Here is a 57671-nt window from a genome sequence, read left to right on the forward strand (position 1 = left end):
GACCCACCATTTATGCGGGTGTAGTTTAATGGTAAAGCCTCAGCCTTCCAAGCTGATGTCGTGGGTTCGATTCCCATCACCCGCTCCAAGGGCCTATAGCTCAGCTGGTTAGAGCGCACGCCTGATAAGCGTGAGGTCGATGGTTCGAGTCCATTTAGGCCCATCATTATTCCGAAGTAGCTCAGTTGGTAGTAGCACCTGACTGTTAATCAGGTTGTCGCAGGTTCGAGTCCTGCCTTCGGAGCCATTTTTTTTGTGGGGAAGTACTCAAGAGGCTGAAGAGGCGCCCCTGCTAAGGGTGTAGGTCGGGTAACCGGCGCGAGGGTTCAAATCCCTCCTTCTCCGCCATGGGCCCGTTGGTCAAGTGGTTAAGACACCGCCCTTTCACGGCGGTAACACGGGTTCGAATCCCGTACGGGTCATACTAAGTACAGTAGATGAATTTACATCTACTGTACTTTTTTTATGAGCTGAAAAGAAAAAGTAACAAGAAAGCCTTCGCCAGATAATGAATCTGCGAAGGCTCGTTGTTTTTCGAAGACTTACGTAATATTTCGTCCTTTACCATAAGGAATACATAAAGGTGTTCCAAAGATAGGATCTGTTGTCATTTGACATTCAAGATCAAATACATGGCTAACTAATTCTGTTGTCATGATCTCTTCAGGCTTACCTTGACGATAAACTCCACGATCACGCACAGTAATGATATGATCAGCATAACGACAAGCGAGATTTATATCATGTAAGACCATAATAATTGTTCGCTTTTGCAGTTGATTTAATTCAAATAATAAATCTAGCACTTCTATTTGATGAGTTAGATCTAGATAGGTTGTAGGCTCATCTAACAGAATAATATCTGTATCTTGAGCGAGTGTCATAGCAATCCATGCACGTTGACGTTGCCCACCTGATAGCTCGTCCACTGGTCTATCTTGTAATTGCTCCGTTCCTGTAGCTTTTAAGGCATTTAGCACAATTTCCTCATCTTTCTCCGTCCATTGCTGGCGCCAACTTTGATAAGGAAATCGCCCTTGTTTAACAAGCTGAAGGACCGTTAAGCCTTCTGGTGCTACTGGTGATTGAGGAAGAATAGAAAGGTTTTTAGCTACTTGCTTTGTAGATAGTTTAAAGATATCTTCGCCATCTAATAAAACAGATCCCTTTTTTGGTTTTAATAATCGAGCAATGGAGCGTAGAAGTGTAGATTTACCACAGCCATTCGCTCCAATCAAGACAGTAATTTCATTCAAAGGGATAGATAAATTGAGATCTTCGATAATATTGGAATCACCATAACTTAATGTTAGGGATTTAGTTAATAAGGATTCAGTCATGTTGTATGGACTCCTTTATTTATTAGGATTTCTAAATAATAAATAGATAAAATAAGGAGCACCGATGGCAGCAGTAAAGACACCAGCTGGCACTTCTAAAGGGCTAAACGCAGTACGACCTATAATATCAGCAATCATTACGAGCAATGCTCCAATGGCTGCGGATGTTGGCACAAGTACTCCGAACGATGAACCAACGATACGACGTGCGATATGAGGGGCCATCAACCCTACAAATCCAATTGCCCCGGCAAAGGAAATGGCACTTGCTACTAAGCAGCAACATAAAAGAATTAAATATAGACGAGTTTTTTGAACGGATTGTCCTAATCCTGCCGCTGTATCATCACCTAATTCTTGTACATTTAACTGTCGTGTAGTAAAGAAGGTGACAAGTAGGAGTACTAGTATTAAGGGCACAACGATTTGAACTTGATCCCAGTCTGCGCTTTTGACGCTCCCAGTAATCCACTTATTCGCTTCACTCGCTTGGTAGATTGGACCAATAATCATTAGCATGGTCGTAATGGCTTGCATCAATGCGGATACACTAATACCGATTAAAACAAGACGATTTGGCGTAACACCATCTTTCCATGCAAATAGGTAAACCAAACACCCAACAACAGTAGCACCAATAAAACCTGCTAATGGCATCCATTCTATACTGACTGTTAAAGAGTGATTAGAGTCACTGAAAATGGCTAAGAAACCAACAACTGCTGCACCGCCACCAGCAGATATTCCGATAATATCGGGAGAGGCCAGTGGATTTTTAATGATTCCTTGTAAAACGGCACCTGCTACGGCTAGCGCCATGCCAGTAAACATAGCCATAAAAATTCGGGGCATTCGAAAATCAATAATGATCAACTGATCAAAATCAGAGCCTTGGCCGAAGAGAGTTTGTAAAACTTTAAAAGGATTAATAAAAGAATCACCGAATGATGCGCTAAGAAAGAAAACTGCTAGTGTTAGAAAGCTAATCACCAGTAATTTTTTCATAGCTTGTACATCTAATAAAAAAGATATTTTTTTGTGAAATAAACGGACTGTTCTTATGTTTTTCATTATTTTTTTCCACCTTTTCGCGCAAGGTAAATAAAGAATGGCGCGCCAATCATTGCGGTCATGACTCCGACTGGTACTTCTTGTGGCATGATGATGTATCGAGCTGCGACATCCGCTAACAATAATAAAATGCCTCCAAGTAAGGCAGCCATCGGAATAAGCCATCGATGATCTGTGCCGACAAACTTACGCGCAAAATGAGGAACTACAATGCCAATAAAACCGATGGGGCCAGCGATAGCAACAGCACCCCCTGCTAAAAAAATAACAATCAAACCTACAGTTATTTTCATTAACCCTAAACGTAATCCTAATCCTCTTGCCACGTCATCTCCTAGCGCAAGAGTATTCATTTTAGGGGAAATGACTAGAGCAGCTATCCACCCGATGATTAAATATGGGAGAACTGATAGCAGAATTTCGAGTTTTCGTCCTTGTACAGAGCCAGCTAGCCAAAACAATACTTGCTCAAGTTCTGCTTCATTTGTAGCGAGTAACCCTTGTGTAAATGATGCAAAAAGTGCACTAATGGCAGCGCCTGCTAAAGTAATTTTCACAGGTGTAACGGCATCTCTTCCGGAGAAACTGATTGCATAAACAGCTAGTGCCGCGATGGCAGCACCTAGAAAGGCGATCCATGCAAATGATTGTAAACCTGAGATATGGAAAAAAATCATGGCAAAGACAACTGCAAATCCTGCTCCAGCATTTATTCCCAATATTCCAGGAGAAGCTAAAGGATTTTTCGTTAAAGTTTGCATAAGTACACCTGTAATAGCTAACGATGCTCCGACACAACTGGCTATAAATGCTCTTGGAATACGAACATTTTGAATAATAATATGCTCATTTGAATGGTTAAAATGAAAAAAAGATTCAAAGGTAGTTTGAATAGAAGTATTTGCATAGCCATAGACAATACTAATGCCCATGCAAAGAAGTAGTAGCAAAATCCCTATGATTAAAGCGAACGTTTTAGAATAATTATTTTTAAAAATCATGTTTAAACTATACTCTTTTCTTTCATAATTATTAAAATAGGTATTGACACTGATAAGTTCATACAATAAGATTAGTAACGTTCTAAGAGACAAATGAAACTGATTTTCATTCTCGTCAATTATGCTTAAACATTTTATCATATACAATGGGGGAAGAAAAGGTGCAAAAAGGATTTCAAAAACTCTTAGTTTTGCTAGCTATTGTTGCTATTTTTGTTCTGGCAGCTTGCGGTAATTCTAACGATGATAAGAAAGAAGAAAGTTCAAAAGAAAGCAACGCTTACAGTGTACAACATGCAATGGGAACAACTGAAGTAAAAGACACACCCAAACGCATTGTTGTTTTAACAAATGAAGGAACAGAGGCGCTTTTAGCGTTAGGTATTAAGCCAGTTGGTGCGGTACAATCATGGACGGGTGATCCATGGTATGACCATATTAAGGACCAGATGGAAGGTGTCGAAGTAGTCGGCATTGAGCATGAAATTAATTTAGAAAAAATTGCTTCATTAAAACCAGATTTAATCATTGGTAATAAATTAAGACAAGAAAAGGATTATGCGAAACTTAGCAAAATTGCGCCAACCGTATTCTCTGAAACACTACGTGGTGATTGGAAAGAGAACTTTCAGTTATACGCAAAAGCAGTAAATCAAGAATCAAAAGGTAAAGAAGTGTTAACAGCTTATGATGATAAGCTACAAGCGTTAAAAGAAAAACTTGGTGATCAAACAAACCAAGAAGTTTCATTTGTCCGCTTTATGGCAGATAAATCTCGTATCTATTACACAGATTCATTCTCAGGTATTATTTTTGATGCGTTAGGATTTAAACGTGTTCCAGCGCAAGCAGATTTATTTAAAGATAATGCAAAGCTAGGAAACTTAGCTGTAGAGGTAGGGAAAGAAGTAATTCCTCAAATGGATGGGGATGTTATTTTCTACTTCACATACATGCCAACAGGTGATGATTCAGCATTAGCAACTGAACAAGAGTGGACACAAGATCCTCTTTGGAAAAACCTTTCTGCTGTCCAAAAAGGCAACGCACATAAAGTAGATGATGTCATTTGGAATACAGCTGGAGGAATTCTAGCTGCTGATATTATGCTAGATCAAGTAGAAGAAATCTTTGCGAAATAATTAATGGATAAGCTATACATTCATCGAAATAAGATGAGTGTATAGTTTTTTTATTTCCGGAAGAGCGTTTTGTATTTTTTAGCGAGATAGACTAAGATGTGGGAGAGGGGGGATAGATATGAGTGAAAAATTAAAATGGGTTCCTAATCAACATGATGTAGGGCAAGATAATGATGAACAAATAACAGCCTTACTTTCGAATTTTACACTAGAACAAGTAAAGAAAGTTAGTCAATTCCAACGTACATATGAGAAGTTTGAAAAGACACCACTCCATCATTTAGCATCATTGGCATCCTATATGGATGTAGAAAAAATTTGGATAAAAGATGAATCGTTTCGATTTGGTTTGAATGCCTTTAAAGTACTAGGAGGCGTTTATGCTATCGCACAATATGTTGCCAATATGCTCAATAAAGATATTGAAGATCTTTCCTTTGAACAATTAAAGTCTTCAGAAATAAAAGATCAGTTGGGTGAGTTAACGTTTATTTCAACAACTGATGGGAACCATGGTCGAGGGGTAGCTTGGGCAGCTCGAGAGCTAGGTTTTCAAGCACGAATCTATATGCCTGCTGGTAGCGCCAAGGAACGATTACAAAACATTATCAATGAGGGAGCCTATGGTGAAATCACCGCAATGAATTATGATGATACTGTTCGTTATACTTCGCAGCTAGCTGAAGAGCATGGTTGGGTTTTAATTCAGGATACAATGTGGGATGGCTATGAGGAAATTCCATTATGGATTATGCAGGGCTATACAACTCTAATACAAGAGGTTGTTGAAGAGATAGAACAAGCACCGACTCATGTGTTTTTACAGGCTGGAGTAGGGTCTTTTGCAGCAGCAGTAGTTGCCTTTTTAAGACAATACTATAAGCAGGAAATGACGATTGTTTTAGTGGAGCCGCATGTAGCTAATTGTTATTATAAAAGCTTTAAAGCGGGGACCAATGAATTTGTAACTGTTGGCGGCGACATGCAAACGATAATGGCAGGGCTTGCGTGTGGCGAACCGAATCCTCAGGCATGGCAACTGTTAAAAGCCTATACGAAAGTAAGCATTAGCTGTGGGGAAGAAGTTGCAGCAGCAGGAATGCGTATCCTTGGTAATCCATTGAACACAGATACACGCATTGTAGCAGGAGAATCGGGAGCAGCTCCATTTGGTTGTCTTTATGAAATCATGACAAATGATCGTTATAGACAATTAAAAGATTTGTTACAGTTAAATAGCGATGCGAGAGTATTATTAATTAATACAGAGGGTGACACGGATAAAGAAAATTATCGACAAATAGTGTGGCATGGAAAATATTAATAACAATTTAGATGAAAGCCATTGAGAAGTTCACTCTCGATGGCTTTCTTCGTAAAATAAAAAGACGATATTAGTGAATTTTAATAGTGGCGATTTTATAAGCACCGTATTCATCTGTAATCACAGTATACGTCTTATACCGATCGTAAAATTGATAATTACCTTGGGCATCATAGAAATCAAAGGTTTCATTCATATCAACATAGTATTTGCCATTCGAATATTGTACATCAAGCACTTCATTGTTTGTAAAATAGAAGTAATTGCCCTGATACGAAATTTCATTAATATATTTTTCCAGTTCTTTATAAGCAGAACTACTAGGCGCAAGCATATCGACAATCCAATAAAAATCACCCTCATTTAGGGCCATTTCATAGTATAGGCGGAATGCTTGCACGAATTGGCCTGCTAACAAATTGTCTGCTTCAGTAGTAGTCTCTGTTTTACTAGCGGGTTGTTGACTACTTTCGTATAGATTAGCAACAGAACGAACCTCATTTGCAGAAAGAGGCTGAGCAATCCACCCATCAAATTGGTCTACCATACTGTATAGAGGGATAGAGAAGGCGAAGTGTGTGTTTGTTTCGGTTGTGTAAAGTAGTGAGTTAATCCCAATTACATTTCCTGTATTAACATCCACCAAAGGACCGCCACTACTACCTTTATCAATTTGTGCATCGACCTGATATATTTGTTTGTATATAAAATTTTCAAGCTTCATATCCCGTTTATTGCCTGTTATATAGCCAATGGAGGCTGAATTTTCAAAGCCTTGTGGACTTCCAAAGGCAATGACTTCTAAGCCAATAGGTGATTCTGATGTTTCAATACCTAATGGTGCTGTGTCTTGATAGCTAGGAACATGTATTAAAGCTATATCATAACGATCAGATATACCGACTACTGTACCAGGTGATTCTTGACCCATAGAATTTCGAACCATTACTTCGACTTCACCTTGGACAACATGCGCATTAGTAATAACATATCCCCCTTTTTTATAGAGGAAGCCGGAACCTTGCGCATTGTTAGTTAGAATGGTGAATACCTTTTGCTGAATCTCCTTTATAAGAGTGACACGATCAACCTGCTGTGCATGAGCTTCTTGCTTTTTCGTCAGTTCCTCAGAGGAAACTTGCTTTGTCTCTAAATTCTGATTGTCATTTATTTCCGAGTAAGTGGCTGAATTACTTTTTTTATTGGAGAAGAAATCCCAATAGGCATAGCCCAGCCCACCAATTGCAATGAAACAGACGGACAATACGATAATGGTCCATGTTGGGATACCCTGTTTTGAGGGTGTATTTGTCAATTTAGTACCACAACCAGAGCAAAATTTACTGTCATTTAGATTCTCATGCTGACAATTTGGACATTTCATCCTATTACCCTCCTATGAAATATTTACTATTTATATCGGTTGGAAAATATAGTTTTATAGGTAGTTATGGAATTATATGAACGGAGAGGATGATTATAGGAAGAGAAAAAATTTATTTTTCCTATTGACCTTAACGTTGCGTCAAAGTTTACAGTAGCAGTAATGGAGGTGAAAACATGGAATATACAATTCAAGAGCTTGCCCAATTGTCTGGTGTAAGTACGAGAACTCTGCGTTATTATGATGAAATTGGGCTACTGAAACCAGCTAGAACCAATGAGGCGGGCTATCGATTTTACGGTCAATCGGAAGTCGATTTGCTGCAGCAGATTTTATTTTACCGAGCATTGGATATGAAGCTAGCAACTATTCAGGATATTATTCAAGCTCCTCATTTTCAACATTCCGAGGCGCTAAAGTCACATAAAGCTGCTCTGCTTAAACGAAAAGAACAGCTTGAGACGATCTTACAGACGGTAGAAAAAACGATACTATCAATTGAGGGGGAAAGACCTATGTCAAATGAAGAAAAATTTAATGGACTTAAAGAAAAGTTAATCGAGGATAATGAACATAAATATGGTCAAGAAATTCGCGCCAAATATGGAGATAAAACGGTAGATGCTTCCAATGCTAAGCTCATGAATATGACAGAGGAACAATTTCAGGCGATGCAGCAATTGGAGCAGCAGATGTTTGAACGTTTAACAGAAGCAATCGAGGAGGGGGACGCAACAAATGATATTGCAATGGAAGTCGCGGAGCTCCATAAACGATGGCTGTGCTTTACATGGAAAGAATATTCTAAAGAAGCACATGTAGGACTCGCTCAAATGTATATAGCAGATGAACGTTTCACCGCTTATTACGACGAGCGTAGTGTAGTGGGAGCTGCACAGTTTTTACACGATGCAATCGTAGCTTATACGAATAAATAAATAAACCTTCCTTATGCTGATGTTTTAGAAATAATAAATTAGGAAAAAATAAAAGCATAAGGAGGCGATTTTTTTGGATCAACAAGTTATGCAAAAATTAAAAAGACAATTGGAGCAAGAATTACAAGAAATCGAAAAGCGAATAGATGAATCAGAGCGTCCCCAAGCGACAGAGCTATCTAATTATGATAATCATCCAGCTGATAATGCTAGTGATTTAACGGATCAGCTTACAGAAATGGCTATTGATGAGCATCGTGGCGACAATGCAGAGGAAATAAAAGAAGCACTTCAAGCAATGGCAGACGGAACATATGGTAAATGTGCTGTCTGTGGTAAAGAGATTCCAATTGGACGTTTAGAGGCTATGCCTCAAGCTCTGACATGTGTCGAGCATGCAGAAAAGAAAGAGGATAATTTACGACCAGTGGAAGAGGAAGTGCTTTCTTCAACACCAAGATCTGATGATTTTATAGAGCTTGAAGAATTTGGCTCTTCTGATACACCACAGGACAAAAATCAGTAAGTATTTTCCTGACCAAAGCAGTATAATAGCTGTAGAGGTGAGAAGATGAACATTATTGATTTACATTGTGATGCACTTTTGAAATTAACAACGCTTGAAGCGGCTAGTTTTGCAGAGGATGTGCGTATACACGTCAATCAAAAAAGACTGCAGTTAGGGCAAATAAAAGCTCAAGTATTCGCCATCTTTATTGACCCAGAAATCCCGCAAAACCAGCAATTTCTTGAAGTCATACGCCAAATGGAAGCATTTCATACCCATGTTTTACAAACAGAGGGCATGGTGCATATTACAGATTGGGCCCAGTTAGAGCAATTGGCTCCCCATGAAATAGGAGCTATCTTAAGCTTAGAAGGTTGTAGTGCAATTGGCGAAGATTTAACAAAGCTAATTGCTGTACTTGATGCAGGTGTCAAATTAGTCGGTTTAACATGGAATGAAGAAAATACTGTTGCACATGGAGCGGAACAAGACGCAAGTCTTGGATTGAAGCCATTTGGTAAAGAAGTCATTCAAGTATTAAATGACCGTGACATTATTATTGATGTCTCCCATCTAAATGAACAAAGTTTTTGGGATGTGTTACCGTTAGCGAAGCATATTATTGCTAGTCATAGTAATGCACGAGCATTATGCGATCACCCTCGTAATTTAACAGATGCACAAGCGAAGGCTCTTGTAAAACATGGAGGGCATATCCATGTTGTTTATTATCCACTTTTTATTGGTGGTCAAGATGCAACGCTAGAACAATTGGTAAATCATGTGGAGCATTTAGCCAATTTAGTAGGTGTCGAGCATATAGGGTTAGGGTCAGATTTTGATGGCATAGGTGTGACCGTAAAAGGATTAGCACATGCGGGAGAGACTCAAAATTTATTAGAGGCATTACGAACTCGCTTTTCAGAAGAAGAAGTACATGGCATCGCTAGTCAAAATTTCAAACGGTATGTAAAAAAAGCAGCAACCCGTTAAGGCTGCCGCACTTTTTAAAAGAAATAATCAATTAATAAACCAATTCCTAATAGGAAGCCGAAGATTGTATTCGTTTGCGCAGTATATTTCATCGCAGGCATCACTTCTTTGGCTTCTTTTTTATCTCTGAATATTTGAATGGCACGTAATGGTTTAGGAATACTTAAGAAAATAATCAAAGCCCAAAAAGTAATGCCATCAATTGCAACAAGGGCGATCACCCATAAGTATGATACGATAAAAAATCCTGATAGCACGGAGATAGCATTATCACGTCCTACCAAAATGGCTAATGTTTTGCGTCCACCTTCTGTATCGCCAACAATATCACGAATATTATTGGATAGCATAATAGCACCAACTAAAATCATGCTTGGAACGGATAGTAAAATGGCATCAAGTGTTACTGTAAGCGTTTGAATATAGAAAGCAATCAAAACGATTCCCATTCCCATTACTGCCCCAGAAATAATTTCTCCAAAAGGTGAATAGGCGATTGGATATGGCCCACCTGTATATAAAAAACCAATAAGCATACAAACTAGTCCGACAGCAGCTAACCACCAAGATGTTGAGGCACATATGTAGATACCAAGTAGCATGGCAATAGCATAAAAGCTTAGCGCAATCATCATAATCGTTTTTGGTTGTACACCATGACGGACAATCGTTCCCCCAATTCCGACAGAATGCTCGTTATCTAATCCTAATTTGTAATCGTAATATTCATTGAACATATTCGTTGCTGCTTGAATAAGCATACTTGCAATGAGCATAGCAAAAAATAGTCCAAAATCAATTGTTTCTTTTTCAATTGCTAGTGCAATTGCTGTTCCTAGGAATACTGGAACAAATGAAGCGGTTAAAGTATGTGGACGTGTTAAATGCCACCAAACTTTAAAACCCCTATCAGCTTCAATGACTTTGGTCATAAGGTCTTTCTCTCCTTCAAATGTTGTCGACTCTTCTTATTTTAAACGAAGATTGAGAAAATGGGTAGGTTCACAGCTTATTACATACTGTAAAATGAAAAAAAGTGATACAATAGAACATGCATTTATGAACTGAAAATAAAAATAGGGTGAATAGCAACAGTACGAATGACACGGTTGCCAGCCCCCAAAATGATGTAATTTCGCCATCATTTATTATGTACACTGCAACAACGGAGGTAATTTCATGCAACAGAAGTGGTACCAAGCCACAGAAGTAGAAGTGGACTATTTGGGCCAAAGCCTTCATTTTTATATGGAAACAATGGAAGTGAGTCACTTATCTGCATTAGCGTTTTATGCAGCAGGTGAAGAGTGCTATAAAGGTGAACGATTTTATTGGCAAAATAGAGAAAAAACAATGACATTAGTTGGGCTAGGACATGCCCATACCATTCAAAATAATAAAAAAAATGAACGTTTTGATGCTGTAGAAGCTGAATGGAAAAGTTTAACGAAAAACTGTCCGAAAGGGCAAAGCGAGCTCCAACCTATTTTGTTCGGGGGCTTTACATTTGATCCACAAAATAATGTTGCTGGGGAATGGACGGGTTTTCCAGAGGCTTATTTTGCATTAGCAACATTTCAGCTTGTCATACGCGATGATAAGGCATATGTTAGCATTCATCTTCTGACACCGGATCAGGATGGTGAGGCTAAGTTTGAGGCATTGAGAAAAGAGCGAGATCATTTAGTTCATGCAGCACAGGTTAAGGAAGTGAAAACGTATTCAAAGCCTGAAATATCAAGCTACTTTGAGCCTTATAAAGACCCTTATTTAGCTTCTATTGACCAAGTGACAGCTTTAATTAAGCAAAAGAAAGCGGATAAGGTTGTTATTGCACGATCACTTGCACTGCAATTTAAAGAGCAAGTAACTGCTCCACAAGTGCTGTCGCAAATTATCCATGAACAACCAGAAAGTTATTTGTTCGGCTTAGAGCATGAAAATCTATTATTCTTCGGAGCATCACCTGAGCGTCTTGTAAAAGTGGAGGATGGTCGAGCATTTTCTTCATGTGTTGCTGGTTCAATTAAGCGAGGAAAAACAGCAGTAGAAGACGAGGCTTATGGACAAAGCTTGTTACATGATCCCAAAAACGGAGGGGAACACCAATATGTTGTCGATATGATTGCAGACACATTCCGTAAAAATTGTGTGGATATAACCCTCCCTGAAAGTCCGCGTCTATTAAAAATACGAGATATTCAACATTTATACACACCTGTCGAGGGACAGCTAAATAAGGATGCTACGATATTACAACTCACAAAAACTTTACATCCTACTCCAGCATTAGGAGGCGTACCACGTATGGAAGCATTGGCGGCTATTCGTAAGTATGAACCGATGAATCGAGGCTTGTATGCTGCGCCAATTGGCTGGTTAGATGCAGAGGGAAATGGTGAATTTGCAGTTGCGATACGGTCAGCAGCATTGCTTCATGATAAAGCTTATTTATATGCCGGTGGCGGTATTGTAGCAGATTCAGAACCACAATCTGAATATGATGAAACATTAGTGAAATTCCGTCCAATGCTTCGTGCGCTAGGGGGACAATTACATGAGTGAACGGGAAATTTTAACAGATTATGTTTATAAAATGGTCGCGTCGTTAGTACAAGCTGGGGTAGAAAATGTTGTCGTTAGTCCAGGGTCACGTTCAACACCTCTTGCCTACGCGGTCGCTTCTACAAAACAAATAAAAATGTATCGTCAAGTAGATGAACGCTCAGCTGCTTTCTTTGCTTTAGGGCTTGCGAAAGCTACTGCTAAGCCTGTTGTTCTCTTATGTACATCCGGTACAGCAGCAGCAAACTACTTCCCTGCAATTGTTGAGGCAAGCTATGCTCGTGTGCCGCTGATTGTCATCACGGCTGATCGACCACATGAACTACGTGAGGTAGGTGCACCGCAGGCAATTAATCAGCCTCATTTATATGGTTCACATGTGAAATGGAGTGTAGATTTTCCATTAGCAGATGGTGCTGCTCCTACATTGCCTTTTATCGAACGTCATATTGCACGAGCAGTAGCAATTGCTACAAGTGCACCTTTTGGACCAGTGCATATGAATGTTCCTTTCCGAGAGCCTTTATTAATTGATTTACAGGATGAATTGCCAACCATGACATTTAAACATAGCAGCATGGGACAATTAATCCCAACAAGGGCTGCTATGCAGGAACTTTCCGCTATTTTAAAGTCGACTAAAAGAGGCTTTATTATTGTTGGAGAATTAGCACTTGGCACGAATCTAGCGTTTGTCTGGGAATTTGTACGTCAGTTGAAATGGCCTGTCATAGTGGAAAGCTTGTCAAATATGCGTGCAGCTGTACCAGAGGATTGCTTACCATATCTCGTGACAACCTATGATGCCATTATGAAGAGTGAGGATTTTAAGGCACTTGTTCAGCCGGATACAGTTTTACGTATAGGGGCACAGCCTGTTTCAAAATTTATAATGCAATTTATTACTAAAACAGAGCCAAATGCTTATGTAATTATTGATGAAGATCCAATGTTTAGAGATGCTACTGGCGTATCTACACATTTTGTTCATGCAAATATCGACCAATGGTTAACACAATTAGCCATTACTAACACGGCATTTGAGGAAGCATACTTAGCCGAATGGCAAAAAGCCAATCAGTTGGCTGCTACTTATATTGAACAGTATTCAGAGGTAGAAAAAGATGAAGGAGCGATGGTCAGTCGTTTATTGAAAATGATTCCTGAAGGTAGCGATATATTCGTTAGCAGTAGTATGCCAGTGCGTGATATTGATACATTTTTATTAGCAACACCGAAGGATATCCGTTTCTTTGCGAACCGTGGGACGAATGGGATTGATGGCGTAGTATCAACAGCATTGGGCTTCAGTGAAGGAAATGGCCGAGAAACCTATTTATTGATTGGTGATCTAGCCTTTCTACATGATGTGAATGGGCTGATTGCTTCTAGATACCAAGAATGTAACTTAACCATTCTTGTGATGAATAATGATGGTGGTGGTATTTTTTCTTATTTACCTCAATCGACAGTAGAAGCCCATTACGAGGATCTTTTTGGCACACCGACTGCACTTGAATTCCATGATATTGCCCATATGTATAATATGGATTATGTACGAGTAGATACTATCTCTGAATTATCAGAGAAGTTTTCATCAGACAAAACACGGCCTTTACGCTTAATTGAAATATTTACAAATAGAGCGGAAAACGTTCAGGCTCATCGAGAGTTATGGAACCGGATTAATACGGAGTTAAAAGCATGACGAGCTTATTGATCCGTGGACTTAAAACCCATGTGGACATATGGAATGAAAACGGTAGCCATACATTAGTAGCTTTACATGGATTTACGGGAAGCACGGTTACCTGGAACAATCTAGCACAAGCTCTGCCGGATGTCCGTATAATTGCGATTGATTTAATTGGGCATGGGCATACAGCTACTCCAGAACAAATTAAGCGTTTTTCAATGGAGGAACAGTTACAGGACTTAGAGGAACTGTTCTGTCAGCTTCATATTGAGAAATTTACATTGTTGGGCTATTCAATGGGGGGAAGGATTGCATTATCTTATGCCATTGCGTTTCCTAATCGTATTCAAAAGCTTATTTTAGAAAGTGCATCTCCGGGTTTACGAACAGTAGAGGAACGACGTGAACGTAGTAAGCGAGATGACATATTAGCACAAAAAATCATCACTAATGGGTTAGTCTCTTTTGTGAATGCATGGGAGAATATACCGCTTTTTGCATCACAGCGTCATCTTTCTGACACTGTGCGAAAGGCCATTCGTGCAGAAAGACTTTCACAGAAGGAAGAAGGATTGGCAGGAAGCTTAAGAGGTGTTGGAACAGGAACCCAACCTTCAAATTGGCACCTCTTGGACAAACTAGAAATACCTGTGCTGCTGATTACGGGTTCATTGGATGAAAAATTTTGTAAAATTGCACTAGAAATGAAAGCGCTATTAAAAACTGTTAGGCATATGACAGTAATTGATGCTGGACATGCAATTCATGTGGAAAATCCCGCTAAGTTTGCTACAATAGTAGAGGAGTATATAACGTAATATTATTGTTACGTTAGCGCCTCGATAATAACGAGACGAATTTAGAATATAGGAGGCAATTCAATGACACGTCAATGGACTTCATTACATACTTATGAAGATATTAAGTATGAGTTCTATAACGGAATCGCAAAAATTACGATTAATCGTCCAGAAGTGCGTAATGCATTCCGCCCAAAAACGGTTATGGAAATGATTGATGCATTTTCACGTGCACGCGATGATAAAAATATCGGTGTAATTATTTTAACAGGTGAAGGTGAACATGCCTTCTGCTCAGGCGGAGATCAAAAAGTTCGCGGTCATGGTGGCTACGTAGGAGACGATGAAATCCCACGTCTAAACGTTCTTGATTTACAACGTTTAATCCGTGTAATTCCAAAACCTGTAGTGGCAATGGTTGCAGGCTATGCAATTGGTGGAGGACACGTATTACATGTTGTTTGTGATTTAACAATTGCTGCTGACAACGCTCGCTTTGGACAAACAGGTCCAAAAGTAGGTTCATTTGATGCTGGTTACGGCTCAGGCTATCTTGCTCGTATTATTGGACATAAAAAGGCTCGTGAAATTTGGTACCTTTGCCGTCAATACGATGCACAACAAGCGCTTGATATGGGCTTAGTTAATACAGTGGTTCCTTATGACCAATTAGAAGATGAAACTGTTCAATGGTGTGAAGAAATGCTACAAATGTCTCCAACTGCATTGCGCTTCTTAAAAGCAGCGATGAATGCAGATACTGACGGCTTAGCAGGTCTGCAACAAATGGCTGGTGACGCTACACTTCTTTATTACACAACAGATGAAGCAAAAGAAGGTCGTGACGCTTTCAAAGAAAAACGTCAACCAAACTTTGGCCAATTCCCAAGATTCCCTTGATTTAGCTAGAGTGCTTGTAAAGCTCGTATCTTTTAGAGATACGAGCTTTTTTGTGCCTGGAAAATTGGTAGTGGTGGCTAGAGCGGGGAAAGTGATGGATACAAGTGAAGTGACGGATAAAACAAAAAAGTAATCGATAAAAGCAAAATTATAACGTTTAAAAGCAAATGTATCATGAATAGACAAGGGCTAGGATAAAGCGTTAAGATGTAGGATGATTGGAGTGACAAATATGTATCCGAATTGGATTATACAGCGTGCCTATTTAACACCGTTACGTAAGGCATTAACTTATAAAGAACAAAGTTGGACTTTTTTAGAGTTGAATGATTTATCTATTAAACGTGCCCGCCAATTAGTGGGACTGGGTATACAGCAGGGAGATCGGATTGCCATCATGGGGCCAAGTAAACCAGAGCTTGTAATCACCATGTATGCTTGCATGCATCTGCAATGTGAGATGGTTATGCTAAATCGTAGGTTGTCACAAGATGAACTTGGTTACCAGTTGGCGGATTCTGAGGCAGTTGCCGTATTGATTGCGGATGAGGATGTAAATAAGTTGCCTGCAAATACCGCTCATTATTTATTTTCAATGATTGAAGAGGGGGAAGAAGGTGCATTCGATATAGGAAAGGAATGGCCTTTGGACCAAACAACGACGATAATGTATACCTCTGGGACAACAGGCTTTCCAAAGGGGGTACGTCAAACGGTAGGTAACCATCAGGCAAGTGCAACGGCCTCGGTTTTAAATATTGGCCTACACGCTGATGATGTTTGGCTATGTGCTGTTCCGTTATTCCATATTAGTGGATTTTCGATATTAGTGCGTTCACTGCTATATGGCAATCAAGTCTATTTATATGATCATTTTGATGTAGAAGCTATTACGCATCATATTATGAATGGTGAAGTAACGCATATGTCAGTTGTAGCTGTGACGTTGGAAAGAATTTTACATACGTTGGAGCAACACAAAGGTAAAGCTTCCTCCCGTTTTAAATTAATGCTTGCTGGTGGAGGGCCAGTGCCAGCTGATTACTTAGCGAGAGCACATGCGTTAAACTTAGCTGTAGCTCAAACGTATGGAATGACAGAAACCTCCTCACAAACAGCTACATTAGCAAGTGAGGATGCGATACGGAAAATTGGCTCCGCTGGAAAGCCTTTATTTTTTAATCAAATCAAAATTGTAGAACCAAACGTGCAAGGCGAAGGAGAAATTTGCATTAAAGGGCCACATGTTACACCTGGCTATATCGGCCGTTTTGCACAAAAAAGCGCCACGCGCGATGGCTGGTTGCATACAGGAGATATTGGTTATCTAGATGAAGATGGGTATTTATTTGTCATAGATCGCAGAGCAGATTTGATAATTTCTGGTGGAGAAAATATATATCCTGCTGAAATAGAGAATGTGCTGCTCATGCATCCAGCTGTAAAGGAAGCAGGGGTATGTGGTGTCGATGATAAGCAATGGGGACAAGTACCGCTTGCCTTTGTTGTGTTGAATGAACAAGTATCAGTCGAACAATTACAAGCTTTCTGTCAACAGAAGCTGGCTAAATATAAGTTGCCAAAGGAAATTATTATTACAAACAGTCTCCCACGAAATGGAGCAGATAAGCTGCTTAGACGAAAATTACTACAATAAAATACTTGTAAAAAAGAAGCCTTTTGTAAGCTAGGCTTCTTTTTATTTTGTAAATATTTGAACTTTTAGCATGAAATTAATCATTCATTAACATAATAAAAAAGGAGAGGCATAAACTATTTAGTAAAGGAGAATGACTCATATGAGGAAATATATATATAATGCTGTCATTATATTATTTGTTCTACAAATGAGTCATGTGCAAGTTTTTGCAAACTATGAAAAAGATGATGTAGCAACTGCTCATTCAATTAAAACACTACAATCTCTCATTAATAAAGAAGTTATGCAGCTATCAACGGAATTCTCTATTCACTATACTGGTGACATATCTGATATTAAAGATGAACTAACAGACATTACGAAAGGTGCGATTCAAAACTCTTATATTTATACTAATATTTCTAGCTTTAAATGGAAGTATGATGGTTATAGTAATAATATTGCTATTGCTTTTACATTTACCTATCATCTTTCACAAACAGAAGAAGCAATTGTCGAGCAAACATTGACAGATATTATTGCACCTATGCAAGGATTAAGCGACATACAAAAATTACAGGCTGCACATGATTTTATTGTTCTAACTGCGGAATATTCCAAGGAAACAGAAGGAAGTCAATATTCCCCTTACACACTACTGACAGAAAATAAGGGAGTCTGCCAGGCATATGCATTAGTGCTTTATCGAATGTTAGAAATGCTGGGCTTTGAGGTGCAGTATGTACCTGGAAAAGTGGGCGAACAGCTCCATGCGTGGGTATTAGTGAAACTTGATCATAATTGGTATCATATCGATGTGACATGGGATGATCCATTACCTGACCGGAAGGGGGAAGTACGTTATCAATACTTCTTGGTGTCGGATCGCCAATTATCACAGGACCATACCTGGAATTATGCAAGCTTTCCAGCTGCAACAAGTGAGAAATATTCTGATATGCAGGAAGTAACAAAAAGACAAAGTATAACAACGCCTTTGCATGAAGGTTTCAATCCAGATAGGGGTATATCTATACTGGACGGAAATAGGCTTGCCAACCAACCATTCATAGAAAAGCCTACAAAACTTGTTTCACAAAACCAGAATGAGTCAAACACTATAGTTCCGTTTGGCTTTAATGGATGCGCAACGATTTTAGTAGAAAGTATGGTGGCTTTCCTAGTGCCTCCTTCAAAGGATATTCAAGTTTCCCAAACAACGAAGCGGTTCATATCGATTGAGCGAACAGAAAAACGAATGCCGCAAGAAAAATACGTCATAATAAAGGAGGTGTCCCATCCATTTTTGGGGCACCTCCTTCTTTCAATCAATTATTGAATGCTTAGAGCTTTATCTAATGTTTGAATGTTTTTCTTCATCAATGTAAAGTAAGTTTCTTTATTTTTTTCATCGTCTGCCGTTAATACACTTAAATTATGCAATACAAGGGATTCTGCACCAACTTCTTTTTGAATGACCTCTGCTAATTTAGAAGAGACATTTTGTTCAAATAAAATATAGTGAATATGCAGTTCATTAGCTTTATCAACAATCGTTGTTAGTTCTTTTTGTGATGGTTCATTTTGAGAATTCAAGCCAGCAATAGGTACTTGTGTTAGACCATATTGACCTGCAATATAGCCGAATGCTGCATGAGATACAAAAAATGTTTTATTTTGTGCTTGATCAGCCATTGCTTTAAACTCACCATCTAAATCTTGTAATTCTTTTACCAATGTCTCGTAATTTTGATTAAAAGTAGATTCTTCAGCAGGCATTTTTTCCACTAACGTGTTTTTAATAGCAAGTGCTAAATCTTGACTAATTGTTGGAGACAGCCAAACATGAGGGTCGATATCTCCATGCTCATGGTCGTCATGACCGTGTTCATCTTCTTCATGAGCGTGATCTTCCTCTGTTGTAGCATGCTCATGGTCATCATCTTCAGCATGAACATGACCTGTGCTGATAGCTAATTTTTCATCAGACACCTCATCAGCAGTTGCCACCATTGTGACATCTTCATTGGCTAAGGTCTTTTTAGCATTTTCAACAAAGCCCTCAAGTCCTAAGCCAATATAGAAAAAGATAGTAGCATCTGCTAATTTCATCATATCCTTTTGTGTTGGTTCAAATGTATGTTCATTAGCACCAGCAGGATAAATAGAAGAAACATCCACAAAGTCACCACCAATACGCTGTGCAAAATAGCTTAAAGGATATACAGTAGTATAAATTGTTAATTTATCTTTCTCATTAGAAGATTTTTGGGAAGTAGATGATTGGTCTCCGCAAGCAGCGGTAAACAGGGCAAGAACTGTGACTAGCAATAATACATAAACTTTTTTCATATAATATAATCCCTTCTTTAAATAGTAACCATTACGATTTATTTTTTAGAACAGTTATTATAATAACGCACAACTTCAAAAAGTACAAGAAAAAATGACCTCCGAAAATTAATTCTTTTTCGAAGGCCATTTTTCTGGCACTGGATCAAAGCCACCAGAATGAAATGGATGGCATTTGGATATACGCGTAATAGTTAGAATAAATCCTTTTAGCGCCCCATGTTTTTGAAAAGCTTCGAGGCCATAAGAAGAACATGTGGGATGGAAACGACAAGTAGGTGGCGTCATAGGTGAGATGTATTTTCTGTAAAACTTAATGAGCCAAATAAAGGGATATTTCATCGTTGTTCTTCCTCTTGTTGCGATGTAAATTGTTCTGGCTTTGCGTCAATTGTTTGCGTAAAAATATTGTTTTTTTTCTTGATAATGAAAATGACAGAAAGACCGAACATTAACATCATCATAGCAATCATAATAATAATTGGTAATGGCACACCCATTGCTTTCACTCCAAATTCAATTAATAAAATGTATAAATAATGAATGACTTGCTAGTTCTCCTCTTGATGATAGCTTTGTTTAGGTTTTTCATCAACGGTATGTTTAAAAGCATAGGCACGGTTGACACTGATAACTGTCGCAATAGTGATAATAATAACGATGATGATTGCGACGATTAAGAGCGTAGTTAAACTCATCATACTCACTCCGTTCTTTGTTCATCATATTTATTATAAGTTAAAATGACATTTTAATTGTGAAGGAAGTTTGACATTCCAGGGAATAAAACAACACCTTTCTCTCCATACTATGGGAAAAGGAGTGAATCGTAAAGATGGATCGTCAGCGTGTATATTTTTCACTTGCCAATAGAACCTATTATACTAATCCATATGCAGGACCTTGGAATTTTGAACTTAATGTGGATCGACAAGCATTAGATGTTTTTGAGAGAATTTTTCAGCAAATGCAGTTGTTAGAAATCTCCAATGCATGGCGTGCACAGTTACCGTATATCCAATATCACTTAGATAGAGAAAATGATGAAATTGATTTAAGATTGATGAAAATTTATGCATTAGTTCATGAGTATGGAGATGAGGAAACGAAGGCTTTTGTGGAGCAGTTACCTTATTTTAATAAGCGTGTCTAATGGGGTTGATTTTCACTTTGAGTGTCGCCACTCTCAGTGAAAATCAATCACCTTAGTAGAGGGTATTAACATATTGCCTTTAATATAGTAAAAACAGCTTCACGTGGGACAATTACAGGTATATTCAGTTGATGTTTAATTATATTTTTCATAGGTGTCGAATAGCCCATACAATCAAGAATGAGCAGATCAGCTCCAGCGTATTCTAATTGCTGTGCCTTTGCTAATAAATCAAGAGCATTAAAGCGGTAAGGTGAACTTGCAGAAAAGATCACGTCAAAATGAGCATTTTGCCATTTTTCTTCAACAGTTATTTGTTGCTCAGGCTCAGGACCTATTAAACCAATGGCTAATTCCGTATGAAGGCCCTTCACTAAGTTAGTCATCATACGATCGGGGAGTAAAAGATTTTTAAAGGATAGTTTATTGGCAAAATCGCCTGTACACATCAGTAAAATCCAAGTAAAGTCATGGAGATCATGAAGGCATTGCTGAATATGGGGCATGAGCTTTGCTTTACTTAACCTTACCTGCTGACCATTTGTCAGGAGAGTCACTAAAACATCATTGTCTTCCTGTGAGGGAGATAGCGCAGCAATTTCAGATGGTGAAAGAGAATCAAGGACACCAAATTCATGAACATGAAGGCCTCCTTGTCTTAATTGCTGAATATCCTCCGCCATATCTTTGCGAGGGGCTTGACCAATAGTTACAATGGCAATTTTTGAGTTTTCCATTGGGCTTCCTCCGCTTCATAATATTTTTCTCCGTTTACATAAGTTTGTAGTACTTTCGCTTCGGTTTCAAAAATAGGGTGAGACCAAACAACAAAATCAGCATCTTTACCTTTCTCAAGACTACCAATTCGATGATCAAGCTGTACAAGCTTTGCTGCATGTATCGTAATGCTTTTTAAGGCTGTTTGTTCATCTAACCCATAACGAATTGCTTCAGAGGCACAATACTTTAAGTACTGAATCGGTACAAAGGGATGATCCGTCATGATAGCAAAAGGAATGTTATGCTCTTTAAATATGGCAGCAATCGCTGGTGTAGAATGCCGTGTTTCATATTTAGATGGGGTTAACATATAAGGACCAAGCGTAGCCTGGAATCCACTATTTTTTACTGCATCAACAATGAGATACCCTTCTGTACAATGCTCTAAATGGAGCTTCACATTAAATTCTTTGGCAATTCGTATAGCGGTCATAATATCATCTGCTCTATGGCAGTGAAGACGAAGGGGCATTTCACCACGGAGTACCTCAATAAATGGTCGTAATTCGGTATTTTGGGATACTTCTTCAGATTGCTCCTGTTCATTCAGCAGGCTAGCCCGTTGGAAGCCGTCACGTAGCAGCTGAGCAATCGCCATACGGGTCATTGGCTTTCGTTTATATTGATTACCAAAGACGTTCTTTGGATTTTCCCCTAAGGCTCCTTTTAATCCACTTCGTTCTACTAGGACACGAGAAGCAAGGGTAGGACCTGCTGTTTTTAGGATACTCCAAATACCACCAATAACATTGGCACTACCCGGACCAGTTTGTACTGTTGTCACGCCACCTTCAAGTGCATGCTGAAAGGAGAAATGGCGAATATCAACACTGTCCAAAGCATGCATAAGCGGCGTGAATGGTTCACTATATTCATTAGCATCATTAATATCTTCGGTTACTTCAGCCCATGTTCCGACATGTGCATGGATATCAATTAATCCTGGTGTGACATAAGCTCCCTGTAGATCGATTATGTGCGCATGAGGGGGAATTTCTTTGGCTGGCCCTACATAAACAATGCGACCATTTTCAACCCATAGCTGGTCAAAAGTATCATTTTGTTCATTGACTGTGAGAAACGTTGCATGATGATAAATGTTCATTTTGACATACCTTCTTCCATTGCATAAACTTTTTCCCCTTTAATAAAAGTAGCGATAACCTGTGCGTCTAAATTTAATGGGTGCTTATCCCATATCACAAAATCAGCATAAAGGCCATCACGAATAGCACCTGTTTTATGGGCAATGCCAAGGAAATCAGCAGCACCCGTTGTCAATGAATAGAGAACATCGGAGCGTGACATACCTTCTCTAACAGCTAAACAACCTTCTAATGTCAGATGAGATGTGCTACTAACAGGATGATCTGTACAAAAAACAAATGGAATTGTTTGAGTGAATAGCTGACGATACAGCTTTGGCGACAGCTCCATCATCTCATTATGCTCAATATAACGGAATGTCGGTCCAGCTATAACCGTATGGAAAGCGGTCTCCTCAAGAAGAGGAATTTCCGTGCCATGAATAATATGAAAGTCAAAAGCATTATTAAATTCTTGTTGTAGTCGATGAATTAGTTCAATATCGACAGCTTTATGTGCCCGCACAACAATTTTATGGATGGAAGGATCCTGTTGTTGAATTTGTTGAAGTGTGTCCCTTAAGATTTTAGCAATGCCCATACGAGTCAGTGGCTTTTTCTTTTCAGCAAAAAATGTACTTTTTGCCTGGTGCCCTATAGAAAAGGAATAAGCGACATCTTTTGCAATCACCATTTCATCTACAGTTGTATGTGTATGATGAATGATAGCCGTTTTGGCACCAATTAAGCTTTTTGGAGAAGGAACAATATGAGATGCTGTAACCCCATGTGAGACAGACTTTTGAAAGGCTACATCAAACGGGTAAATGCCATCAACAACTGAATATTGTAGATGCGAATCAAATTCATAACTATCATCACCTTCCCAACGAATGCCAATTTCAGCTAAACCAATTTGTGAACAACTATCGATTAGGCCAGGAGTAATATAATAGCCATCCAAATTTATTTCATTCTCATCAGTATGTGTAGCTTGTTCGAAATACTCTCCTTGTACTTGGAATGACTGTTTGGCAAAGCTACGAGTGTCAGAGTTAAATACAAGCCCATTTATATATCGAGTCATCGGATCAGATCTCTCCTTATGAAGAGAAAAGCGGAGACGAGAATCTCCACTTTTCTGGTTGAGTTATTTTGAAATGGATACGTTTGTACCATTTGGATGAACAATTTGAACAGAGTTATCAGCAGAAACTTCAAAGCCCTGCACATTTTTATTCACGCCTGCAACAGTTTGAGTTGCTTCTAATTCGATACGTGGAACATCCGCTAGGATAAGTTTTAATGCCTCTTGATATAATTTTGCTCGTTCTTCTTGTACGACTGTTTCGGATACAGCACGCTCCAATAATTTATCAACCTCTGGATTGCTGTAGCCTTTACCATTACCTAACGCTCCTATTTGATTTGTGTGAAATAATTGATAGAGGAAGAAATATGGATCTGGATACCAAGTCCAACCACCAATATTCATTGGAGCATTGCCCTTTGCTACTGTATCACTGTAAGTACCCCATTCAAGTACTTTAATTTCAATATCTATATTTAAATTTTTCTTCAATTGACTTTGGAAAATCGTTGCGTAAGGGACACGTGCCTCTGATACGTAAATCTCCGTTTTGAAGCCGTCAGCATAGCCGGCATCCGCTAATAATTTTTTAGCTTCTTCAGGATTATACTTCGGTACCATATCGACTAAGGATTTATCATAGCCCCAAGAACCTGGAGGTAATGGTAAATATGAGACGTCACCGCCACCCCATTGATTAACACCAGAAATGATTTCCTCAACATTTGTTGCCATATAAATGGCTTCACGTACACGTTTATCGGCAGTTGGACCAACCTTATTGTTAAGATCTAGGTAAACAATGGATAAGCCCGGATTTGTTAAAAGCTCAAGATTACTATCTTGATTGATAATTTCTCGATTTTGGCCTTTTACGTCCATCGCGATATCAATATCACCTGAACGTAATGCATTGGTCATCATATTTTGGTCGGAGATAAATTTCATTGTTAAATGATCGAGATGTGGTTTGTCCCCCCAATAATTTTCATGGCGCGCCAGTTTTACTTCTTGGTCTTTTTTCCACTCTGTTAACTGGAATGGACCAGTACCAACGAAATGCTCAGAAAATTTATCGCCCCATCCTTCAATCTCTTCTTTTGGAATAATGATATTCCCAGCATCAGTTAGCATAGCAAGTAGGGCAGCATTAGGAGTAGCTAAGTGAATCTCTACTTCATAATCAGATAGTACCTTCACCTCTGTCACGCCACTAAGACGATTCATAGCCGATTCTTTAGCAGAACGTTCTAATGAATATTTCACATCTTCAGCTGTCATCTCACGACCATCTTGGTATTGTCCTTTTTGGAATTTTACACCCTCACGTAATTTGAACGTATAAACTAACATATCATCTGATACTTTCCATTCCGTTGCTAAAGAGGGAATGATATCCGACAGATCTTTGTTATAAACAACTAAAGTATCACCCATTTGACGCATTACCTGTGATTCATAAACCCCCGTATATTTGATCGGGTCAAACGTTTTGGCATTCGCTGAAAGACCAACATTTAATGAGCCTCCAGAAGTAACTTCTCCATCTTTTTCATCTGTTGAGTTATTTTTTTCTGTATTCCCACCACAAGCAGCTAAAACAGCAATCATTAAAGTTAAAAAGAAAAGTAGGAAAGATTTTTTTACGTTTATTTTCTTCATCCGAGCTAGCCTCCTTTATTTTGTTTCACAATATGAACCGTTGATTCAAAAATGGTAGGTTCGAAATAAAAGTAGCACATTTGTAAACAAGAAGTAAATAAAAAATTAAAAAGATTCAGAAAAAAATATATTTACAAATAATTATCGTTAGGTGTAGTATTTAATTATTCACAATATGAACCACTGATTCTAATAATGAAAAGGAGGTCTTAATAAGATGGGCTCATTTATTTTAAGAAGGTTAGTAAACCTTATTCCAACACTGTTAGTAGTTGGTATCATCGTATTTATTATTACGCGAATGATTCCAGGTGATCCAGCTTCTGTCATGCTTGGTCCCCAGGCTAGTGTGGAAGATGTAGAGAATTTAAGAGAAGAGCTGGGATTAAATAAGTCAATGCCTTCACAATTTATTTCATATGTAGGTGACTTAGCTCAGTTAAATTTGGGTTATTCCTATTCTTATAGCGAGTCTGTGTTGGGGCTTATTATTGAAAGATTCCCAAATACAGTTGTACTTGCACTAGCAGCCTTAATAATAGCTGTCGTAATAGGCATCCCAGCAGGTATATTGGCAGCTAGAAAACAAAATACGATCATTGATTATGTGGTCATGCTTGTGTCACTAGTAGGAGTATCCATGCCAATTTTTTGGTTGGGAATCATGCTTGTCTTATTCTTTAGTGTCAATCTTGGCTGGTTCCCTGCGACTGGAATGGGGAATATGAGTGAAGGTTTTTGGCCTTATGTAAAGCATTTAATTTTGCCAGCCTTTGCTTTAGCAACAATTCCAATGGCGACATTTGCGCGTATTACACGTTCGAGTATGTTAGAGGTCATTTCACAAGATTATATTAAAACAGCACGTTCTAAGGGCATAAAAGAATATTTGGTTATTGGGAAGCATGCGTTTAAAAATGCTTTAACGCCAATCTTAACGGTACTAGGTATGCAAATTTCTAATTTACTAGGTGGTGCCGTTTTAACAGAAACGATTTTTAGCTGGCCTGGGATGGGTCGACTGATTGTAGATGCTATAGATAAACGTGACTTTGTCGTTGTACAAGGTACAGTTATTTTCATTGCCTTTATCTTTGTCCTTATTAACTTAATCGTTGATGTGTTGTATAAGGTTGTGAATCCAAAGGTCAATCTTGAATCGAATGGAGGGAAGAAATAACAATGACTCAAGCAGTTGTCAATGAAACTAGAAAAAAAAATACGTTGTTACGAAAGTTGCTTAAAAATAAATTAGCAACAATTGGGTTAGTGATTGTATCCTTGATGGCCATTGTTGCTATCTTCGCTCCATTAATTGCTACCCACCCACCAAATGAAATGACTGTTGGTAAATCATTTTTACCCATGAATACCGAAGGACATTTGCTTGGAACAGATAACTATGGTCGAGATTTATTTAGTCGTTTAGTTTATGGAACCCGAATATCTATGATTGTCGGAATTGCAGCAGTGTTATTTGGTGCTGTGTTTGGGACATTACTCGGTCTTGTTGCGGGATATTTTGGAGGGCGTAGTGATTCCATTATCATGCGCACGATGGATGGTCTTTTCGCCTTTCCATTCATTTTATTAGCTATTACGCTAATGACGGTATTAGGACAAGGACTTGTAAATGTTATTGTCGCTATTGGTATAGCCAATATACCAGGGTTTGCTAGGCTAGTTCGTGGTCAGGTTTTAAGTGTTAAAGAAGAAGAGTTTATTGAGGTGACGCATTCTTTAGGAGCTACACATTCACGTATCATTTTTAGTCATATACTACCCAACTGTTTAGCTCCATTGATTGTCTATGGAACGATGAGTACAGCAGGCGCTATTATTTCGGAGGCTGCACTTAGTTTTTTAGGGTTAGGGGTACAGCCTCCAACAGCCTCATGGGGTAGCATTTTAAAGGATGGTAAAGACTTTTTAGTATTAAATCCTCAAATGGCGACATTTTCAGGTATCTGTATTTTGTTAACAGTCCTTGGTATAAACCTTTTAGGAGATGGATTACGTGATGCATTAGATCCGAAAATGAAAGTTTAATGAAAGGGGGTGGCGTCATGACTGAACGTTTACTAGATGTAGAAAACTTGACAGTAGAATTTAAAAGTGGTGGCTCTACAATGAAAGCTGTTAATGGAGTTAATTTACAATTAAATAAGAAAGAAACGCTAGGAATTGTTGGTGAATCTGGATCGGGAAAAAGTGTTACAGCCACTGCTCTCATGCGTTTAATTCCATCTCCGCCAGGAAAAATAACGAACGGAGTAATTCGTTTTAATGGGCGCGATTTAATAGGGATTTCAGAAAAGGAAATGCGGAATGTCAGAGGTAATGAAATGTCGATGATTTTTCAAGACCCTATTACGAGTCTAAATCCCGTTTTAACAGTGGGCAATCAAATTTTAGAAGTGATCCAAGCGCATGAGCATATATCCAAGAAGGATGCAGCAATAAAAGCTGTGGATATGCTGAAAATGGTAGGGATTCCTGAGCCAAAAAAGCGTTTGAAAATGTATCCTCATGAATTTTCAGGTGGGATGCGTCAACGTGTCATGATTGCTATCGCGCTTGCTTGTAATCCAAAGCTACTTATTGCTGATGAGCCCACTACAGCATTGGATGTAACTGTACAGGCTCAAATACTTGATTTGATGAAAAAATTACAGCAAGAACACGATACAGCCATTATTATGATTACGCATGATTTAGGTGTAGTTTGGGAGCTTTGTGACAAAGTGAATGTCATGTATGCAGGTCGAACAGTGGAGTCGACTACAACAAGACAGCTCTATGAAAAACCATTACACCCCTATACCTGGGGATTATTAGAGTCGCAGATTACGATGGGGACACAAGTCCAGCAAAGGCTGCCAGCCATCCCAGGAAGTCCACCCGATTTAACAATGCCACATAGTGGTTGTCATTTTGCAGCTCGTTGCCCGTTAGCAACAGATCTATGCCGTAGTACAATACCCGATTTAGTGGAAGTCCAGGACAATCATTTTGTAGCCTGCCATTTGCAATCAAAAGATCAAATTGTCGCTAGGAAGGTGGGGGTTTTTCATGCAACAGCCCAATGAATTGATCTTAAAGGTAAATAATTTAAAAAAGCATTTTCCTATTAAAAGCTCAATTCCATTTAAAAAGTCCACACAATTTGTGAAAGCAGTAGATGGAGTCAGCTTTGAATTATTTAAAGGAGAAACACTTGGGATTGTAGGTGAATCGGGCTGCGGGAAATCGACGGTTGCTCGTTTAATCAACCAATTAATAGCACCTACCGAGGGTATAGTTGAGTTTAAGGGAACCGATTTAGCAAGCTTAAATACAAAGGATATTCGCTCTGCTCGAAAATCTATACAAATGGTTTTCCAAAATCCCTATGCATCACTAGATCCTCGTAAAACGATTGAATATTTAATTGCTGAACCATTAGTGATACATGGGATAGGTGATGAATCATCACGTAAAAAGCGTGTCATGGAGCTACTTGAAACAGTAGGGTTGAGTGCTTATCATGCAAAGCGCTATCCTCATGAGTTTTCAGGAGGACAAAGGCAGCGCATTAATATTGCACGGGCGCTTGCACTTCAACCGGATATAGTTGTTTGTGATGAACCTGTATCCGCCTTAGATGTATCTGTACAGGCACAAGTAATCAATCTATTAAAAGATTTACAGAAAAATTTTGGTTTAACTTATATTTTTATTTCACATGATCTCAATGTTGTGAATTATATGTGTGATCGCATTGCTGTGATGTATTTAGGCAAAATTGTTGAAATGGGCACATATAAAGAAATTTATGATCGCCCTCAACACCCATATACACAGGCTTTGTTATCGGCTATTCCAAAGGAAAATCCTTTTGATACAAAGGACCGAATTATTTTAACAGGGGATGTTCCAAGCCCTGTGAATCCTCCGAGTGGCTGTGCTTTCCATAAACGTTGTCGTTTTGCCACAGACAAATGTTCACAAGAGCAACCAACACTCGATACGGTGACAGCAACCCATCAAGTATCATGTCATTTATGGAAAGCTATTCAGCAAGAAGTATCTACAATATAGATGAAAATCTTATAAATTTTAAGGAATAAGAATTTTTGATAGAAAAAAGGAGCGGACTAATTATGTCATTGAAGCATGTTATGGAGTTATACGAGGTAATGGATAGTATGTATGTAAATGGTGGGGTTATCAAAGAGTATTTACACAATATTAATCCAGCAGCAGATGTAGTAGTTAAAACAATTAAAGGTGAAAATGGCTCAACCGATTTTGTCCGCGTTCTAGTGAAAGGAAAGAATGGTAAATCCTCAGGTGGCCATGCGCCTACATTAGGCATCATCGGTCGCTTAGGCGGTATCGGGGCACGCCCCGAAATGACGGGCTTTGTATCGGATGGAGATGGTGCACTAGCCTGTATGGCCGGCGCAGCAAAAGCCATTGATATGGCTTTAAAAGGTGACCAGTTAGAGGGGGATGTAATTTTCTCCACTCATATTTGTCCAACTGCACCCACTTTACCACATGAGCCAGTGCCATTTATGAATTCTCCAGTCGATATTAGCGTCATGAACGAGAATGAAGTGGAAGAAACAATGGATGCTATTCTTTCGATTGATACAACAAAAGGTAATCAAGTATGTAACCATAAAGGATTTGCCATTACACCAACAGTTAAAGAAGGTTACATATTAAAAATTAGTGATGATTTGCTGCAAATTTACACGCAATCAGCAGGTATTGCACCAGTTGTACTGCCACTGACAATGCAAGACATTACCCCATATGGGAATGGCTTATTCCATATCAATAGTATTTTACAACCCGCTGTGGCGACATCAAGTCCTGTTGTAGGGGTAGCAATTACAACCGAATCTATCGTGGCAGGCTGTGCAACAGGTGCAACACATGTTACAGACGTAGAGAATGTTGTTCGATTTGTCTTAGAAGTGGCGAAAACATATGGTGCACATAAATGCTCTTTCTTTGATGAAAAGCAGTTCACACATATGAAGAATTTATACGGTAGCATGAAGCATTTACAAACTAAAGGAATTGAGGTACAAGCACATGAATGACTTACAAGCACTAAAAATGCAACTAGTAGATGAAGTGGAAAATCATCAAGAAGAGTTAATTGATTTTTGTTCGAAACTCATTCAAATTCCGAGTGTCAATCCTCCAGGAGATACGACTGAAATAACAGCTTTTATCGAGCACTATCTAAATGATGTAGGCATTGCTTACCAAAAATATGAGGCTGCGGATAAAATGTTTAATTTAGTAGCTTCTATTGGAAATGATGAAGGCAAAGAACTCGTTTATTGTGGGCATACAGATGTTGTGCCGGTTGGAGACTTATCTAAATGGGATTTTGATCCTTTCTCTGGAGAAGTGAAGGATGGTTGGATGCTTGGTCGTGGTGCAAGCGATATGAAAGCCGGTTTAGCAGGTATTATTTTCGCCACAAAACTACTCAAGAAATTGAATATTGAATTGCCAGGGAAATTAACTTTAGCCATTGTCCCTGATGAAGAAACTGGTGGCGAATTTGGTGTTCCTTGGTTGTTGGAGCGTGGTTTAGTAAAGGGTGATGGATGTTTAATTGCAGAGCCTTCATCTCCATTAAATCCGACAATTGGGCAAAAAGGTTCCTACTGGTTTGAATTAGAGGTGCATGGGGAACCTGGACATGGAAGCTTATCACCTTTAGCAGGTCGTAATGCAATTAATGATGCAATCCGAGCTATTCAAGAAATTCGCACATTATGGGACATGAATATCGTCATTCCTGAAGAAGTACAGCCACTAATAGAAGTATCTAAAAAATACATGCGTGAAGTGGAGAAAGACCGTCTGAAATATCAAGAAGTACTAGAGAAAATTACTGTAAATATTGGTACAATTGAGGGGGGTACGAAGTCCAATGTTATCCCAGATTATTGTAAGGTACAGGTCGATTGTCGCTTACCATTCGGTATTACACAAGAAGAAGTAACAGAAATCCTGAAGAATAAATTAGATGCCTTAGACATTGAGTATTCGATCAGACGTTTTGGTTTCAAAAGTGTAGCCAACTATACCCCTGCTGAAAATCCTGTTTGCCAATCGATAGTGGATAATATTTCATTTGTAACAGGATTAGAAGCTTATGGTGTTATGCAATGGGCAAGCAGTGATGCTCGACACTTCAGACAGTATGATATTCCGGTTTTACAATATGGGCCAGCCTATTTACCAAGTATTCACGGGTATAATGAAAAAGTGCGTGTTGAGGATATCGTACGCTGTGCAAAAGTATATATTACTGCTGCTATTGATTTCCTCTATCAAAAGTAAGAGATTAGCTTCTCTCTTACTTTTGATAAAGTGATATCAGGTGCTTACGGCTGTTATATCTTTCAATTAACTCCCCCTTAAGCGAGGGATTTGCAGCCGTTTGTACAGATAAATAGATCAAAAGGATGAGAGATATGCTAAAGACGTTAAATTTATCAATTGCAGTTTTAAAAATGTTTACAAAGGAAAAGCCTGTATGGGGTGGTCGAGAGTTAGCGATGGCGATGAACATGAATCATACAAATTTATATCGCATTCTTGAAACATTTGAGAATAATGGGTTTATTACAAAGGATCCTTTAACAAAAAAGTACTCCTTGGGTATTGCATTATGGGAAATTGGTATGAATATGTATGATTCATTAAACATAGATCAGCTATGTATGCCTGTTCTTGATAACTTAAAGGATGTTACTGGTGAAACCGCCATATTTACAGTTTTGAATGGATTGGAAGCGTTAACTTTACTAAAAGCGGAGCCTGTGAATAAGGTGAAGTTTACTGTTTCAAGAGGAAGTAGATCTCCGCTTTATGTAGGTGCTTCCTATCGTTCTATGCTTGCTTTCCTAAGTGATGAGCAAATTTCTAAGGTTATTGATGAACCGCTAACTGCTTATACGACCAATACAATGACGAATGCAAATGACATACGGTTAGAGCTTGAAAAAATTCGTAGCTGTGGCTATGCGCTCAGTAACAGTGAATATTCCGTCGATGTATTGGCACTTGCTATGCCTATATTTAATAGTGATGAAAAGGTCGTAGCCTCTATCACTGTTTCTGGCCCCATCTACCGTTTTACTGAACAACGAGTACCAGAATTTTTAGGGCCTTTAACGGAGGCTAGGAATGAAATAGAAGGAATCATTCGTAGATATCATTTAAATTTTAATTAAGGAGTACTATTATGCAGCATTTACATGATATTGCACTGAAGGTATTAAAAAATAATTTAAATGTTCAATCGTCAGAAACGCTTTTAATTTTGACAGATGTTCAAAAGCAAGACTTAGCGACAATCTTTTATGAAGCTGGGCTAACAATTACGGCTAATACAATACTTCTGGTTATGCCGTTATTGGAAAAGTCAGGGCAGGAGCCTATTCATGCAGTTTCATCGCTTATGGCAAATGCTGATGTCTCACTTTGTTTGACCTCTCACTCTTTGACACATACAGCAGCCCGTAAAAATGCCTGTGAAAAAGGTGGTCGTGTAGCGACAATGCCAGGTATTACATTAGAGATGCTTGAAAAAGGTGCGCTTCATGCAGATGCGCAAGAGATTGAGGAAATGGTAGAAAAATATGTCCAGCTTCTTGATATGGCCGCAGGAATTCGAATTGTTAAAGATGGTCATGAGCTAACTTTTAGTGTAGAAAACCGTTTAGGTATTCGTTCAACTGGCGTTATTCGCCAAGCAGGAGAGCATGGTAATATTCCCTCGGGTGAATCCTATATTGCGCCAATAGAAACATCGGCAAATGGTGAAATTTTAGTGGATGGTTCTATTGCTAATATTGGTGTCTTAAAGGAACCATTATTATTGAAAATTTCAAACGGACGATTGGTAGAAGCAATTGGTCCGGATGGTCCTCGATTGCTGGAGTTACTTGGCGAAGAGAATGGTCGGCTCATTGCAGAGTTCGGTATTGGAGCTAATAAAAGTGCCGTGTTATGTGGTAATGTACTGGAGGATGAGAAGGTCTATGGGACAATCCATATCGCATTCGGTAGCAATGTGCCATTCGGTGGAGCGAATGCAGCGGATGTCCATATTGATTGTGTTGTGAGAAATCCGATTGTTTATTTCGATGGTGAACGAGTAATTTAATGAAAAGCGTGTCTTCATTTGAAGCGCGCTTTTTTGCTTGCTTGAACTATATTTAAAGTTGCTTGTTTCTGTATGATTACTCTATAGTTAACTTAGGAAAGACAGAGGGAAATGGAGTGGAAATACAATCCCAACAAAACAGAAATTAGGAATTCACCGATGCCTGTAAGTGAAGGCTATGAAAAATGACTTCTGTTATTCAGCATGAAAGAACGTGAGGTTGAAGATATGTTAACATTTACAGATTTACATGGCCTGCGCGTAGATTTGAGTTTTACGAGAGGGGAGTTTACCGTAGAACCCAAACACGTCCTTGTTTTTTTAAAGCATCAAAATAAGTGGCTATGTACTATTCATAAACGACGTGGTGTCGAGGTGCCAGGAGGCAAATTGGAGAAAGGCGAAACGCTAGAGGATGCAGCCATAAGGGAAGTATTTGAAGAAACTGGTGTTCGTGTGAAAAATCTTCAATGGTTTGCAGAATATGCGGTTCATGATGACATATTATTTTGTAAAACGGTTTTTACTGCCCAATTTGCTGGGCAGGAGGACGTTGAATTTGATTTAGAAACATCCGGTATGCTGTGGTTATCTGATGAGGAATTTACCCATCATCCAAACTTGAGCTTTCATATGAAGGATGAGGGAATGAAGAGAATGCTGGAGGAGTTGAAACGACGTGACAAAAAATGGTGATATCGTTGAAAAGCGTGCCTATCCTTCACCCAATCCAGCAATACGGTTAACAGAAATCACTTATATGTCACAGGGCTTGCGAATAAAAGGACTTTTAGCAGAGCCGAAGACTGAGGGTACATATGATGGCTTTTTATATTTAAGAGGGGGTATGCAAAGCATAGGTATGGTAAGACCCTCACGTATTGCCCAATTTGCCGCTCAAGGCTTTATCGTCTTTGCACCATATTATCGTGGGAATAGAGGTGGTGAAGGTAAAGATGAATTTGCAGGGGCAGACCGTTATGATGCTGTTTATGCTGTCGATGTACTGAAGCAATTTTGCAATGATAATATACATGTTTTTGGCTTTTCGCGTGGTGGTATCATGGCTCTGTGGACAGCAATTTTACGAAGGGATATTACTTCTGTTGTTACATGGGCTGGGGTTTCTGATGCAACGGCCACTTACTGGGAACGGACTGATATGCGACGGATGATGAAACGCGTTATTGGAGGAACACCAAACCGTTTACCGGAGGCCTATGATGCTCGTACACCTTTGTTCGAAGTAGAACATATAACAGCTCCAGTGTTAATTATTCATGGCTATCAGGATGAGAATGTGGATATAGAGCATGCTAGACAATTGGCATTTTTCTTAGAGGATGCAAATAAAACATACGAAACATGGTTTGACCTTCATTATGCACATCAATACCCGCCAGCTAAAAATCGTGAAACCGTACGTGCTCTTTGTGAATGGATGAAGCAGCACTAGAAAATGAAAAAATTAAAGCCCCTACCTTAAATAGCTATCATCCGGAGATGAATATGTATTCTAAAGGAAGGGGCACTTTATTATTTCATATAAGTTTCCAAGAAATGTTGAATCGTTTCCCAATAGAGCTCGCCAGCTACGCTTTCTGCCTCACCATGACCAGCACCTTTAACAAGTAATTTTTGCTTCGGACCATTTGCTGCCTCATATACGTCATTCAACATGGTTGAAGGGACAAAAGTATCGTTGTCTCCATGAATAAATAGCATGGGGGTTTTCGATTTTGCTACTTGATCAACAGCACTAGCTTCGCCTAGAGTATAGCCTGCTTTTAGTTTAGTCACGACTGAAGAGAATTGCATAATTGGGAATGAAGGCAAGTGAAAGATTGCTTGTAATTGATAGGAAAATTCATCCCATACGGAAGAATAACCGCAATCCTCAATGATTGCCTTTACATTTGAGGGCAAATCCTCGCCTGAAGCCATCATCACAGTGGCGCCTCCCATCGAAACCCCAAATAGAACGATATCAGCATCTTCATTCACGTTTACAATGTTGTCAATCCACGAAACAACATCAAAACGATCATGCCATCCCATGCCGATATAATCACCTTCACTCTGACCATGTCCTCTTGCATCAGGAATGAGCACATGATAGCCCATATCGTAAAATTGTTTAGCATACTTAGTCATTTGTGTACCATCACTTGAATAGCCATGGAAGATAATTGCCCATTTGTCCGTGGGCTGGCTGTTTTGGATAGCGTATGCATGCAGATTAAGAGAATCAAAGGATTGAATTGACTTCTCCTCATAATGCTTGTTAAACCATTGCTCACGTTCCTCTTTCTCTTTAGCCTCATTTGAATTGCTATCGATTAAATTATGGGGGGCATCTAGAACAGCTGTCTTATCAGTATCCGGATTTAATGCCAAATTATAAAAGTAGTTGCCTGCAAAAAAACCAGCACCAATAAATAATGCCAATAATATAGTAATGATTGTTACTAGTAATTTGTATTTTCTTTTCATATGTATCTCCCTAAATTAGCTTCATTTATATTTTTTGGGAAAGAAAAAGAGAACGAATCATATCGTTCCCTTTTCTTGTTCTAGTCGTTATTTTAATGGACCACCAAGTGTAGTGATGGCTTCAGAAACGTTTGCAAATTTCTTAAAGTTTTCATTAAATAAGCCTGCAAGTTCAGCAGCTTTTGCATCGTATGCAGCTTTATCTGCCCATGCTTCACGAGGATTTAACACTTGTGAAGGTACACCTTCAACGGCTGTTGGGATGTGTAAACCAAACACAGCATCTTGTGTCGTTTCAACATTTGTTAATTTACCATCGATAGCTGCGCGTACCATTGTACGTGTATAAGAAAGTTTCATACGGCTACCAGTACCATATTCGCCACCAGTCCAACCAGTGTTCACTAGGAATACTTGTGCGCCATGTTCGTCAATTTTTTGACCTAACATTTCTGCATAAACTGTTGCAGGAAGTGGAAGGAATGGAGAACCGAAGCAAGTAGAGAATACTGGTTCTGGCTCTGTTACACCACGTTCAGTTCCTGCAAGTTTTGAAGTGAAACCACTTAAGAAGTGATACATAGCTTGCTCTTTTGTTAATTTACTGATAGGAGGCAATACGCCAAACGCATCAGCTGTTAGGAAGATGATTGTTTTTGGATGACCTGCTACAGATGGATCAACAATGTTTTCGATGTATTGAATCGGATAAGCTACACGTGTATTTTCTGTTAATGAACCATCATCATAATCACAAATACGAGTTTCTGGATCAACAGCTACGTTTTCTAAAACAGAGCCGAAGCGGATTGCATTGTAGATTTCTGGTTCTTTTTCAGCAGAAAGGTTGATTGTTTTTGCATAGCAACCACCTTCAATATTGAATACACCATTTTCAGACCAGCCGTGTTCATCGTCACCGATAAGCTTACGGTCTGGATCAGCGGATAATGTTGTTTTACCAGTACCAGATAGACCGAAGAATAATGCTACGTCGCCAGCTTCACCAACGTTTGCTGAACAGTGCATAGAAAGGATACCTTGTTGTGGTAATAAGTAGTTCATAATACCGAAAATAGATTTTTTCATTTCACCAGCATATTCAGTACCACCAATTAAGATAATTTTCTTTTCAAGTGATACAATGATGAATGTTTCAGAAGCAGTACCGTCAACCGCAGGATCTGCTTTAAAGTTAGGAGCTGAGATGACAGTGAAGTCTGCAACATGCGAAGCTAATTCGTCTTTAGTTGGACGGATAAATAATTGATGAGCGAAAAGGTTGTGCCAAGCGTATTCATTAATAACCTGGATGCTTAATTGTGAATCTTTGTCAGCACCAGCAAAGCCTTTGAATACAAATAATTCATCTTGTTCTTTTAAATATTTTATTACTTTTACATACAGGTTATCGAACACTTCAGAGGAAATTGGTTGATTGACTTTACCCCAGTCAATTTGATCTTTTGTGCTTTCTTCTTCTACTGTATATTTATCTTTAGGTGAACGACCAGTGTATTTGCCAGTTTCTGCACGAACTGCGCCATCTACTGTTAACATTGCCTCACCACGAGAAGTAGCTTTTTCTGCTAATTGTGGTACTGAAAGTTGAACGTTAATGTTACCGCCGCTTAATAATTCCTTCAGTTCGTTTGCAATTTCTACTGAATTCATCGATTAAATACCATCCTTTTTTATAGTATTCCCTTGATTTAGAGGGATTTTTTCTTAATTTCAAAAATAGTATAACACAATTGGTTAAATAATCTATACTAATTAAGAAATTATTTTAGAGTTTTTATTACTTTTCAATAAACTGACAAAAAATAATGTTTTTCGAGTAGAAAACATTCAATGCTACAGTAAATTGTCTAAAATTTGAGCCACACATATGTTACCACAAGATGCTAGGTATGTTGTAGGGATTAATTTTCTTCTGTTTACATCATCACCCAAGAATGAAAATTTTTATGGTGATTATTTGTTCCTTCCTTACTATACAGTAATACATAAGAAAATATTTGACAACGTTCTACCTTTTCAGTAACATGAAAATTGAACGGATACTCTTATCCCGAGCTGGTGGAGGGTCAGGCCCTGTGAAACCCGGCAACCTGCATGAATTATTTCACGACATGCGTTGGTGCCAACCTGATGCAAGGGAAAATCCCTTGAACGATAAGAGTGAAAGGTAACGAAGTCATTATTCCTTTCCTCATGTATAGTAACGTGAGTAAAGGATTTTTTTATTGTTAAAAATCAATGTAAAGGTAAGTATATGTAGTTCTTTCCTTATTATAATGACGGATCTTTCGAAATCCTCGTGTTAAAAGTAGCAGTTATTTTTTCACGTAAAGTGAAATGACAACAACAGCGGCTTGAGAGTTCAATCCTTAGGAGCGGACTTGACATGGGTAATGAGTACCGTATTCAAATACTTTTTGTAAGAGTAATAGGAGGAAAACTAAATGACAAAACGTCGACTGTTTACATCAGAAAGTGTAACAGAAGGGCATCCAGATAAAATTTGTGACCAGATTTCGGATGCCATTTTAGATGCTATTTTAGCAGAAGATCCAAATGCACGTGTAGCGTGTGAGACAACCGTAACAACAGGATTAGTATTAGTAGCGGGAGAAATTACTACTTCTACTTATGTAGATATCAAAGGTATTGTACGTGATACTGTGGCAGAAATCGGATATACACGTGGAAAATATGGCTTTGATGCTGAAAACTTAGCGGTACTTGTAGCAATTGGTGAGCAATCTCCAGATATTGCTCAAGGTGTTGACCAAGCTTTAGAGGCTCGTGAGGGTTCTATGACAGATGCAGATATTGAAGCAATTGGTGCAGGGGACCAAGGCTTAATGTTTGGCTATGCATGTAATGAAACACCTGAGCTAATGCCATTACCAATTAGCTTAGCTCATAAGTTAGCACGTCGTTTAACTGAAGTTCGTAAATCTGGTGAGCTAGCTTACTTACGCCCCGATGGTAAAACACAAGTAACAATTGAGTACGATGACAATAACGTACCTGTACGTGTCGATACAATTGTTATTTCAACACAGCATGATGAAGAAGCAACACTTGAACAAATTCAGGCTGATCTAAAACAACTTGTGATTGCTCCTGTGGTGCCAAGCGAATTATTAGATACAAACACAAAATACTTTATCAATCCGACTGGCCGTTTCGTCATTGGTGGGCCAAAAGGAGATGCTGGTTTAACGGGCCGTAAGATAATTGTTGATACATACGGTGGCTATGCACGACACGGTGGCGGTGCATTCTCAGGTAAGGATGCAACAAAAGTTGACCGTTCAGCTGCCTATGCGGCACGTTATGTAGCTAAAAATATTGTAGCAGCTGGTTTAGCAGAACGCGCTGAAGTACAACTGGCTTATGCAATTGGCGTGGCACAGCCTGTTTCCATTGCTGTTGATACATTTGGTACAGGAAAAGTGAAGGAAAGCGAAATCGTAGAATGGGTTCGTGAGCTATTTGATTTACGCCCAGCAGGTATTATTAAAATGCTTGATCTTCGTCGTCCAATTTATAAACAAACTGCAGCCTATGGTCACTTTGGTCGTACAGATTTAAATGTACCATGGGAACAAACTGATAAAGCTGACGCATTACGCGTAAAAGCACGTCTGTAAACTATTGTGCTAAAGTGCTGAAGTCGTTAGAAAATTATTCTAATGTATTATGAACAAAAGGGGCTTTTCTGCCCCTTTTGTTTTTTTGCAAAAATGCCTCGCCTTTATTCCTTGAAAATTGTCATGGAAAGCGGGGGATTTTTTATAATGGATCAATTTCTTTATAAGCTTTTATTTTTGTAGAGATTTATAATACTGACCTTTTTCTGCGTATTCACGTACGATACGTTCCATATCCTCTTTATCTTCAGCGTTTAATTCTCGGACAACTTTCGCTGGACGACCTAATGCTAAGCTATTTGGAGGTATGACTTTACCAGGAGGCACGAGACTTCCGGCTCCAATAAATGCACCCTCTCCAATCTCTGCTCCGTCTAAAATAATGGAGCCCATACCGATTAAGGCATTTTTTCGAATGGTACAGCTATGTAAAGTTACTTGGTGGCCTACTGTTACCTCATCTTCAATAATGAGTGGAAACCTAGGACTTTGATGTAAGCAGCAAAGATCTTGGATACTTACCCGTTTACCAATAATTGTTGGGGAAACATCGCCGCGGATCACGGTATTAAACCAAATAGTTGTTTCAGCTCCAATTGTTACGTCTCCAGTAACAGTTGCGTAATCGGCAATAAAAACAGATGGATCGATCTTTGGTGTTTTATCTTTAAATGGATAAATCATGAGAATCGCCTCTTTTCTTTCTGTAGATATAGTATTATCGTATCAAATACGCAACTTTAAGGAAATATAAAATTAAAATGTGCTGTTATTTCGATATAATCAAAGTGTAATTATTTTTTAGGAGGACTATGTGAATGTGGAAATGGGAAGCTGATGGACAAGCAAAGGCTGTGATTGCTATTCTTCATGGTGCTTATGAAAACCACCGTTGGTATGCATGGCTTATAGAAAAATTAAGAATGGAAGGCTTCCACATAGTCATGGGGGATCTACCGAATCATGGCATCAATGCAAGATTTGCGCGTGTCCATGACGAGGACTTCAAATTGTACAATAAATATACAAGAAATCTCATTGAGAATGCCTTTTCATATAATTTACCAACCTTTGTAATAGGGCATGGACTAGGCGCTACTTTAGTTCTTCATACCATGCAAAAGAAAAAGTATGAGTGTGCAGGTATTATTTTGACATCACCCTGGCTGCATTTGAAGCTTTTACCAGGTAAATTATCAAATGCTTTAACGAGTTTGAGTGCATTAACAGCAAATGTTAAATTGACTCATGACCTGACATTTGAGACATTAACACGCAGTGTTGAGGGTAGAGAGGAAATGAAGGATGATATACCATTTATGTCTGTTGTTTCAGTAAAATGGTATCGCGAGCTTCAACAGATGATGAAAAATTTAGTTATGCTACCTAAGCATGAATTTCCTAATATGCCTATGTTAATTATGACAGCTGAAAAAGATAAAATTACGGAAACTCGACAAATGCGCAATTGGCTTCATGAACAAGAGCTAACGGAGTTTCAATTTAAAGAATGGGCAAATTGTTATCATAATTTATTTCATGAAGTAGAGCGTGAAGAGATTTTTATGTATATTCGAGATTTTATCAATAATGCTCTTAGACGGATTGGATATATAATAAAATAGTTTTGAGAACTTCCAAATAATAGGATACTTACTTTATTATTGTTACTTGAATATAATGTTGTAATTTTCTGAAAAGTGTAATAATATAGTGACTTAAAGTAAGGTAATTCAAATTGGAGGGGTAAGATGGATGTAGTTGTTGGTAAATTGAATGACATATTATGGGGACCTTGGTTTATTTATGGTATCTTGTTGATTGGGCTTTTTTTCTCAATCATTACAAGATTCCTGCAAGTAAGGCTTATTAAAGATATGTTTGTGTTAATGTTTAAAGGGGAGAAATCAGAAAAGGGGATTTCCTCCTTCCAAGCAATGTCTATCGCACTATCAGGTCGTGTAGGTACAGGGAATATTGCTGGTACTGCAACAGCTATTGGGATGGGTGGACCTGGTGCTGTCTTTTGGATGTGGGCAATTGCTTTTATTGGTGCGGCTACCGCATATGTAGAGTCAACATTAGCGCAAATTTATAAAGAAGAGAAAGATACTGAATATCGTGGTGGACCGGCCTATTACATAGAAAAAGGGATGGGTCAAAAATGGTTTGCAGTGATTTTCGCTGTAGCTGCTTTGATTGCTATGTTAATACTTATGCCTGGAGTGCAATCTAATGCCATTGCGGGAGCTGTTGAAAACGCTTTCGGTATTGAAACTTGGATTACAGGACTAATTATTGTTGTTTTACTTGGTGCTATCATTATTGGAGGCGTTAAATCGATTGCCAACGCTGCACAGGTAATTGTACCGTTCATGGCAATAGCCTATATTATTATGGCTATTATTATAATCGCTATGAATATTTCAGAGGTACCGTCTGTCTTCGCTTTAATTTTCTCAAGTGCATTTGGGGCACAAGAAATATTTGGAGGTATTATTGGCTCCGCAATTGCTTGGGGTGTGAAACGAGGAATCTATTCAAATGAGGCTGGTCAAGGGACTGGGGCGCATCCTGCTGCCGCAGCAGAAGTATCCCACCCTGCTAAACAAGGGATTGTCCAAGCAGCGTCTGTATACATTGATACATTATTAATTTGTTCAGCTACAGCCTTTATGATTTTATTTACAGGTATGTATAATGTACAAGATGAAAAGGCAGCCGAAGGAACAGATCCATTTATCCATGTTGGGGAATTCAATAAAGGTGGCTTAACGGGTGATGAGCAAATGACATTTGCTAAAAGTATTCAGGAAGGTGCTGCGTATACGCAATATGCAGTTGAATCATCCTTACCTGGACTTGGTGCACCGTTTGTAGCTATCGCACTATTCTTCTTTGCCTTTACAACAATTATGGCTTATTACTATATCGCTGAAACAAATGTGGCGTATTTATTTAGAGGTAGTACCGAAAAGGTCTTCATCTGGATTGCGAAAATAGCGATTTTAGTTGCAGCATTCTATGGTACAATCCGTACGTCTGGACTTGCTTGGGCAATGGGGGATGTAGGCCTTGGTCTGATGGTATGGATTAACGTTCTAGCCATTTTAATTATTATGAAACCGGCTATTGTTGCTTTAAAAGATTACGAGAAACAGAAAAAAGAAGGAAAAGACCCTGTCTTTGATCCTCGTAAACTAGGCATTAAAGGTGCAGATTTTTGGATAGACTATAATGAAAAACGTAAAAATAAATAGGTAAAGAGAAAGGCTAACTAATAGTTCCTACTATACTATTAGTTAGCCTTTTAAATTGTCTATAAATTAGGATAATCCTTCATCTTTTCTAGCGCAATGACGAATGGAGGATCATTTTGCTGATTGAGAAATTCGTATTTTAAAACATGGATATATTTTTGTGGAAGTTGGCTGACTAAGCCTATTACAGTATCTCGCTCTTCTTTGCCACCAGGGTGACCGTGATAAATAACAAGAATGATTAACCCGCCAACCTTTAAAAGCTTAAGTAAGTCTTCAATAGCTTGAATCGTTGTAGTAGGCTTGGTAATAATATCATGATTGCCACCCGGCAAATAGCCGAGATTAAAGATGGCTGCGGCTACTGGCTTGTGTACGAAATTGGCTACTTCTTCATGCCCTTTATTTAAAACAAGGGCGCGATGTTCTAAACCATGGTCTAGTAGACGATGTAGTGTTGCGTCCACTGCTTCTTTTTGTACATCAAAAGCATAAACTTGTCCTTCATCTCCGACTAGCTGTGCTAAAAACAGCGTATCGTGGCCATTTCCGGCAGTGGCATCAACAACTGTATCTCCTTCTTCCACACTATCTTTTAATAGCTGTTGAGCATATTGTAAAACTCGTTGTAGTTTCATTTAGCAACCTCAGCCTTATAAAATTTCCCCTGCCAACTACCACGGCGTTCCAATTCGGCATCGATGCCATTTAATACTTCCCATTTATTAACGCTCCACATTGGACCAATCATTAAATCTATAGGTCCATCACCTGTAATGCGATGAATGACCATATCAGGTGGTAAAATTTCTAGCTGATCAGCGACTAGTTTTGTATAAACATCCTGATCTAAAAACTCAAGCATCCCTTTTTCATATTGCTTCACCATGGGTGTCCCTTTTAATAAATGAAGTAAGTGGATTTTAATACCTTGGACATCTAACTTTGCCACTTCTCGTGCAGTTTCCATCATCATGTCATAATCTTCAAGTGGTAGACCATTTATAATATGTGAGCAAACACGAATACCATGCTTCCGAAGTTTTTCAACGCCCTCCACATAGGTTGCATAATCATGTGCACGATTAATGAGATTGGCAGTTTTTTCATGAACGGTTTGAAGACCAAGCTCAATCCATAAATACGTACGCTCGTTTAATTCTGCTAAATATTCTACAACATCATCTGGTAAACAATCAGGTCGAGTAGCGATAGAAAGACCTATAACTCCTTCCTGCGCTAAAGCAGCTTCGAATTTTTCCTTTAAAACTGGGAGCGGAGCATGTGTATTCGTATAGGCCTGAAAATAGGCCATATACTTGCCGTCTTTCCATTTTTGGTGCATTTTGTCTCGGATTTCAGCGAATTGAACATCAATCGGATCAACCTTGTTGCCTGCAAAATCACCTGAGCCTGCAGCGCTGCAAAATGTACAGCCGCCAAAGGCAACCGTACCATCACGGTTTGGACAATCAAAGCCAGCATCTAATGCTACTTTAAATACTTTATGACCAAATTGATCGCGTAAGTAGCGATTCCATGTATAGTATCTTTTCCCTTCAGAAGGAAAAGGAAATTTTATTTCTGTCATTTATTTCACTCCTCTAACGCCTTATTTTATCATGAGCAACTCGTTCCGTCATGGGGTAAGGATTTATCATGAAAGATGATGCTCTAATTTTCGCTTGTATCTAGTTAATTATAGCTATTTATAGCATTTAATAAATTGTAAAAAGGGTAAAATTATTTTCCTTGTACTTTTAAGTATTTCAGCATAAACTAGCTATTTAGAGACGCGAAATAATGGAGGACATCAAATGCCAAAACGTGTTTGGTTTTTAATTATCGGAATGCTTGTGAACACAACAGGTAACTCATTTTTATGGCCTTTAAATGCCATATATATGCATGATTATTTAGGGAAAACGCTGGCGATGGCTGGCTTTGTGCTGATGTTAAATTCTGCTGCAGGTGTTTTAGGCAATCTATTAGGTGGCTACCTATTTGATAGAATAGGTGGTTATAAAGCCATCATGCTTGGAATCCTTTTAACAATTGCATCATTAATAGGTTTAACGCTTTGGCACGGTTGGCCACATTATGTATGGTTTTTAACGATATTAGGCTTTAGTGGGGGTATTGTTTTTCCTAGTATGTTCGCATTGGCTGGTGCAGCCTGGCCAGAGGGTGGACGAAAGGCCTTTAATGCCATCTATTTGGCTCAAAATGTCGGCGTAGCTGTGGGTCCTGCACTCGCAGGTGTGGTGGCCGATTATCAATTTGACTATGTGTTTAAGGTCAATTTAGGGATGTATATTTTATTCTTTATCATTGCTTTGCTGACATTTAAACGTTTAGAGGTAGGGAGTATTGCACCGAAGAATGTGGTTGGTGAAAGTAAGCGAATCATTAACAAGGCACCATTCTATGCCTTATTAATTATTAGTTCATCCTCCGTTTTATGTTGGTTAGCATATTCGCAATGGAGTGCAACGATTTCATCTTATACGCAAGATTTAGGTTTAGGATTAAAGCAGTATAGTTTGCTATGGACGATTAATGGTCTGCTAATTGTGATAGGGCAGCCGCTCATTGCACCACTTATCAAACGTTGGGAGCATCAGTTAAAACGTCAATTAGTTTTTGGTGTCATCTTAATCGCTATATCCTTTGGTATTATCGCGTTTGCGAGTGATTTTAAAATGTTTGGTGTAGCCATGCTTGTCTTAACTTTCGGAGAAATGTTTTATACACCAGCATTACCAACTATTGCAAATCAACTTGCGCCAAAAGGTCGACAAGGCTTCTATCAGGGTATTATTAACAGTGCTGCGACTGGTGGACGTATGATCGGTCCTTTATTTGGCGGTATTATGGTGGATCAATTTGGCATGATTCCTCTCGTTTTAACTTTAGTAGTAATTGTGCTGTTCGCGATTATACCATGTCTTATTTATGATTATCCTCTAAAGAAGAACAACATAGTAGTAGATTAATAGTGAATAAATGCAAAGAGCAAAACGAGTGTTACACACTTGGTTTGCTCTTTTTTTCATAGTGGATATTGAAAAGTTAACGATATAGGCTTACAATCATACATATTCAAATATTTGAATATGTAGTTGTATGGAGGGATTTATTTTATGGAAGAAGGATTACAGCAGTTTAAGGCTGATTTTTTTAAAGCGTTAGCACATCCATTACGTATAAGAATACTGGAACTTCTTGTAGAAGGTCAGAAGAGTGTCAATGAGATTCAAGATTGCTTAGAGAAAGAGGGCTCTGCTGTTTCTCAGCAGCTAAGTGTATTACGCGCTAAAAATATCGTTTATGGAGTGAAAGAAGGCAAGAAAGTTTACTATTCTTTAAGCGATCCAATGATTGGTGAATTACTTGGCGTGGCCAAGGATATTTTTAATAACCATTTAGTTCATACCATTTCAAGATTAGAGGAAATGACAAGTAATGATAGTGACGAAGAAAATAAGTAACCTCCATAATGTGGAAAAGTTATGCTTTGCTTATTATTGGGAAGGGAAGATTTATCTATGAAGTCACTGTTTACAGGACGTTTTGAAGGGTATTCAGTCCATCATGCTAAAAAGGATTTATTGTCCGGAATCATTGTTGGAATCGTTGCTATTCCACTTGCTATGTCCTTTGCTATTGCATCAGGTGTAAAGCCTGAATATGGTATTTATACGGCTTGTGTTGCAGGTGTTTTGATTTCCATTTTTGGTGGATCAAAATATCAAATTGGAGGACCTACTGGGGCTTTTGTGCCGATTCTTTTAGGAATTGTCCTAACGTATGGCTATGAGGATTTATTACTGGCAGGTTTAATGGCTGGGGTATTGCTTTGCTTAATGGGCATTTTTAAGCTGGGGACTTTAATAAAATTTATTCCCCGTCCTGTAACAATCGGTTTTACAGCAGGTATAGCAGTAATTATTTTTACAGGTCAAATTGCCAATTTTTTAGGTCTAACCAATATGACAAGACATGAGTATTTTATAGCGAATATTCAAGAGATAGGAAAGCAAATTGATACTACTAATATTTTCAGTATTTTAACGGCAGTCATTTGTTTCATAACAATAATGATGACACCTAAATTTTTTCCAAAGGTTCCCGGGGCATTAGTGGGGATTATAGTCTCCACTCTTGTGGCGACTTTCTTTTTTTCAGGACAAGTGGCTACAATTGCCACAGCCTATGGTCAAATACCTAATACATTACCCAATTTCGCAATACCTACTATTACAATCGAGCGTCTACAACAGCTTATTGGACCTGCATTTGTCATCGCGATGCTTGGAGGTATCGAGTCGTTGTTATCTGCAGTCGTGGCAGACGGGATGACGAATAGCAAGCATAATAGTAATCGAGAGCTAATCGGTCAAGGGATTGCCAATATCGTAACGCCGATGTTTGGAGGAATACCTGCGACAGGAGCGATTGCTCGTACAGCAACTAATATTAAAACAGGGGCAGTATCCCCAATGTCAGGTATCATCCATGGTGTGTTTGTGTTAATCACATTATTGTTATTAGCACCATATGCTTCCCATATACCTTTAGCAAGTATGGCACCCGTATTAATGGTTGTTGCCTGGAATATGAGTGAACGTAAGCATTTTGCTCATATTTTAAAATTGAAATCTGGTGATTCGCTCGTTTTATTAATTACCTTTTTATTAACCGTATTTACTAGCCTTACATTAGCTGTAGAAGTAGGGCTTGTGTTAGCCGTGCTATTGTTTGCCAAACGAATGAGTGAAAAGCTTGTTGTGACAAAGGTACTACCAGACCATTCGAATAAAAGCGAGAAGGTACAGCCTCATGTCGTTCACCAACAGCATGATTGTCCACAAATAAGCATGTACACCATCGAAGGTCCACTGTTCTTTGGTGCAGCACAAAGATTTGAACAAACGATAGCAATCACTTTACAACAGCAATCTAAAGTTTTGATATTACGTATGGGGAAAGTGCCCTTTATGGACTCTACGGGTGAAGCATATTTTAGCAATATCATTGACAATTTTACAGCACAGGGTGGTAACATTTTGGTAACAGGGGTGCAGGATGACTTAAAGATAGCCCTCCAACAAAATGGCCTTTTCGATAAAATAGGAGCCCATCATTTTTATCAGCATACAGGAGAAGCGATTACAAGAGCCTTCAACTATTTGGACAGAAATAGATGTATCGGATGTCAGCATTTTGCTTTTCATGAATGCAAAGAATTCTCTAAATCTGAGGAAAAAGAGGAATTAATTGTTCAGTAATGGGTAACCTGTAAACAAAGGCTTGTGCTTTTCAATACTTTCCATTAGAATAAATGCAATATCATGTAAAGACTGTGATGAGGAATAGTAGATTTGTGGTTCTTTTTAGAGAGCTAGCGGCTGGTGAGAGCTAGTAGGAAAGCAAATCGAACTCGCCTACTGAGTCTATTCGCGTAAAATAGCGCGTGTCGTTTCTTCCGCGTTAAGGAAGCTTGAGCCGAGTGTAATCACTAATTTGGGTGGTACCGCGGGAGTGCAAATTCTCTCGTCCCTTCTATAAGGAAGGGGCGAGTTTTTTTATTTTTTAAATATTTTGTCAATTCTAATGAAGAGCAGCAAGAATCATTGAAGGAGGAAAAAAAATGAGTTTTAATCATCAACAAATTGAAAAAAAGTGGCAGCAATATTGGGCTGATAACAAAACATTCAAAACTGAAAATGAAACAGAAAAGCCTAAATTCTTTGCATTAGATATGTTCCCATATCCATCTGGCGCTGGACTGCACGTAGGACATCCAGAAGGATATACGGCGACAGATATTCTATCACGCTTTAAACGTATGCAAGGCTATAATGTATTACATCCAATGGGCTGGGATGCGTTTGGTTTACCAGCGGAGCAATATGCACTTGATACGGGGAATGATCCGGCAGAATTTACAGCAAAAAATATTGCGACATTTAAACGTCAAATTCAAGAGCTAGGTTTCAGCTATGATTGGGATCGTGAAATTAACACGACTGATCCAGAGTATTATAAATGGACACAATGGATTTTTATCCAGCTTTATAACAAAGGTTTAGCTTATGTGGATGAAGTAGCTGTTAACTGGTGTCCAGCGCTTGGTACGGTATTGGCGAATGAAGAAGTAATTGATGGCAAATCAGAGCGTGGTGGGCACCCAGTAGAACGTCGGCCAATGAAGCAATGGATGCTTAAAATTACTGCATATGCAGATCGTTTAATTGACGACTTAGAGGAAGTTGATTGGCCAGAGTCTATTAAAGATATGCAACGCAACTGGATTGGACGTTCAGAAGGTGCAGAAGTAACATTTGGTATTGATGGGACTGATCAGAACTTTACCGTGTTCACAACTCGCCCTGATACATTATTTGGCGCTACATATTGTGTGCTTGCACCTGAGCATAAATTAGTGGAACAAATAACGACAGCTGACCAGCGTCAAGTGGTAGAAACTTATTTAGAAAAAGTTAAAATGAAGTCTGATTTGGAGCGTACAGATTTAGCAAAAGAAAAAACAGGCGTATTTACAGGTGCCTATGCAGTAAATCCGATTAACGGTAAAAAAGTTCCAATTTGGATTGCAGACTATGTATTAGTGTCTTATGGAACAGGTGCTATTATGGCGGTTCCTGCCCATGATGAACGTGACTATGAATTTGCTTCAGCATTCAACTTAGACATTGTTCCTGTACTTGAAGGTGGGGACATTAGTAAAGAAGCGTTTACAGGTGATGGGCAACATATTAACTCTGATTTCCTAAATGGCTTAAATAAAGTAGATGGTATTGCTAAAGCTATTGAATGGTTAGAGCAAAAAGGCGTTGGAGAGAAGAAGATATCTTATCGTCTGCGCGACTGGTTATTCTCTCGTCAGCGTTACTGGGGAGAACCTATTCCAATGATCCATTGGGAAGATGGTACGATAACAGCAGTACCAGAATCGGAATTACCGTTAATGCTACCGAAAACAGATAATATCCGTCCTTCAGGCACTGGTGAATCACCATTAGCTAACATTGCAGAATGGGTGAATGTTGTCGATCCAGAGACAGGTAAAAAAGGACGCCGTGAAACAAATACAATGCCACAATGGGCAGGATCTAGCTGGTACTTCTTACGCTATATCGATCCTACCAATACAGAAGCAATTGCAGACCCAGAATTACTAAAACGCTGGTTACCAGTTGATATTTATATTGGCGGAGCGGAGCATGCTGTATTGCATTTACTATACGCACGTTTCTGGCATAAAGTGTTATATGATTTAGGCGTTGTTCATACGAAAGAGCCATTCCAGAAATTATTTAACCAAGGTATGATTCTTGGTGAAGGTAATGAAAAAATGTCTAAATCTAAGGGCAATGTTGTTAACCCAGACGAAATCATTGAGTCACATGGTGCAGATACTTTACGTCTATATGAAATGTTCATGGGGCCACTTGAAGCTTCTGTAGCTTGGTCTACAAATGGTTTAGATGGGGCACGTCGCTTCTTAGACCGTATTTGGCGTCTACTTGTCAATGAAGAGGATGGAACTATTTCGGAGAAAATTCAAGTGTCTAATGATGAAACATTACAAAAATCATACCACCAAACAGTTAAAAAAGTGACAGAGGATTATGAAGGCATCCGCTTTAATACGGCTATTTCACAAATGATGGTATTTATCAACGATTGCTATAAAGCTGAAGTAATCCCAACAGCTTATGCGGAAGGCTTTGTTAAAATGTTGGCACCAATGGCTCCTCATATCGCAGAAGAGCTTTGGAAGCTATTAGGTCATGAAGGAACACTTTCGTATGAGCAATGGCCAACATACGATGAGTCAAAACTTGTAGATGATGAAGTGGAAGTAGCGGTGCAAGTTGCTGGTAAAGTTCGTGCAAAAATCGTCGTAACTAAAGATGCTTCAAAAGAAGATATTGAAAAAATAGCGCTTGCAGATGAAAAAGTACAAGAATATATGGCTGGAAAGAACTTAGTAAAAGTTATAGTTATTCCAGGCAAACTTGTAAATATTGTCGTTAAATAAAGAGATATAAATGATAAAAATGTACATGACTAAATTAAATTTTAGTGATGTACATTTTTTTATGTTGGAGAAAATCATAAGGCAATAAAAAAACTGCACCTACAAGATAGGTGCAGTGTAAGCAAAAAAATGACTATCCATTTAAATAATTAAGCCAACAATTATTGCTGTTAAAATACTTACCAGTGTCGCTCCATAAAGCAACTTTAAGCCGAAACGTGCAACAACGTTTCCTTGTCTTTCATTTAACCCTTTGACTGCCCCAGAAATAATACCAATGGATGAAAAGTTAGCAAAGGATACTAGGAATACAGAAATAATACCTAGCGTACGTTCACCCATTGTGTTCTCAATTTCTCCAAGGTTGATCATAGCAACAAATTCATTCGTTACTAATTTAGTGGCCATTATTCCACCAGCTGAAACAGCGTCTGCCCATGGGATACCCATTAAGAAAGCTATTGGTGCAAAAATATAGCCTAATATTTCTTGGAAAGAAACACCGATAATCATATCAAACAATGAATTGATTAAATCCATTAATGCTACGAAACCAATTAGCATTGCTCCAACAATGATGGCTACCTTAAAGCCATCCATAATATATTCACCAAGCATTTGGAAGAAAGCTTGTTTCTGTTCATCTTCAATGGTTAAGATATCTTCCTCTTCTTTTACCGTATACGGATTAATGATGGAAACAATTATAAAACCACCAAATAAGTTTAAAACAATCGCCGTTACGACATACTTTGGTTCAATCATCGTCATGTACGCGCCAACAACTGACATCGAGACGGTCGACATCGCGGATGCACATAATGTATACATACGCTGAGGAGTGACCTTGTCTAGTTGTTTTTTGACTGTAATGAATACCTCAGATTGACCTACCATTGCAGAAGCAACAGCATTATAGGACTCCAATTTTCCCATGCCACTTACTTTACTTAAAAAATAACCGATCCATCTCATGAGGAAAGGAAGGATTTTTAAATGCTGTAAAATCCCAATTAGCACAGATATAAAGACAATTGGTAATAAAACACCTAAGAAAAATGGGGATTCTCCTTCATTCGCTAAACCACCAAAAACAAATGATATACCTGTATTTGCGTAGGATAATAAATGATCAAATACATTTGTTATTCCTTTGATTAGAACATAACCAATCGTTGTATTTAGAAGTAAAGCCGCTAATATAAATTGAATGATTAACATAATCAATATATATTTATATTTTATTTCTTTTTTGTTTTTACTCATTAACAGAGCTAAACCAAAAACAAGTAGCAATCCACAAAGGGATATTAAGTATTTCATAAATTCCTCCATAAGTATAATTTAGGGCGTTTGAATTCAAGACAACAAATATTCTCTTAAACATTATGTTCCATCTAAAAATTTGCAGAACAACCAAAGAACTTAATTTGTCAGACGTCAGACAAACAATCTCACTATAACAGTTTTTTAACTAGCTATTCAAGAGTTAAAAGAAAAAAAGTATGCGACTTGGCATACGAAAAGGACAAATCCAGTATCAAAACAACTAAATCATTTCTTTATAAGACTTACTTACAGGGTGATTTCCCTGAATGGATGAACTCAAAACTACTTCTTGCACAAAGTTGTTCACTTACATTCAAAATGTCATCACGTACAAAAGTTGAAACACATTTTATTGTGTGATGTTTTTAAAATATTATGTCCATCGTTTAAATTAAACATATATATTGAAAAGTTATTTCTTTTTAGGAAACTAAATGCTCCATTACTACGACTATGGAGATGTTACGTTGAGTAAGCATTTAGAGGCGGTCATGGAGGAGCATGGAGAATATTGTTTACGAGTGGCTTATTTATATGTAAAGGACTGGACGATAGCTGAGGAAATTGTTCAAGATGTATTTTTTGCCTATTATCGTCAACGGGATCGCTTCGAACAAAGATCTTCTCTAAAGACGTATTTAGTAAAAATCACTGTACATAAAAGTCATGACTATTTAAGAAGTTGGAAAAATAAGCGACATGAATTATTTGAAAAAATACATATAGGGGCAAATAAACGTACACCAGAAATGACATTATTAGCGAAGGATGAGCAAAATACATTAACGATAGCATTATTTGCATTACCTATTACTTATAGAGAAGTCATTATTCTTTATTATTATCAAGAATTAAAGGTTCGAGAGATAGCAGATATACTTTTATGTGCAGAAAATACAGTTAAAACTAGGCTCCATCGAGCAAGGAAAACGTTGCAGTCTAAATTAAACCCTAGTGATTGGGAGGTGTTAATGGATGACAGCTTTTAAGGAGAAGTTGGATAAAGAGCTTGGCACAACGCCACGATTTACACAGGCTTTACAGAAGAATATTTCACAACAGGTACACCAAGCAAATCCTACAACAAGACGCTGGCAATATCCGTTGATTATTTTAGGTACGATTGTCATGCTTTTGTTTATCATAGAACTCGGTCCACTAGGAAGGAGCGATCAAGCTAAAAATGCTTCATTTGTAGAGTTAGCACAGCAAGAAACAATAAAAAGGTATACAATGATTTACAACGCGGATATGGAGACATTTATGGCAGGGAGACCTGGATGGACGATTGGCCAAAAAATATTTGAGCTGAGGAATGACAAGGATTTATTACAACATTTATTACAGCAGGCAACTGTGACACAAATAAATGGGGATAATCCATTTAGATTTCAAGCCATGCGTGATGTATGGGCAGAGTTTGAAAATGGCCAAGTAGTTAGAATGAAAATATTTTTAAACGAGGAGTATATCGTTATAGAGGATTATCACAATAAATCCTTTTATCAAGTAAATAATGAAGATTTGGCAAAGGCTTATTTAGACCTTGCCCTAAAAGAAGATGATATAGCTTTTGGAATGAAGGGCTTATCTATATTTCTAGTAGTCTTATTCGTTAGTCATTTTTTTATCGAAAAATTAATGAGAAAAAAGTTCAACATTCCAAAAGGGTATGTTAATAAAGGTCATCGGCGAGTCAGTTGGATCATTAAAATTGTAAATATTGTTTTGGTCTGTTTTTTCATACTGAAAGGGTTGATCTTATTTACCGTCGTAATAATAGGTTACCTAACTGTTATAGTTGTCAGTTCTATTTTCATTGACTATTACTATGGTAGAGAAGAAAAAAGACATTATCTTTCCATTAGTTCAGCCATTGTTGGTCTACTATTATTTGGCATATTCATTATTTATATCAGTTAAAAGAAGACAACGCCTGAACCCGCTATTTTGCGAGTTCAGGCGTTTTTATCTTCCGTTTCAGTCTGTAGCATTAATTGATAAATACTCGAAATTATAAAGCTAGCTGCTAATCCATAAAGGGCATTGAAGCTTAAACCAACACCGATCCCTATGAGGATGGAAAACAGTATGACAAGCCAGTTATGTTTATGAATATGACGATTCGTAAATAAAAGAATAAACATAAACGGTAGCATGGTAATATGAAGAAATGCGAATGAATAAATAACTCCTAAAATCGTTAAATCTATAGATAAGAAGAAGGTAAATAGAAGGATGAGTAGACCGATTAAATAAAAATAATAGGGTCTTTTCTTCACAAAAAATCGTTTGGTTGCCCGCAAATCCACAAGTAAGGTTGTGACAATGGCCAACAGTACAATAACAAGGAAAGCAAATGTCAGAAACCCAGGCTGTACTTCATATAAAAACGTAAAAATTAAAATTTGAAACTGACCAAATGAGCCACTGTATAAAGCAATCATTAAAATTGCTGTAAAGGATAGCGTTAATAAAGCTAAAATCACACCTGATGAAAACAGGCTGCGACGTACTTTTTTGGGCTTGATAAATGCGATTAAATACCATGTTGATTTATCAAAGAGAACTTGTCCTAAAACGGCTAGTTGAATAATGAGATAGAACAGCAGGATTTCGCTATTTTTAAAATAAAATAAATAAGGGTGATACAAGCGAATGCCTTCATAAACGGTGCTAGCACCATTTTGTACAAAATAATAAATAGGGATAAAAATAAGTAAAGAAAATAAAGCGATGATAAATAATATTTCTAGCCACAATATACTTTTCACAGACATAATGCGATCCAGAAGTAACATTCCCACCAAAAATAAAAAAATTGTGATGGGGACTGGTATGGTTAACATAATTTCAGATAACACACTAATGCTTATTAATTGTATTAACCAAAGTTCAATGCCTGTCAAAAGGTAAAAAAATCGTATGACTTTTAAATTCATACCACTCAATTTTTTTTGTATCGTAAAGAGTAAAAAGCTTTGTGTATGCTGGTTTTGTGTGTAATCACTCTTTTTTAATAATGAGCCCAGTATGACAAAAGAAATAGCTGTCGCTAATGTATAACAAATGCCCGCCATAAAGCCATACGAAATAAGGGCAGAAGGAGAGGACAATAGTAAATTACCATTAATCCATCTCGCTAAAAGTATGATGACACCTGCTGCTGTGCTTAAACTTGCAAATGGTACGAGCAATGAAAATTTCTTTAGCATATCTTCAATTACCTTTACTCGTTTTAGACGATTTGTATTGACGAGGTGATTGATTATATTTTTTCTTAAAAGCTACACTAAAATAGTGTTGGCTATTAAAACCACAGCTCTCCGCAATTGCTGACATGCTAGCATCCAGATTTTCACTTATTTTCTTCACGGCCATCTCTAGGCGATAATTATTAATATATTCATTAATGCCGATGGATTGCTCCTCCAAAAACTTACGACTTAAATAACTAGGGTTCAAATGGATTTTTTCAGCAATGATATTTAAACTCAGTTTTTCATGATAGTTTTCATGAATATAGGAAAGGGCGCTTTGGATCGCATCATGGTTAGAGCTCCATACTTTATATTTCTCCACAATAGCATTTAACTCACTAGCAATAACAGGCTTGGTTAGATAGTCCTTTACTCCAATACGTAACGCTTGCTGCGCATATTCAAAGGTTTGATAAGCTGTTACCATTATAATGTCTACATCATAAAGTTCTTTTAATTCTTTACTTAAAGTGATTCCATCTTTCCCAGGCATTTGAATATCCAAAAAGGCGATAGTCATACGGTGCTTTTTAGCTAATTGCAGAGCTTGTGAAGCGTCCTGAGCAGTATGGAATGTCCAATTAGGGAAATGTGGCTTTAATAAATAAATCATTTGCTCAAGCTCTAAAGGCTCATCATCTGCGATTAATATATTCATGTTGAGGTTCTCCTTTTATATTCAAATTAGTAGAAAGCCTAAGCGGGAACATGGATCGTTACAGTGTAAAAATGTTGATCGTTTTGAATTGAAAATAAAATACTTTCGAGTCCATAAATAAGCTCAAGACGTTTTTTAATATTTTCAAGACCATAACCTTGCTGCAATTCATCTTCTACTTGCTCAATAGCCGATTCTATCTTTTCTGATGGTTGTGTATTTTTTATTTCTATTAATAAAAACTTGTCCATTTTCTTTATATAAATGAAAAGTTCAGCAGGTCCTATATGCTTTTCAAAGCCATGTTTATATGCATTTTCAATAATGGTCTGGAGAATAAATGGTGGTATTTGAACAGATAATGCTGCATCATCAACATACTTATGGACCGTCAAACGATGTCCAAAGCGTAGCTGTTGAATATTTAAATAGCTATCGACAAATAGCACCTCGTTTTTTAAAGCAATTAACACCTCATGATTATTATATTTAAATTTAAAAAACATTGCTAAGGCCTCAATCCCCGCTACCAAATCTTCCTTTCGATTGATGCGGGCTAGACTCAGTAATGAATTTAATGCGTTAAAAAAGAAATGGGGCTGTATTTGCTGATTTAGCTGAAGAATATTGGCTCTTTGTAAATCTTGCTTCAGCTCTAAATTTCTTTTATCTTCCTCTAGGCTATCAATTTGTTTTTCGAAAATAAATATAAAAGTAAGCAGAAAAGCTCCAATAATTGGAGCGATTACACATAGGAGAATATATATGTTGAAGGTTTCTAGTTGTAACATAATGACCTCTCCATTGAATTTATAAGTGTAAGTTACATTAAACTAAATTTTCTGCAAAATGGCAAGCTACCTTATGAGTTGCCGTAATTTCCCGTAAAGCGGGCACCTCTGCTTTACATTTATCTGTAGCGAACGGACAACGTGTATGGAAGCTACAGCCTGTAGGGGGATTTAACGGTGATGGTAGATCTCCCTTTAAAATAATACGCTCCTTACGATGCTCCTTATCAATGACTGGAATCGACGAAAACAGTGCTTTTGTATAAGGGTGATGCGGCTGGGTGAAAAGGGATTGCTTATCAGCAATTTCTACGACTTTTCCAAGATACATAACCATTATCCGGTCTGATATATGTCGCACTACACTTAAATCATGTGAGATAAATAAAAAGGTTAAATCTAAATCTCTTTGTAGCTGTTTCAGTAAATTTAAAATTTGTGCTTGGATAGACACGTCCAGCGCAGAAACTGATTCATCACAAATAATAATTTTGGGATTGACGGCAAGTGCTCTTGCGATCCCAATACGTTGA

General features: G+C 38.2%; 54 protein-coding genes, 5 tRNA genes, 1 riboswitch and 1 other annotated feature (1 of these 61 running past the window's edge). Of the genes, 36 read left to right on the forward strand and 23 right to left on the reverse strand.

What is annotated here, in order from left to right; translation table 11 throughout:
* Positions 1 to 14: 14 nt before the first annotated feature.
* From B3D94_RS07495 to B3D94_RS07515, 5 genes are all read left to right on the forward strand, one after another.
* Positions 15 to 88 (forward strand) — tRNA-Gly (locus tag B3D94_RS07495).
* 1 nt (position 89) lies between these two features.
* Positions 90 to 163: transfer RNA gene (locus tag B3D94_RS07500), tRNA-Ile, on the forward strand.
* 7 nt (positions 164 to 170) lie between these two features.
* Positions 171 to 247: transfer RNA gene (locus B3D94_RS07505), tRNA-Asn, on the forward strand.
* Positions 248 to 257: 10 nt separating this feature from the next.
* Positions 258 to 348, forward strand: a tRNA-Ser gene (locus B3D94_RS07510).
* 2 nt (positions 349 to 350) lie between these two features.
* Positions 351 to 422: transfer RNA gene (locus B3D94_RS07515), tRNA-Glu, on the forward strand.
* A 120-nt stretch (positions 423 to 542) separates the two neighbouring features.
* Here the strand turns inward: B3D94_RS07515 and B3D94_RS07520 are convergent.
* The 3 genes from B3D94_RS07520 to B3D94_RS07530 are packed head-to-tail and all read right to left on the reverse strand — an operon-like array spanning position 543 to position 3412.
* Positions 543 to 1340, reverse strand: coding sequence for an ABC transporter ATP-binding protein (locus B3D94_RS07520; RefSeq protein ID WP_069482429.1), 798 nt, complete (start codon positions 1338 to 1340; stop codon positions 543 to 545).
* A 15-nt stretch (positions 1341 to 1355) separates the two neighbouring features.
* Positions 1356 to 2411, reverse strand: a complete 1056-nt coding sequence (locus tag B3D94_RS07525; RefSeq protein ID WP_291756200.1) for a FecCD family ABC transporter permease — start codon at positions 2409 to 2411, stop codon at positions 1356 to 1358.
* A complete protein-coding gene (locus B3D94_RS07530) occupies positions 2411 to 3412 on the reverse strand; it encodes a FecCD family ABC transporter permease (RefSeq protein ID WP_291756203.1) in 1002 nt (333 codons plus the stop codon). The genes B3D94_RS07525 and B3D94_RS07530 overlap by 1 nt, the downstream gene beginning before the upstream one ends.
* 146 nt (positions 3413 to 3558) lie before the next feature.
* Here B3D94_RS07530 and B3D94_RS07535 point away from each other — a divergent pair, with 146 nt between their 5' ends.
* The gene (locus tag B3D94_RS07535) at positions 3559 to 4554 is read left to right on the forward strand and encodes an ABC transporter substrate-binding protein (protein WP_258270446.1); all 996 of its coding nucleotides are present in this window, start codon (positions 3559 to 3561) and stop codon (positions 4552 to 4554) included.
* Positions 4555 to 4672: 118 nt separating this feature from the next.
* Positions 4673 to 5878, forward strand: a complete 1206-nt coding sequence (locus tag B3D94_RS07540; RefSeq protein ID WP_291756207.1) for a diaminopropionate ammonia-lyase — start codon at positions 4673 to 4675, stop codon at positions 5876 to 5878.
* Positions 5879 to 5948: 70 nt separating this feature from the next.
* Here B3D94_RS07540 and B3D94_RS07545 read toward each other — a convergent pair whose 3' ends face one another.
* Positions 5949 to 7262 carry a trypsin-like peptidase domain-containing protein gene (locus B3D94_RS07545; protein WP_069482424.1) on the reverse strand — a complete coding sequence of 438 codons (1314 nt, stop codon included), beginning with the start codon at positions 7260 to 7262 and terminating at the stop codon, positions 5949 to 5951.
* Between the two features lie 176 nt (positions 7263 to 7438).
* Between B3D94_RS07545 and B3D94_RS07550 the strand changes: the two genes are divergently transcribed.
* The 3 genes from B3D94_RS07550 (at position 7439) to B3D94_RS07560 (ending at position 9701) form a co-directional block, all read left to right on the forward strand.
* Positions 7439 to 8200 (forward strand): MerR family transcriptional regulator, encoded by a 762-nt coding sequence (locus B3D94_RS07550; RefSeq protein ID WP_291756212.1) that lies wholly within the window; start codon positions 7439 to 7441, stop codon positions 8198 to 8200.
* Positions 8201 to 8273: 73 nt separating this feature from the next.
* The gene (locus tag B3D94_RS07555; RefSeq protein WP_069482422.1) at positions 8274 to 8726 is read left to right on the forward strand and encodes a TraR/DksA C4-type zinc finger protein; all 453 of its coding nucleotides are present in this window, start codon (positions 8274 to 8276) and stop codon (positions 8724 to 8726) included.
* Positions 8727 to 8771: 45 nt separating this feature from the next.
* Complete coding sequence (locus B3D94_RS07560; RefSeq protein ID WP_069482421.1) at positions 8772 to 9701, forward strand: dipeptidase; 930 nt, start codon at positions 8772 to 8774, stop codon at positions 9699 to 9701.
* Positions 9702 to 9715: 14 nt separating this feature from the next.
* On the opposite strand, the gene B3D94_RS07565 is transcribed toward B3D94_RS07560, so the two are convergent.
* On the reverse strand, positions 9716 to 10633 hold the full coding sequence (locus B3D94_RS07565) for a 1,4-dihydroxy-2-naphthoate polyprenyltransferase (RefSeq protein WP_069482420.1): 918 nt from the start codon (positions 10631 to 10633) through the stop codon (positions 9716 to 9718).
* Positions 10634 to 10880: 247 nt separating this feature from the next.
* On the opposite strand from B3D94_RS07565, the gene B3D94_RS07570 reads away from it, so the two are divergent.
* From B3D94_RS07570 to B3D94_RS07595, 6 genes are all read left to right on the forward strand, one after another.
* On the forward strand, positions 10881 to 12266 hold the full coding sequence (locus tag B3D94_RS07570) for an isochorismate synthase (protein WP_193832921.1): 1386 nt from the start codon (positions 10881 to 10883) through the stop codon (positions 12264 to 12266).
* On the forward strand, positions 12259 to 13974 hold the full coding sequence (menD, locus tag B3D94_RS07575) for a 2-succinyl-5-enolpyruvyl-6-hydroxy-3-cyclohexene-1-carboxylic-acid synthase (RefSeq protein WP_069482418.1): 1716 nt from the start codon (positions 12259 to 12261) through the stop codon (positions 13972 to 13974). The genes B3D94_RS07570 and menD overlap by 8 nt, the downstream gene beginning before the upstream one ends.
* Complete coding sequence (gene menH, locus B3D94_RS07580) at positions 13971 to 14780, forward strand: 2-succinyl-6-hydroxy-2,4-cyclohexadiene-1-carboxylate synthase (RefSeq protein WP_069482417.1); 810 nt, start codon at positions 13971 to 13973, stop codon at positions 14778 to 14780. The genes menD and menH overlap by 4 nt, the downstream gene beginning before the upstream one ends.
* A gap of 63 nt (positions 14781 to 14843) precedes the next feature.
* Positions 14844 to 15662, forward strand: coding sequence for a 1,4-dihydroxy-2-naphthoyl-CoA synthase (gene menB, locus B3D94_RS07585; RefSeq protein WP_291756223.1), 819 nt, complete (start codon positions 14844 to 14846; stop codon positions 15660 to 15662).
* Between the two features lie 232 nt (positions 15663 to 15894).
* Positions 15895 to 17319 (forward strand): o-succinylbenzoate--CoA ligase, encoded by a 1425-nt coding sequence (locus B3D94_RS07590; protein ID WP_069482416.1) that lies wholly within the window; start codon positions 15895 to 15897, stop codon positions 17317 to 17319.
* Between the two features lie 142 nt (positions 17320 to 17461).
* On the forward strand, positions 17462 to 18640 hold the full coding sequence (locus B3D94_RS07595; protein WP_291756226.1) for a transglutaminase domain-containing protein: 1179 nt from the start codon (positions 17462 to 17464) through the stop codon (positions 18638 to 18640).
* Here the strand turns inward: B3D94_RS07595 and B3D94_RS07600 are convergent.
* From B3D94_RS07600 to ytzI, 4 genes are all read right to left on the reverse strand, one after another.
* Complete coding sequence (locus B3D94_RS07600) at positions 18634 to 19653, reverse strand: metal ABC transporter solute-binding protein, Zn/Mn family (protein WP_069482414.1); 1020 nt, start codon at positions 19651 to 19653, stop codon at positions 18634 to 18636. The two genes, B3D94_RS07595 and B3D94_RS07600, sit on opposite strands and share 7 nt — an antisense overlap.
* 108 nt (positions 19654 to 19761) lie before the next feature.
* Positions 19762 to 19995 (reverse strand): membrane protein insertion efficiency factor YidD, encoded by a 234-nt coding sequence (yidD, locus tag B3D94_RS07605; RefSeq protein ID WP_069482413.1) that lies wholly within the window; start codon positions 19993 to 19995, stop codon positions 19762 to 19764.
* Entirely contained in the window at positions 19992 to 20153 is a 162-nt protein-coding gene (locus tag B3D94_RS07610; RefSeq protein WP_175423068.1) for a hypothetical protein, read from the reverse strand. Before B3D94_RS07610 ends, yidD begins: the two co-directional genes overlap by 4 nt.
* Positions 20154 to 20204: 51 nt before the next feature.
* Positions 20205 to 20354, reverse strand: coding sequence for a YtzI protein (gene ytzI / locus B3D94_RS07615; RefSeq protein ID WP_225316113.1), 150 nt, complete (start codon positions 20352 to 20354; stop codon positions 20205 to 20207).
* Positions 20355 to 20488: 134 nt separating this feature from the next.
* On the opposite strand from ytzI, the gene B3D94_RS07620 reads away from it, so the two are divergent.
* Positions 20489 to 20806: a hypothetical protein gene (locus tag B3D94_RS07620; RefSeq protein ID WP_025117462.1), complete on the forward strand. Its 318-nt coding sequence runs from the start codon at positions 20489 to 20491 to the stop codon at positions 20804 to 20806.
* Positions 20807 to 20871: 65 nt separating this feature from the next.
* On the opposite strand, the gene B3D94_RS07625 is transcribed toward B3D94_RS07620, so the two are convergent.
* From B3D94_RS07625 to B3D94_RS07640, 4 genes are all read right to left on the reverse strand, one after another.
* Positions 20872 to 21543, reverse strand: coding sequence for an AroM family protein (locus B3D94_RS07625; protein ID WP_069482412.1), 672 nt, complete (start codon positions 21541 to 21543; stop codon positions 20872 to 20874).
* Positions 21516 to 22691, reverse strand: a complete 1176-nt coding sequence (locus B3D94_RS07630) for an amidohydrolase (RefSeq protein WP_069482411.1) — start codon at positions 22689 to 22691, stop codon at positions 21516 to 21518. Before B3D94_RS07630 ends, B3D94_RS07625 begins: the two co-directional genes overlap by 28 nt.
* Entirely contained in the window at positions 22688 to 23758 is a 1071-nt protein-coding gene (locus B3D94_RS07635; protein ID WP_069482410.1) for an amidohydrolase family protein, read from the reverse strand. The genes B3D94_RS07630 and B3D94_RS07635 overlap by 4 nt, the downstream gene beginning before the upstream one ends.
* A 63-nt stretch (positions 23759 to 23821) precedes the next feature.
* Positions 23822 to 25423, reverse strand: coding sequence for an ABC transporter substrate-binding protein (locus B3D94_RS07640; protein ID WP_291756245.1), 1602 nt, complete (start codon positions 25421 to 25423; stop codon positions 23822 to 23824).
* 217 nt (positions 25424 to 25640) lie between these two features.
* Between B3D94_RS07640 and B3D94_RS07645 the strand changes: the two genes are divergently transcribed.
* The 10 genes from B3D94_RS07645 (at position 25641) to B3D94_RS07690 (ending at position 35067) form a co-directional block, all read left to right on the forward strand.
* Positions 25641 to 26603 (forward strand): ABC transporter permease, encoded by a 963-nt coding sequence (locus B3D94_RS07645; RefSeq protein WP_069482408.1) that lies wholly within the window; start codon positions 25641 to 25643, stop codon positions 26601 to 26603.
* Between the two features lie 2 nt (positions 26604 to 26605).
* A complete protein-coding gene (locus B3D94_RS07650) occupies positions 26606 to 27472 on the forward strand; it encodes an ABC transporter permease (RefSeq protein ID WP_069482407.1) in 867 nt (288 codons plus the stop codon).
* Between the two features lie 17 nt (positions 27473 to 27489).
* Entirely contained in the window at positions 27490 to 28512 is a 1023-nt protein-coding gene (locus B3D94_RS07655) for an ABC transporter ATP-binding protein (protein ID WP_291756248.1), read from the forward strand.
* Complete coding sequence (locus B3D94_RS07660) at positions 28496 to 29503, forward strand: ABC transporter ATP-binding protein (RefSeq protein WP_291756250.1); 1008 nt, start codon at positions 28496 to 28498, stop codon at positions 29501 to 29503. Before B3D94_RS07655 ends, B3D94_RS07660 begins: the two co-directional genes overlap by 17 nt.
* Positions 29504 to 29565: 62 nt before the next feature.
* The gene (locus B3D94_RS07665; protein ID WP_069482404.1) at positions 29566 to 30519 is read left to right on the forward strand and encodes a DUF1177 domain-containing protein; all 954 of its coding nucleotides are present in this window, start codon (positions 29566 to 29568) and stop codon (positions 30517 to 30519) included.
* Positions 30512 to 31780 (forward strand): M20 family metallopeptidase, encoded by a 1269-nt coding sequence (locus B3D94_RS07670; RefSeq protein ID WP_036119752.1) that lies wholly within the window; start codon positions 30512 to 30514, stop codon positions 31778 to 31780. Before B3D94_RS07665 ends, B3D94_RS07670 begins: the two co-directional genes overlap by 8 nt.
* 134 nt (positions 31781 to 31914) lie before the next feature.
* Positions 31915 to 32676, forward strand: a complete 762-nt coding sequence (locus B3D94_RS07675; RefSeq protein WP_069482403.1) for an IclR family transcriptional regulator — start codon at positions 31915 to 31917, stop codon at positions 32674 to 32676.
* An 11-nt stretch (positions 32677 to 32687) separates the two neighbouring features.
* On the forward strand, positions 32688 to 33611 hold the full coding sequence (locus B3D94_RS07680) for an aminopeptidase (protein WP_291756258.1): 924 nt from the start codon (positions 32688 to 32690) through the stop codon (positions 33609 to 33611).
* A 228-nt stretch (positions 33612 to 33839) separates the two neighbouring features.
* Entirely contained in the window at positions 33840 to 34307 is a 468-nt protein-coding gene (locus B3D94_RS07685; protein ID WP_069483406.1) for an NUDIX domain-containing protein, read from the forward strand.
* On the forward strand, positions 34291 to 35067 hold the full coding sequence (locus tag B3D94_RS07690; protein WP_069482401.1) for an alpha/beta hydrolase family protein: 777 nt from the start codon (positions 34291 to 34293) through the stop codon (positions 35065 to 35067). Before B3D94_RS07685 ends, B3D94_RS07690 begins: the two co-directional genes overlap by 17 nt.
* An 80-nt stretch (positions 35068 to 35147) precedes the next feature.
* Here the strand turns inward: B3D94_RS07690 and B3D94_RS07695 are convergent, their stop codons facing one another.
* Positions 35148 to 36104: an alpha/beta hydrolase gene (locus B3D94_RS07695; RefSeq protein WP_069482400.1), complete on the reverse strand. Its 957-nt coding sequence runs from the start codon at positions 36102 to 36104 to the stop codon at positions 35148 to 35150.
* An 87-nt stretch (positions 36105 to 36191) separates the two neighbouring features.
* Entirely contained in the window at positions 36192 to 37778 is a 1587-nt protein-coding gene (pckA, locus tag B3D94_RS07700) for a phosphoenolpyruvate carboxykinase (ATP) (RefSeq protein ID WP_291756263.1), read from the reverse strand.
* Positions 37779 to 38170: 392 nt separating this feature from the next.
* Positions 38171 to 38289: riboswitch (SAM riboswitch) on the forward strand.
* A 283-nt stretch (positions 38290 to 38572) separates the two neighbouring features.
* Here pckA and metK point away from each other — a divergent pair.
* Positions 38573 to 39769, forward strand: coding sequence for a methionine adenosyltransferase (gene metK / locus B3D94_RS07705; RefSeq protein WP_069482399.1), 1197 nt, complete (start codon positions 38573 to 38575; stop codon positions 39767 to 39769).
* A 171-nt stretch (positions 39770 to 39940) separates the two neighbouring features.
* Here the strand turns inward: metK and B3D94_RS07710 are convergent, their stop codons facing one another.
* Entirely contained in the window at positions 39941 to 40453 is a 513-nt protein-coding gene (locus tag B3D94_RS07710; RefSeq protein ID WP_069482398.1) for a gamma carbonic anhydrase family protein, read from the reverse strand.
* Positions 40454 to 40587: 134 nt separating this feature from the next.
* On the opposite strand from B3D94_RS07710, the gene B3D94_RS07715 reads away from it, so the two are divergent.
* Both B3D94_RS07715 and B3D94_RS07720 read left to right on the forward strand, forming a co-directional pair.
* On the forward strand, positions 40588 to 41394 hold the full coding sequence (locus tag B3D94_RS07715) for an alpha/beta hydrolase (RefSeq protein ID WP_069482397.1): 807 nt from the start codon (positions 40588 to 40590) through the stop codon (positions 41392 to 41394).
* A 126-nt stretch (positions 41395 to 41520) separates the two neighbouring features.
* Entirely contained in the window at positions 41521 to 43029 is a 1509-nt protein-coding gene (locus B3D94_RS07720; RefSeq protein WP_069482396.1) for an alanine/glycine:cation symporter family protein, read from the forward strand.
* Positions 43030 to 43088: 59 nt separating this feature from the next.
* Here the strand turns inward: B3D94_RS07720 and B3D94_RS07725 are convergent, their stop codons facing one another.
* Positions 43089 to 43667 carry a tRNA (mnm(5)s(2)U34)-methyltransferase gene (locus tag B3D94_RS07725; protein ID WP_069482395.1) on the reverse strand — a complete coding sequence of 193 codons (579 nt, stop codon included), beginning with the start codon at positions 43665 to 43667 and terminating at the stop codon, positions 43089 to 43091.
* The gene (locus B3D94_RS07730) at positions 43664 to 44620 is read right to left on the reverse strand and encodes a TIGR01212 family radical SAM protein (RefSeq protein WP_069482394.1); all 957 of its coding nucleotides are present in this window, start codon (positions 44618 to 44620) and stop codon (positions 43664 to 43666) included. Before B3D94_RS07730 ends, B3D94_RS07725 begins: the two co-directional genes overlap by 4 nt.
* A gap of 226 nt (positions 44621 to 44846) precedes the next feature.
* On the opposite strand from B3D94_RS07730, the gene B3D94_RS07735 reads away from it, so the two are divergent.
* The 4 genes from B3D94_RS07735 (at position 44847) to leuS (ending at position 51100) form a co-directional block, all read left to right on the forward strand.
* Positions 44847 to 46025, forward strand: coding sequence for an MDR family MFS transporter (locus B3D94_RS07735; protein WP_069482393.1), 1179 nt, complete (start codon positions 44847 to 44849; stop codon positions 46023 to 46025).
* 147 nt (positions 46026 to 46172) lie between these two features.
* Positions 46173 to 46520 (forward strand): ArsR/SmtB family transcription factor, encoded by a 348-nt coding sequence (locus B3D94_RS07740; protein ID WP_008176651.1) that lies wholly within the window; start codon positions 46173 to 46175, stop codon positions 46518 to 46520.
* A 57-nt stretch (positions 46521 to 46577) separates the two neighbouring features.
* Positions 46578 to 48320, forward strand: a complete 1743-nt coding sequence (locus tag B3D94_RS07745; RefSeq protein ID WP_291756283.1) for a SulP family inorganic anion transporter — start codon at positions 46578 to 46580, stop codon at positions 48318 to 48320.
* A gap of 65 nt (positions 48321 to 48385) precedes the next feature.
* Positions 48386 to 48596 (forward strand) — a binding site (T-box leader).
* A gap of 86 nt (positions 48597 to 48682) precedes the next feature.
* Complete coding sequence (gene leuS, locus B3D94_RS07750; RefSeq protein ID WP_291756285.1) at positions 48683 to 51100, forward strand: leucine--tRNA ligase; 2418 nt, start codon at positions 48683 to 48685, stop codon at positions 51098 to 51100.
* Positions 51101 to 51241: 141 nt separating this feature from the next.
* Here the strand turns inward: leuS and B3D94_RS07755 are convergent, their stop codons facing one another.
* The gene (locus B3D94_RS07755; protein WP_291756288.1) at positions 51242 to 52423 is read right to left on the reverse strand and encodes a NupC/NupG family nucleoside CNT transporter; all 1182 of its coding nucleotides are present in this window, start codon (positions 52421 to 52423) and stop codon (positions 51242 to 51244) included.
* 473 nt (positions 52424 to 52896) lie between these two features.
* Between B3D94_RS07755 and B3D94_RS07760 the strand changes: the two genes are divergently transcribed.
* Positions 52897 to 53418, forward strand: a complete 522-nt coding sequence (locus B3D94_RS07760) for a sigma-70 family RNA polymerase sigma factor (protein ID WP_291756291.1) — start codon at positions 52897 to 52899, stop codon at positions 53416 to 53418.
* Positions 53405 to 54352, forward strand: a complete 948-nt coding sequence (locus B3D94_RS07765; protein WP_291756293.1) for a DUF4181 domain-containing protein — start codon at positions 53405 to 53407, stop codon at positions 54350 to 54352. The genes B3D94_RS07760 and B3D94_RS07765 overlap by 14 nt, the downstream gene beginning before the upstream one ends.
* A 35-nt stretch (positions 54353 to 54387) precedes the next feature.
* Here B3D94_RS07765 and B3D94_RS07770 read toward each other — a convergent pair whose 3' ends face one another.
* The 4 genes in view from B3D94_RS07770 to B3D94_RS07785 are tightly spaced (at most 38 nt apart) and all read right to left on the reverse strand, a layout consistent with a single transcriptional unit that may run on beyond the window.
* Positions 54388 to 55644 carry a permease gene (locus tag B3D94_RS07770; RefSeq protein WP_291756295.1) on the reverse strand — a complete coding sequence of 419 codons (1257 nt, stop codon included), beginning with the start codon at positions 55642 to 55644 and terminating at the stop codon, positions 54388 to 54390.
* A 4-nt stretch (positions 55645 to 55648) separates the two neighbouring features.
* Positions 55649 to 56347 (reverse strand): response regulator transcription factor, encoded by a 699-nt coding sequence (locus tag B3D94_RS07775; RefSeq protein ID WP_008176665.1) that lies wholly within the window; start codon positions 56345 to 56347, stop codon positions 55649 to 55651.
* Between the two features lie 38 nt (positions 56348 to 56385).
* On the reverse strand, positions 56386 to 57138 hold the full coding sequence (locus B3D94_RS07780) for a sensor histidine kinase (RefSeq protein WP_291756300.1): 753 nt from the start codon (positions 57136 to 57138) through the stop codon (positions 56386 to 56388).
* Positions 57139 to 57175: 37 nt separating this feature from the next.
* Positions 57176 to 57671, reverse strand: the 3' end of a protein-coding gene (locus B3D94_RS07785) for an ABC transporter ATP-binding protein (protein WP_291756303.1). 497 nt of this gene lie beyond the right edge of the window; 496 of the gene's 993 nt are visible here — the last part of the coding sequence; its start codon lies beyond the right edge, outside the window; it ends in the stop codon at positions 57176 to 57178.

Origin of the sequence: Lysinibacillus sp. UBA5990 (assembly GCF_002429815.1) — a bacterium.
In the GTDB taxonomy this organism is placed as follows: domain Bacteria; phylum Bacillota; class Bacilli; order Bacillales_A; family Planococcaceae; genus Lysinibacillus; species Lysinibacillus fusiformis.

What these genes read in the sequence shown, in the direction of transcription:
- B3D94_RS07735 (WP_069482393.1), top strand. Translation starts at nt 44,847, where the DNA reads ATGCCAAAACGTGTTTGGTTTTTAATTATCGGAATGCTTGTGAACACA.
- B3D94_RS07645 (WP_069482408.1), top strand. Translation starts at nt 25,641, where the DNA reads ATGGGCTCATTTATTTTAAGAAGGTTAGTAAACCTTATTCCAACACTG.
- B3D94_RS07545 (WP_069482424.1), bottom strand. Translation starts at nt 7,262, where the DNA reads ATGAAATGTCCAAATTGTCAGCATGAGAATCTAAATGACAGTAAATTT.
- B3D94_RS07535 (WP_258270446.1), top strand. Translation starts at nt 3,559, where the DNA reads ATGGGGGAAGAAAAGGTGCAAAAAGGATTTCAAAAACTCTTAGTTTTG.
- B3D94_RS07780 (WP_291756300.1), bottom strand. Translation starts at nt 57,138, where the DNA reads ATGTTACAACTAGAAACCTTCAACATATATATTCTCCTATGTGTAATC.
- menB (WP_291756223.1), top strand. Translation starts at nt 14,844, where the DNA reads ATGACACGTCAATGGACTTCATTACATACTTATGAAGATATTAAGTAT.
- B3D94_RS07710 (WP_069482398.1), bottom strand. Translation starts at nt 40,453, where the DNA reads ATGATTTATCCATTTAAAGATAAAACACCAAAGATCGATCCATCTGTT.
- B3D94_RS07610 (WP_175423068.1), bottom strand. Translation starts at nt 20,153, where the DNA reads ATGGGTGTGCCATTACCAATTATTATTATGATTGCTATGATGATGTTA.
- B3D94_RS07730 (WP_069482394.1), bottom strand. Translation starts at nt 44,620, where the DNA reads ATGACAGAAATAAAATTTCCTTTTCCTTCTGAAGGGAAAAGATACTAT.
- pckA (WP_291756263.1), bottom strand. Translation starts at nt 37,778, where the DNA reads ATGAATTCAGTAGAAATTGCAAACGAACTGAAGGAATTATTAAGCGGC.
- B3D94_RS07720 (WP_069482396.1), top strand. Translation starts at nt 41,521, where the DNA reads ATGGATGTAGTTGTTGGTAAATTGAATGACATATTATGGGGACCTTGG.
- B3D94_RS07755 (WP_291756288.1), bottom strand. Translation starts at nt 52,423, where the DNA reads ATGAAATACTTAATATCCCTTTGTGGATTGCTACTTGTTTTTGGTTTA.
- B3D94_RS07655 (WP_291756248.1), top strand. Translation starts at nt 27,490, where the DNA reads ATGACTGAACGTTTACTAGATGTAGAAAACTTGACAGTAGAATTTAAA.
- ytzI (WP_225316113.1), bottom strand. Translation starts at nt 20,354, where the DNA reads ATGATGAGTTTAACTACGCTCTTAATCGTCGCAATCATCATCGTTATT.
- B3D94_RS07715 (WP_069482397.1), top strand. Translation starts at nt 40,588, where the DNA reads ATGTGGAAATGGGAAGCTGATGGACAAGCAAAGGCTGTGATTGCTATT.
- B3D94_RS07680 (WP_291756258.1), top strand. Translation starts at nt 32,688, where the DNA reads ATGCAGCATTTACATGATATTGCACTGAAGGTATTAAAAAATAATTTA.
- B3D94_RS07630 (WP_069482411.1), bottom strand. Translation starts at nt 22,691, where the DNA reads ATGAACATTTATCATCATGCAACGTTTCTCACAGTCAATGAACAAAAT.
- B3D94_RS07695 (WP_069482400.1), bottom strand. Translation starts at nt 36,104, where the DNA reads ATGAAAAGAAAATACAAATTACTAGTAACAATCATTACTATATTATTG.
- B3D94_RS07635 (WP_069482410.1), bottom strand. Translation starts at nt 23,758, where the DNA reads ATGACTCGATATATAAATGGGCTTGTATTTAACTCTGACACTCGTAGC.
- B3D94_RS07770 (WP_291756295.1), bottom strand. Translation starts at nt 55,644, where the DNA reads ATGCTAAAGAAATTTTCATTGCTCGTACCATTTGCAAGTTTAAGCACA.
- B3D94_RS07570 (WP_193832921.1), top strand. Translation starts at nt 10,881, where the DNA reads ATGCAACAGAAGTGGTACCAAGCCACAGAAGTAGAAGTGGACTATTTG.
- menD (WP_069482418.1), top strand. Translation starts at nt 12,259, where the DNA reads ATGAGTGAACGGGAAATTTTAACAGATTATGTTTATAAAATGGTCGCG.
- B3D94_RS07560 (WP_069482421.1), top strand. Translation starts at nt 8,772, where the DNA reads ATGAACATTATTGATTTACATTGTGATGCACTTTTGAAATTAACAACG.
- leuS (WP_291756285.1), top strand. Translation starts at nt 48,683, where the DNA reads ATGAGTTTTAATCATCAACAAATTGAAAAAAAGTGGCAGCAATATTGG.
- B3D94_RS07775 (WP_008176665.1), bottom strand. Translation starts at nt 56,347, where the DNA reads ATGAATATATTAATCGCAGATGATGAGCCTTTAGAGCTTGAGCAAATG.
- B3D94_RS07765 (WP_291756293.1), top strand. Translation starts at nt 53,405, where the DNA reads ATGACAGCTTTTAAGGAGAAGTTGGATAAAGAGCTTGGCACAACGCCA.
- B3D94_RS07660 (WP_291756250.1), top strand. Translation starts at nt 28,496, where the DNA reads ATGCAACAGCCCAATGAATTGATCTTAAAGGTAAATAATTTAAAAAAG.
- B3D94_RS07525 (WP_291756200.1), bottom strand. Translation starts at nt 2,411, where the DNA reads ATGAAAAACATAAGAACAGTCCGTTTATTTCACAAAAAAATATCTTTT.
- B3D94_RS07620 (WP_025117462.1), top strand. Translation starts at nt 20,489, where the DNA reads ATGGATCGTCAGCGTGTATATTTTTCACTTGCCAATAGAACCTATTAT.
- B3D94_RS07530 (WP_291756203.1), bottom strand. Translation starts at nt 3,412, where the DNA reads ATGATTTTTAAAAATAATTATTCTAAAACGTTCGCTTTAATCATAGGG.
- B3D94_RS07675 (WP_069482403.1), top strand. Translation starts at nt 31,915, where the DNA reads ATGCTAAAGACGTTAAATTTATCAATTGCAGTTTTAAAAATGTTTACA.
- yidD (WP_069482413.1), bottom strand. Translation starts at nt 19,995, where the DNA reads ATGAAATATCCCTTTATTTGGCTCATTAAGTTTTACAGAAAATACATC.
- B3D94_RS07640 (WP_291756245.1), bottom strand. Translation starts at nt 25,423, where the DNA reads ATGAAGAAAATAAACGTAAAAAAATCTTTCCTACTTTTCTTTTTAACT.
- metK (WP_069482399.1), top strand. Translation starts at nt 38,573, where the DNA reads ATGACAAAACGTCGACTGTTTACATCAGAAAGTGTAACAGAAGGGCAT.
- B3D94_RS07565 (WP_069482420.1), bottom strand. Translation starts at nt 10,633, where the DNA reads ATGACCAAAGTCATTGAAGCTGATAGGGGTTTTAAAGTTTGGTGGCAT.
- B3D94_RS07740 (WP_008176651.1), top strand. Translation starts at nt 46,173, where the DNA reads ATGGAAGAAGGATTACAGCAGTTTAAGGCTGATTTTTTTAAAGCGTTA.
- B3D94_RS07725 (WP_069482395.1), bottom strand. Translation starts at nt 43,667, where the DNA reads ATGAAACTACAACGAGTTTTACAATATGCTCAACAGCTATTAAAAGAT.
- menH (WP_069482417.1), top strand. Translation starts at nt 13,971, where the DNA reads ATGACGAGCTTATTGATCCGTGGACTTAAAACCCATGTGGACATATGG.
- B3D94_RS07540 (WP_291756207.1), top strand. Translation starts at nt 4,673, where the DNA reads ATGAGTGAAAAATTAAAATGGGTTCCTAATCAACATGATGTAGGGCAA.
- B3D94_RS07595 (WP_291756226.1), top strand. Translation starts at nt 17,462, where the DNA reads ATGAGGAAATATATATATAATGCTGTCATTATATTATTTGTTCTACAA.
- B3D94_RS07685 (WP_069483406.1), top strand. Translation starts at nt 33,840, where the DNA reads ATGTTAACATTTACAGATTTACATGGCCTGCGCGTAGATTTGAGTTTT.
- B3D94_RS07550 (WP_291756212.1), top strand. Translation starts at nt 7,439, where the DNA reads ATGGAATATACAATTCAAGAGCTTGCCCAATTGTCTGGTGTAAGTACG.
- B3D94_RS07520 (WP_069482429.1), bottom strand. Translation starts at nt 1,340, where the DNA reads ATGACTGAATCCTTATTAACTAAATCCCTAACATTAAGTTATGGTGAT.
- B3D94_RS07665 (WP_069482404.1), top strand. Translation starts at nt 29,566, where the DNA reads ATGTCATTGAAGCATGTTATGGAGTTATACGAGGTAATGGATAGTATG.
- B3D94_RS07745 (WP_291756283.1), top strand. Translation starts at nt 46,578, where the DNA reads ATGAAGTCACTGTTTACAGGACGTTTTGAAGGGTATTCAGTCCATCAT.
- B3D94_RS07600 (WP_069482414.1), bottom strand. Translation starts at nt 19,653, where the DNA reads ATGAAAAAAGTTTATGTATTATTGCTAGTCACAGTTCTTGCCCTGTTT.
- B3D94_RS07670 (WP_036119752.1), top strand. Translation starts at nt 30,512, where the DNA reads ATGAATGACTTACAAGCACTAAAAATGCAACTAGTAGATGAAGTGGAA.
- B3D94_RS07590 (WP_069482416.1), top strand. Translation starts at nt 15,895, where the DNA reads ATGTATCCGAATTGGATTATACAGCGTGCCTATTTAACACCGTTACGT.
- B3D94_RS07650 (WP_069482407.1), top strand. Translation starts at nt 26,606, where the DNA reads ATGACTCAAGCAGTTGTCAATGAAACTAGAAAAAAAAATACGTTGTTA.
- B3D94_RS07625 (WP_069482412.1), bottom strand. Translation starts at nt 21,543, where the DNA reads ATGGAAAACTCAAAAATTGCCATTGTAACTATTGGTCAAGCCCCTCGC.